The following is a 55050-nucleotide window of genomic DNA, read 5'->3' as shown; positions in this document are numbered from 1 at the left end:
GGCCTCCAGCGTCGACTCCTCGTTGCGGCCGATGCGGCGAATGCGGATTTCCTCGCCGCCGGCCTTGGCGTTGAAGGCCCAGCCGTTCTTGTCGTGGACGATCGGCAGGGGCAGGGTCCAGGGGTCGTTGCCGACGACCAGGTGGGCGAGGTGAGGGTTGTCCTTCTCGATCTGGTGCTTGTCCTTGTAGTGGGCGAGGAAGGCGTCCACTTCGTCCCGGTCGATGCCGGCGGTCGGTATATAGCTCTGCCAGTCCTTGCCCAGCAGCGCGGTCAGGCGTTCGGGGTCGGCCTTTTCGGTGCCGAGCGCGGCGATGAAGGCGTCGGCGGCCGCGTCGGGGGTGGGGAAGCTGTCCTGGGCCAGCAGGCTGGCGGGCAGGGCGGCGAGGAGGGCGAGCGCCAGCAGGCGCGATGCGATGGGCATGGCTCGACTCCTAGCGACGCCGGCCGCCGCCGGAGGGCGCGCGGGCAGGACGTTGGACGGTGTGACCGGCGCGGGCGGCCTGCGGGCGGCTGGCGGCGGCGCGGCTGGCTTGCCCGCGGTTGGCGAACTCGCGGGATTGCCGTGGGTTGTTGGCGCCGGCGAAGGCGTTGTTGCGCGGGGCCTGGGTTCGGGCGTGCTGCTGGCGGGCCTGCTCGCGGATCTGCTGGTTGTTCTGCGTCCGCGGCCGTTGCTGCGCCTGGTTGCTGCGGTTCTGCACCTGGTTCTGGGCGCGCTGGCGGTTTTCCGGCGTGCGCTTCAGCTCGCGGGTGGCGGCCTGCGCCCGATCACGGGCCTGGACGTTGTCGCGGTTGCCTTGCTGCAGACGCTGCTGGGCTTGCGGGTTGTCCCGCAGGTCGCGGGTCGCCGCCTGGGCGCGCTCGCGGGCCTGGGCATTGTTCGCCGCGGGCGGGGCGATGCCGCGTTGAGTCAGGCTCTCCCTGGCTTTCGCGCGCTCCTGGGTGCGTGTCGAGTCGAATCCGCGCAGGGCATCGCGCTGCTCGCCCCCGGCCAGCCGGCGGTTGAATTGCTCGCGGCTGGCGGAGTCGCGGTAGGGCACGCCGTTGCGGTAGGTCGGGTTGTGCTGCCACTTGGTCCGGTTGCCGTTGACGTTGCGGTTGCTGTTGAACTCGCGGTTGGTGTTGACGTTGCGATTGCTGTTGAAGTTGTTGTGGTGCTCCACGTCGACGTCGATCTCATGGTCGTCCCAATCGCAGTCGCCCCACAGCGAGCCGACGATGGCAACGCCCGCACCGAACGCCAGGCCGGTGGCCAGCGCCGTGGCGACGGGGTATTCGGGCGGCGGCGGGTAATAGACCGGCGGGCTGGCGGGATAGGGCCAGGAGCCGTAGACCTGCGTGGGGTTGTAGCTGGGCACGTAGACTACCTGCGGATCAGTGGGCTCGATGATGATCGTCTGCGCCGGTGCCGGTTGCTGCACCACCACGGTGTCGCCACCGGAGGAGGGCTGCGCGGGGGCTGGCTGGGCGGCCGGCTTGATGGTCACGGTCTGCTGCTCGTTCGACTGCAGGTTGCCGGCAGCCTGGGCCTGGCGACGCAGGCGCTGGATCGAGTCCATCACTGCTTCGGGCTGGGCGAGGAAGGCATCGCCGACGCGCTGCACCCAGACCGGGTCCTGCCCCAGAGTGGCGAGCACCAGCGGGAAGGCGACCAGCGACTGGACGCTCGGGTCCCACGGCTGGTCGGCCACCTGTTTCACCGCATCGTCACCGAGTGCCTTGGGATGAGCCTTCGACCAGGCTGCGGCATCGGCTACGTTGCCGGGGTAGGTGGTGGCCATCAGCACCTGCGCCAGCAGCGAGTCGGGATACAGCGCCAGCGGCGCGAGCATCTGGTCCAGTTCCTCGACGCTGAATACCGCCTGCGTGGGCGCGGCAGCAGGCGCGGCCGGCGCGGGTGCGGCGGCGGGAGGCGGCGCAGGTGGTGCTGGTGGTGCTGGTGGGGGAGGGGCCGCCGCGGCGGGCGGGCTGGCGGGTGGCGTGGCGGCCGTGGCGGTCTTGGCGACGGGCTTGTCGCCCGAATCGCAACCCGTCAAGGCCAACAAGGCGACCAGAATCAGGTACTGACATTCTCGCATGGCGCTCTCCTGTGCCGGGAATGCCCGATCCGTGAAAACTGCCACGGGTAAAACGCGGGTTCAGAGAATGATAGGCGCCCGAATGAAAGGCTGCAGAAAGTCGAACGGCCGGTGATGCCGGCCGTCGGTTGGGGGGATTTCTTCGCTGTGGCCGGTTACTTTAGCCGGCGTTCGACGCCCTTCTCGACGAGAATCTTGGCGGAGATCTCTTCCACCGAGAAATGGGTCGAGTTGATGTAGGCGATGTTCTCGCGGCGGAACAGGTTCTCCACCTCGCGAACCTCGAATTCGCACTGGGCGAAGCTGGCGTAACGGCTGTTGGGCTTGCGCTCGTGGCGGATGGCGGTGAGCCGGTCCGGGTCGATGGTCAGGCCGAACAGCTTGTGCTTGTAGGGCTTGAGCGCGTTGGGCAGTTGCAGGCGCTCCATGTCCTCTTCGGTCAGCGGGTAGTTCGCCGCGCGGATGCCGTATTGCAGGGCCATATAGAGGCAGGTGGGCGTCTTGCCGCAGCGCGAGACGCCGACCAGGATCAGGTCGGCCTTGTCGTAGTAGTGGGTGCGGGCGCCGTCGTCGTTGTCGAGGGCGAAGTTCACCGCATCGATCCGCTCCATGTAGTGCGGGTTATGGCCGATGCTGTGGGATTTTCCGACGGAATACGACGAGTCTGAGGATAATTCTTGCTCGAGCGGGGACAAAAAGGTCGAGAAGATGTCAATCATGAAACCGTTGGATTGCGCCAGGACCGAACGTATCTCACGATTGACGATGGTATCGAAGATGATCGGTCTTGCTCCGTCCGCCTCCGCAGCCCGGTTGATTTGCTGTACCATGACGCGCGCTTTTTCTTCGGTATCGATGTAAGGTCGCGTCAGTTTGGTGAAGTTGATGTTCTCGAACTGCGCCAGAAGGCTCTGGCCGAGGGTTTCGGCAGTGATGCCGGTGCCGTCGGAAATGAAGAATGCAGTTCGTTTCATGTGCGCTGCGGGCCTTATAGGTAGGATCGAATCCTGGTTATGATAGGCCCCGCGTTTGCAAGGCCCTTTGCCGGGGCATTCTCACCCATTTTTCCGGCTCCGGCCAGACAGGGTGGGGCCGCACCGACTTGTATGACCTTTTCCAACACTTAGTGGAGAGATCACCTTGGTAGAGTACGTAGTTTCCCTCGATAAGCTCGGCGTCCATGATGTCGAACATGTGGGGGGCAAGAACGCATCCCTGGGCGAAATGATCAGCAACCTCGCCGGTGCCGGCGTTTCCGTACCGGGTGGCTTCGCCACTACCGCCCAGGCCTACCGTGACTTTCTCGATCAGAGCGGCCTGAACGATCGCATCCACGCGGCCCTCGACGCCCTGGACGTGGACGACGTCAACGCCCTGGCCAAGACCGGCGCGCAGATCCGCCAGTGGGTGATGGACGCCGAGTTCCCCGAGCGTCTGGATGCCGAGATTCGCAAGGCCTTCGCCGAGATGGCCGGCAGCAACGACAACATGGCCGTGGCCGTGCGTTCCTCCGCCACCGCCGAAGACCTGCCGGACGCTTCCTTCGCCGGCCAGCAGGAGACCTTCCTGAACATCCGCGGCGTGGATAACGTGATCCGCGCGGCCAAGGAAGTCTTCGCCTCCCTCTTCAACGACCGCGCCATTGCCTACCGCGTACACCAGGGCTTCGACCACAAGCTGGTCGCCCTGTCCGCCGGCGTGCAGCGCATGGTCCGCTCGGAAACCGGCACCGCCGGCGTGATGTTCACCCTGGACACCGAATCCGGTTTCCGTGACGTGGTGTTCATCACCGGCGCCTACGGCCTCGGCGAAACCGTGGTGCAGGGCGCGGTGAACCCCGACGAGTTCTACGTCCACAAGCCGACCCTGGAAGCCGGTCGCCCGGCCATCCTGCGTCGCAACCTGGGCAGCAAGGCCATCAAGATGATCTACGGCGAAGAAGCCAAGGCCGGCAAGTCGGTCAAGGTGGTCGACGTGGAGAAGGCCGATCGCGCCCGCTTCGCCCTGTCCGACGCCGAAGTGATCGAGCTGGCCAAGCAGGCCCTGATCATCGAGAAGCACTACGAGCGTCCGATGGACATCGAGTGGGCCAAGGACGGTGACGACGGCAAGCTGTACATCGTGCAGGCCCGTCCGGAAACCGTGAAGAGCCGTTCCAGCGCCAACGTGATGGAGCGCTACCTGCTCAAGGAAAAAGGCAAGGTTCTGGTCGAAGGCCGCGCCATTGGCCAGCGCATCGGTGCCGGCCCGGTGAAGGTGATCCACGACGTTTCCGAGATGGACAAGGTCCAGCCGGGCGACGTACTGGTTTCCGACATGACCGACCCGGACTGGGAACCCGTGATGAAGCGCGCCAGTGCCATCGTCACCAACCGTGGAGGTCGTACCTGCCACGCCGCGATCATCGCCCGTGAACTGGGCATCCCGGCAGTCGTCGGCTGTGGCAACGCCACCGCGGCGCTGAAGGATGGCCAGCGCGTGACCGTCTCCTGCGCCGAAGGCGACACCGGCCTGATCTACGAAGGCGAACTGGGCTTCGACGTCCGCCAGAACTCGGTCGACGCCATGCCCGACCTGCCGTTCAAGATCATGATGAACGTCGGCAACCCGGACCGCGCCTTCGACTTCGCCCAGCTGCCGAACGAAGGTGTGGGCCTGGCCCGCCTGGAATTCATCATCAACCGCATGATCGGTGTGCACCCCAAGGCGCTGCTGAACTTCGCCAGCCTGCCGGCGGACATCAAGGAAAGCGTCGAGAAGCGTATCGCCGGTTACGACGATCCGGTCGGCTTCTACGTCGAGAAGCTGGTCGAAGGCGTCAGCACCCTGGCCGCCGCTTTCTGGCCGAAGAAGGTCATCGTGCGTCTGTCGGACTTCAAGTCCAACGAATACGCCAACCTGATCGGCGGCAAGCTCTACGAGCCGGAAGAAGAGAACCCGATGCTCGGCTTCCGTGGCGCCTCGCGCTACATCAGCGAATCCTTCCGCGACTGCTTCGAGCTCGAATGCCGCGCGATGAAGAAGGTCCGCAACGAGATGGGCCTGACCAACGTCGAGCTGATGGTGCCGTTCGTCCGCACCCTCGGCGAAGCCTCCCAGGTCGTCGATCTGCTGGCCACCAACGGTCTCAAGCGTGGCGAGAACGGCCTGCGCGTCATCATGATGTGCGAGCTGCCGTCCAACGCCCTGCTGGCTGACGAGTTCCTCGAGTTCTTCGACGGCTTCTCCATCGGCTCCAACGACCTGACCCAGCTGACCCTGGGCCTGGACCGTGACTCGGGCATCGTCGCGCATCTGTTCGACGAACGTAACCCGGCGGTGAAGAAGCTGCTGTCCAATGCCATCCAGGCGTGCAACCGCGCCGGCAAGTACATCGGCATCTGCGGCCAGGGCCCGTCGGACCATCCGGACCTCGCCAAGTGGCTGATGGAACAGGGCATCGAGAGCGTGTCGCTGAACCCCGACTCGGTCCTTGATACCTGGTTCTTCCTCGCCGAAGGCCAGTCCTGACGGTTCCTTCTCCATCCTGAGAAGGGCGGGTGATTTCACCCGCCCTTTTTTATGCAAGCGATTCCATGCAAAGCAGCAGTCAACTCTTTCCCGTCGCGCTAGTCAGCGCGGAATTGCGTGGCGACCTCACCGAGGACGTCTACCGCCTCAAACCGAACAACAGCCCGGACTCCAGCGTCGAGCTGGCGGTCACTCGTCTCGGACGTCCCGAAGGACAGCGCGGCGTGCCGGTGATCCTGTTGCACGGCAGCTTCTCCAATCGGCGCTTCTGGTTCTCGCCCAAGGGTATTGGCCTGGGCGCGTATCTGGCGCGAGCCGGCTTCGATGTGTGGATCGCCGAGATGCGCGGCCATGGCCTGTCACCGCGCAACGAGGACTACGACCTCAATCGTGTCGCCGATTACGCCCGCTTCGACCTGCCGGCCATTGCCAGCTTCGTGGTCGAGCAGAGCGGCCAGGCACCGCATTGGGTCGGACACTCCCTGGGTGGCGTCACCCTGGCGGCTGCACTGGGCGGCGGCTACCTGGACGAGCAGCAGGCGGCCAGCGCAGCACTGTGCGGCAGCCAGATCAGTCGCACCTACTGGCCGTTGAAGCTGCCGCCCGTGGCCTGGGGCGGGCGCTTTCTGCTCAAGCGCATGGGGGGGCTGTCCGGCTCGCGGCTCAAGCGCGGTCCGGAGGACGAGCCGCTGGGGCTCGCCCTGGAGGCCCTGCACTGGTACAGCCTGTTCGGCCGCTTCGGCGAGAAGGACAACGACTGGTGGGGCGGTTTGCAGCAGGTTTCCCTGCCGGTGCTGGCCATCGGCTCCGACGGTGATATCCAGGACCCGGCCTGGGCCTGCCGCAAGTTGCTGGAGCAGTTCGGCTCCGACGTTCGGCAGTTCCTGCACCTGGGGCGGCGCCAGGGCTTCTCGGAAGATTTCGGCCACGTCGAAATGCTGATCAGCAAGGGAGCCCAGCGTGAAGTCTGGCCGCTGCTGCACTACTGGTTGGAGCACAGCGGCTTGCCGGAAGGGCAGGGGGCTCTGGCGCAGGCTTGAGCTTGGCGCGGCAGGGAGTAGACTGTGACGCCATTGCGGCTTTCGGTCACATCCAGGCCTGGAACCCTGCCGGATTTCATCAAGAGGAGCTTCTCCATGCATTACGTCACCCCCGATCTGTGCGATGCCTACCCGGAGCTGGTCCAGGTCGTCGAGCCGATGTTCAGCAACTTCGGCGGGCGGGACTCCTTCGGTGGCGAGATCGTCACCATCAAGTGCTTCGAAGACAACTCGCTGGTCAAGGAGCAGGTCGAGATGGACGGCAAGGGCAAGGTGCTGGTGGTGGACGGTGGTGGCTCGCTGCGCCGCGCGCTGCTGGGCGACATGCTGGCCGAGAAGGCCGCCAAGAGCGGCTGGGAAGGCATCGTGGTGTACGGCTGCATCCGTGACGTCGACGTGATCGCGCAGACCGACCTGGGCGTGCAGGCGCTGGCCAGCCACCCGATGAAGACCGACAAGCGCGGCATCGGCGACCTGAACGTGGCTGTGACCTTCGGTGGCATCACTTTCCGCCCGGGCGAGTTCGTCTATGCCGACAACAACGGCATCATCGTCTCGCCTAAAGCGTTGAAAATGCCGGAATAATTCGAACCTTCCAGCTAAAGTTCGGGTCAATGCCGGAAGCGAAAGCTTCCGGCATTTTTCATGGGGCCTCGCGACAGCGACCTTGAGCGAAGGAAAAGGGCATGCAGCAGTACGAAAGCGGCACGGAGCGCGGACTGATCGACGGCTTCGTGCTGGACGGTCACGGTGGCGGCCGGCGGATCAGTCGTAGCGAGTTGCCGCTGCTGGATCTCAAGCCCGAGGAAAGCCTCTGGGTGCATTGGGATCGCGGTGTACCCGAAGCCCAGTTCTGGCTGCGCGAGTCCAGCGGCCTGAACGAGTTCGCCTGCGACCTGCTGCTGGAAGAGGCCACCCGTCCGCGCCTGGTCGATCTGGGGGGCGAACGCCTGCTGCTGTTCCTGCGCGGGGTCAACCTGAACCCCGGTGCGGTGCCCGAGGACATGGTCTCGCTGCGGGTCTATGCCGAGTCTCAGCGGGTGATTTCGCTGCGGCTGCGTCCGCTCAAGGCGGTAGCCGACCTGCGCGCCGACCTGGATGCCGGCACCGGTCCGAAGACCGCCTCGGAAGTGGTGTTGTACCTCGCCCACTATCTCACTGACCGCGTCGATACCCTGATCGGCGGCCTTGCCGACCAGCTGGACGCCATGGAAGAGGCCATCGAGGAAGACGAGCGCAGCATTCCCGATCAGCACCAGCTGCGCACCCTGCGACGACGTGCCGCGGGGCTGCGCCGCTACCTGGCGCCGCAGCGGGAAATCTACTCGCAGATGGTCCGCTTCAAGGCGTCCTGGACAGTGGTCGACGACGCTGACTACTGGAACGAGCTCTACAACCGCCTCACCCGCAACCTGGAAGAGCTGGAGCTGGTGCGCGAGCGTATCAGCCTGATCCAGGAGGCCGAACATCGTCGAATTACCGAGCGGATGAACCGCACCATGTATCTGCTTGGTATCATCACCGGCTTTTTCCTGCCCATGAGCTTCGTGACCGGTCTCCTGGGTATCAACGTCGGCGGCATTCCCGGCTCCAGCGCACCCTACGGCTTCGCCGTGGCCTGCCTGGTGATCCTCGGGATAGTGGCTTTCCAATGGTGGATCTTCCGCCGCATGCGTTGGCTCTAGGTGTGACTTTTGAGCGGGTGGGGGCGTCAAGCACCTCACACAGGCGAGGTGCGTATGCACGACCCATTTGAAGAATCCTTGCGCGATCTGCTGCGAATGCCCCCGGAACAGCCGGGAGACGACTCGCGCCTGGATCGCGTCCTGAAGACCGCCAACCGCCAGGTGGGCGCGGGCGATCTGTTCAGCCTGATGGGGCACTGGTTCCAGGCCCTGTCCATTGGCGTGAGCCGTGGCGCCGCGCACCTTGCACCCGTCTCGCGCCACGCGCAGAATTCCGCCCCTTCCGCTGACAAGGCCGACTGAACATGCAATTCGACATCTGGACGCAAAGCCTGCTCACCGCCATGAATACCCTGTGGGGCAAGCTGGCCGGGTTCATCCCGAACCTGCTCGCTGCACTGGTGATCGTGCTGCTCGGCTTCGTCGTCGCCAAACTGCTCGATGCGCTGCTCTCCAAGTTGCTGGCCAAGCTCGGCCTCGACCGCCTGATGGCGGGTACCGGCCTGACCAAGCTGCTGGCCCGTGCCGGCATCCAGGTGCCGGTCTCGACGCTGATCGGCAAGATCATCTACTGGTTCGTGCTGCTGGTGTTCCTTGTCTCCGCAGCGGAATCTCTCGGCCTGCAGCGCGTCTCGGCGACCCTGGACATGCTCGCGCTGTACCTGCCCAAGGTGTTCGGCGCGGCGCTGGTGCTGATCGTCGGCATCCTGCTCGCCCAGTTGGCCAACAGCCTGGTGCGCGGCGCTGCCGATGGCGTCGGCCTGGAATACGCCAACGGCCTCGGCCGCGTTGCCCAGTGGCTGGTCATCATCATCAGCATCTCGGTGGCCATCGGCCAGCTCGAGGTCAAGACCGACCTGCTGAACTACATCATTGCCATCGTGCTGATCACCATCGGCCTGGCTGCCGCGCTGGCCCTGGGTCTGGGCAGCCGCGAGGTGGCGGGGCAGATCATTGCGGGCATCTACGTACGGGAGCTGTATCAGGTCGGACAGCAGGTGAAAGTGGCTGATGTCGAAGGCATCATCGAGGAAATTGGTACCATCAAGACTATCCTGCTGACTGATGAGGGTGAGCTGGTGTCGATCGCCAACCGCATCCTGCTCGATCAGCGTGTAACCAGTCGCTGAAGATGATGACCGATTACCGGTACGGCTTGCCGAAAGCCGCGCCGGACGCTGACTTGACCTGGCCCGACCCGACTTGAACAAGCCGCAATCACTGTCCTTGCGCTATGACCCGCGCCAGCTCACCGACGAGGAGCTGGTGGAGCGTTCCCACGAGGAGCTCTACCACGTGACACGGGCCTATGAAGAGCTGATGCGCCGCTACCAGCGCACGCTCTTCAACGTCTGCGCGCGCTATCTGGGTAACGACCGGGACGCCGATGATGTGTGTCAAGAGGTCATGCTCAAGGTGCTGTATGGTCTGAAGAACTTCGAGGGCAAGTCGAAGTTCAAGACCTGGCTGTACAGCATCACTTACAACGAGTGCATAACTCAGTATCGGAAGGAACGGCGCAAACGCAGATTGCTCGATGCGCTGAGTCTGGATCCAGTCGAGGAAGCCTCTGAAGAGAAGGCTCCGAAAGTCGAAGAACGGGGTGGGCTAGACCGCTGGCTAGTTCATGTCAATCCCATTGATCGGGAAATCCTCGTGCTCCGATTTGTTGCGGAACTGGAGTTCCAGGAAATCGCCGACATCATGCACATGGGGCTTAGCGCCACGAAGATGCGCTACAAACGTGCACTCGATCGAATGAGAGAAAAGTTTTCGAATGTGACGGAATCTTAGTCCGGGAAATATTGTCTCTCTTTTTGGCAAGTTCTGATAAACTTGCCACCCAAGTTGTACGGCCTATGGTTAGGACAACTTATTGACCACCAAGATGGGGATTTAACGGATGAAACTGAAGAACACCTTAGGCGTCGTAGTTGGCTCGCTGATCGCCACCGCCGCTGTCAATGCCTTCGCTCAAGGCCAGGGCGCCGTCGAAGTCGAAGCATTCGGCAAGCGCTACTTCACCGACAGCACCCGCAACATGAAGAACGCGGACCTGTACGGCGGCTCCGTTGGTTACTTCCTGACCGACGACGTCGAGCTGGCTCTGTCCTACGGTGAGTACCACGACGTACGTGGCACCTACGAGACCGGCAACAAGAAGGTCCATGGCAACCTGAGCACTCTGGACGCCATCTACCACTTCGGCACTCCGGGTGCTGGCAACCTGCGTCCGTACGTTTCCGCCGGCGTTGGCCACCAGAGCCTGACCAACATCAACTCCGACAACGGTGGCCGTCAGAACCTGACCATGGCCATGGTTGGTACCGGTCTGAAGTACTACTTCACCGAAAACTTCTACGCCAAAGCCAGCCTCGACGGCCAGTACGGCCTGGAGAAGCGTGACAACGGTCACCAGGGCGAGTGGATGGCTGGCCTGGGCGTCGGCATGAACTTCGGCGGCGGCGCCAAGCCGGCCCCGGCTCCCGAGCCGGTTGCTGAAGTCTGCTCCGACTCCGACAACGACGGCGTCTGCGACAACGTCGACAAGTGCCCGAACACCCCGGCCAACGTCACCGTTGACGCCAACGGCTGCCCGGCTGTTGCCGAAGTCGTTCGCGTTCAGCTGGACGTGAAGTTCGACTTCGACAAGTCCAAGGTTAAAGAGAACAGCTACGCTGACATCAAAAACCTGGCTGACTTCATGAAGCAATACCCGTCCACCTCCACCACCGTTGAAGGCCACACCGACTCCGTCGGCACCGACGCCTACAACCAGAAGCTGTCCGAGCGTCGTGCCAACGCCGTTCGTGACGTACTGGTCAACGAGTACGGTGTTGAAGGCGGCCGCGTAAACGCTGTTGGTTACGGCGAGTCCCGTCCGGTTGCTGACAACGCAACTGCCGAAGGCCGCGCTGTTAACCGCCGCGTAGAAGCCGAAGTGGAAGCCCAAGCCAAGTAATTGGTCTGAGCTGACGAGAAAAACCCGGCCTAGGCCGGGTTTTTCTTTGCCCGCAGGAAAGTGCGCGTCAGGCCGTGCGAGCCAGGATTGCCTGTTGCGAAGCGGCGGCGACTTCGCCGATCACCAGGATTGCCGGGCTCTTCAGGGCGAAGCGCTGGGCGTCAGCCAGCATCTCGCCCAACTGACTGCGGTATTCGCGCTGGGCGGGCAGGGACGCGTTCTCGATCATCGCCACTGGCGTGCAGGCAGTCATGCCACCTTCGAGCAGGCCGTCGTGGATTTCCGCCAGTTTCGCCACGCCCATGTACACCACCAGCGTCGTACCGCCTTCGGCCAGGCCGCGCCAATTCAGTGGGCTGTCGTCCTGGGTGTGCGCGGTCACCAGGGTCACGCCCCGGCTGACGCCACGCAGGGTTACGGAGATACCGCACTGGGTGGCGGCTGCCAGCCCGGCGGTGATGCCGTTGACCAGCTCGCAGTCGATGCCGCGCGTCGCGAGCCAGTCGGCTTCTTCGCCGCCACGGCCGAAGATGCACGGGTCGCCGCCTTTCAGGCGTGCCACGCGGCGCCCCTGGCGGGCGTAGCGCAGCATCAGGCGGTGGATGAAGTCCTGGGGGGTGGAGCGGCAACCGCCGCGTTTGCCGACGGAAATCACCCGTGCGGAAGGGCAGTGCTCCAGTACCGCCGGATTCACCAGGTCGTCGATGAGCACCACGTCGGCCTGGGCCAGGGCGCGGACTGCCTTCAGGGTCAGCAGCTCCGGGTCGCCGGGGCCGGCGCCGATCAGCCAGACTTTTCCACTCATGTCGTTCTCCTCAGGCTGCCGTCTTCGCGGCTGGATTCAGGCGGTCGTGGCCAGCGGCGTCTGAGCCAGCAGGCGCTTGATTTCCGGTACGCAGGAGCCGCAGGCGGTCCCGCACTTGAGTTCGCATTTCAGGCCTTCCAGGTCCAGGCCCCGGTCGATCCCGGCCTGGATGCGGCTCTGGCTGACGTTCAGGCAGTTGCACAGTGTCTTGTCCGCTGTCGCGCCGGCTTTGCCCGGGGCGGCACTGAGCGGTGCGAGCAGCCAGCGACGCAGTTCCTGATCGGCGCGGCCTTCCTTCCATGATTCGCGCAGCCACGCGCGGGCGGCGGTTTCGCCGGCCAGGCGCAGCGACACGATTCGCGATTGTTCGATGCGTACGCGCTTTCCAACGGTGCGGCGCGGGTCGTCATAGGCCATGACCGGGCCGTCGCCGAGGTCGAGCAGGGCATCGATGCGGGCCAGCCACTCCGCGCTCGGCGCCTCGACGTGCGCGGCACGAATCACCAGCGCCGGGCGCTCACGGCCGGTGGGGCTGAAGCTGGCGTAGCGCAGAACTTCGAACAGCGGGCGCAGGGCATCGAAGCGCTTCTGCACCTCACCTTCCACCAGGGCGAAGAACTGCCAGGGCAGCTCAATGCGGCTGACTTCAACGGTGGCATGTTTCAGCTCGGGTTGGCGGGACAAAGGGTCCACCGCCGGCAGGGTCAGCACATTGATGCCCAGACCCTTGAGGTAGCGGTCGCCCCAGTGCATTGGCAGGAAGGCCTGGCCGGGGCGCAGGCGATCATCAGCCTGCACCGGCAGCACCAGTTCGCCGCGGCGGCTGTGCAGGCGCACCAATTGGCCGTCGCTGATGCGCCGGCGGCGCAGTTCGTCCGGATGCAGGCCGAGCACGGCTTCTTCCACGTGGCCGAACAGTTGTGGAGCCGTGCCGGTACGGGTCATGCCGTGCCATTGATCGCGCAGGCGACCGGTGTTGAGGATCAGCGGGTAACGCGCGTCACGTTTTTCCTTCGGTGCGCGGTAGGGCTCGGCGATCAGCCGGGCGCGGCCATTGGCGGTGGGGAATTGTCCGTCGCCATACAGGCGCTCGGTGCCTTGCTGCGTGCCGGCGCGGAGCGGCCATTGCTGTGGCCCACGGGTGTCCAGCAGCGCGTAATCGATGCCGGACAGGTCAAGATCACGTCCACGGGTCAGCAGCTTGTATTCATCGAACAATGCGGACGGTGAGCCGAAGTCGAACAGGCTCCTTTCGCCAGGGCGCAGTCGTTGCTCCAGGCGGCGGGCGAAGTCGCAGACGATGCTCCAGTCCGCTCGCGCCTCGCCGATTGCGGCAATGGCCGGGCGCACGTGGCTGATGCGGCGTTCGGAGTTGGTTACCGTGCCTTCCTTCTCGCCCCAACTGGCGGCCGGCAGTAGCAGGTCGGCGTACTGGCAGGTCTCACTGGTGCTGAAGGCTTCCTGGACGATGACGAAAGGACAGGCGGCCAGGGCTTCGCGCACGCGGGTCTGGTCCGGCAGTGATTGGGCGGGGTTCGTGCAGGCGATCCACAGGGCCTTGATGCGCCCGTCGCGCACGGCGTCGAACAGTTCGATGGCACTCAGGCCGGGGTTCTCCGGCAATTGCTCGATGCCCCAGTAAGCCGCCACTTCGGCACGATGTTTGGCATTGGCGGCCTCGCGGTGGCCGGGTAGGAGGTTGGACAGGCTGCCGGTCTCGCGGCCGCCCATGGCGTTGGGCTGGCCGGTGAGGGAGAAGGGACCGGCGCCGGGGCGGCCGATCTGCCCGGTGGCCAGGTGCAGGTTGATCAGCGCGCTGTTCTTCGCGCTGCCGGCGGTGGACTGGTTCAGCCCCATGCACCAGAGCGAGAGGAAGGCGGGCGACTGGCCGATCCACTGGGCCGCGCGCTGCAGGTCATCGACGGCGATGCCGCAGATTTCCGCCACGGCCAGCGGGCCGTAGTCGCGCACCAGGGCCTTCAGCTCCTCCAGGCCTTCGGTGTGGGCGTCGACGAAGGCGCGGTCGATCCAGCCTTCCCAGAGCAGGATGTGCAGGATGCCGTGGAACAGTGCGACGTCGGTGCCCGGCAGGATCGCCAGGTGCAGGTCGGCCTGCTCGGCGGTGTCGGTGACGCGCGGATCGATGACGATCAGCTTCATCTCCGGGCGCCGCGCGCGGGCCTCTTCCAGGCGGCGGAACAGCACCGGGTGGGCGTAGGCCATGTTGCTGCCGGCGATCATCACGCAATCGGCCAGCTCGATGTCTTCGTAGCTGCAGGGCGGGGCGTCGGCACCCAGGCTGCGCTTGTAGCCGACCACTGCCGAGGACATGCACAGGCGTGAGTTGCTGTCGATGTTGTTGGTGCCGACCAGGGCGCGGGCCAGCTTGTTGAAGGCGTAATAGTCCTCGGTCAGCAGTTGGCCGGAAACGTAGAAGGCCACGCTGTCCGGCCCGTGCTCGCGAATGGTTTCGGCGAAGATGCCAGCGGCATGCTCCAGGGCGGTGTCCCAGTCGGTGCGAGTGCGCGACAGGCCCTTGCCCAGGCGCAGCTCCGGGAACTGTGCGCGGGCATCCGCATCGCCGGTGAGGTGCAGCGTCGATCCCTTGCTGCACAGGCGGCCGAAGTTGGCCGGATGTTGCGGATCGCCCTGCACGTTCAGGATGCGCTCGTCGTCGTGTTCGATCAGTACACCGCAGCCCACGCCGCAGTAGCAGCAGGTGGATGCGGTAGTGCGACGGTTCTGGGTCATGGCGCAGCCTCGCTCTGAATCGGAAGCAGGGGGGATCAGGCGCAGTGGGCGAGGCTGTCGCGCAGGGCCAGCAGCACGCGGCCCTCCTCGACCTTCACCTCGTGGCGATGGGCGCAGCCCTGGTCGGGGGCCACGGCCTCGCCGCTGGCCAGTTCGATCTGCCAGTTGTGCAGCGGGCAGGCCACGCGCTTGCCGTAGATCAGGCCTTGGGACAACGGGCCGCCCTTGTGCGGGCAGCGGTCGTCGAGGGCGAAGACCTCGTCATCGGAAGTGCGGAAGATCGCGATGTCGCCCTTGGGGCCGGCGATGACGCGCGAGCCCAGCGGGTTGATGTCGTCCAGGGCGCAGATGTCTAACCAGTTCATGGGGTGTCTCCGGCAATCGGGTAGTAGGGGCCCCGATGGAGGGGCCCGGCGGGCACTCAGGCGGGTTCCGCCTGCTTCAGGGGAATCCGTTCGAATTCCTTCTTCAGCGGTTGCTGGGCGATGCGCTCCTGCCATGGGTCCTGCTCCAGCGACAGGGAGAACTGCAGGCGGGCGTTCAGCGCCTTGCGGTTGTCCGCGTCCTCCAGTACCGCCTTCTTGATGCGCTCCATGCCGACGCGCTGCAGGTAGTGCACGGTGCGTTCCAGGTAGAAGGCTTCCTCGCGGTAGAGCTGGAGGAAGGCGCCGCTGTACTCGCGGACTTCGTCGGAGGTCTTGAGCTTGACGAAGAACTCCGCGACCTCGGTCTTGATCCCGCCGTTGCCGCCGATGTACAGCTCCCAGCCCGAATCCACGCCGATGATGCCGATGTCCTTGATGCCGGCCTCGGCGCAGTTGCGCGGGCAGCCGGAGACCGCCAGCTTGACCTTGTGTGGCGACCACATGTTGAACAGGTCGTGCTCCAGGTCGATGCCCAGCTGGGTCGAGTTCTGTGTACCGAAGCGGCAGAATTCGCTGCCCACGCAGGTCTTCACGGTGCGGATGGACTTGCCGTAGGCGTGGCCGGAAGGCATGTCCAGTTCTTTCCAGATGGCCGGCAGGTCGTCCTTTTTCACGCCCAGCAGGTCGATGCGCTGGCCGCCGGTGACCTTGACCATGGGCACCTGGTACTTGTCGGCGACGTCGGCGATGCGGCGCAGTTCGGCGGCGTTGGTGACGCCGCCCCACATGCGCGGGACCACCGAGTAGGTGCCGTCCTTCTGGATGTTGGCGTGGGCGCGTTCGTTGATCAGGCGCGACTGCGGATCGTCCCTGGCTTCGCCCGGCCAGGTGGAGATCAGGTAGTAGTTCAGCGCCGGGCGGCAGGTGGCGCAGCCGTCCGGGGTGCGCCAGTCCATGAAGCGCATGGCGGCGCTCAGGCTGACCAGGTGGTGCTCGCGGATGGCCTGGCGCACCTGGCCATGGTTCAGATCGCTGCAGCCGCAGATGGCTTTCTCGCTCTTGGGCTTCACATCCGCCGCGCCGCCCACGGTGCTGATCAGGATCTGCTCCACCAGCCCCGCGCAGGAGCCGCAGGAGCTGGCAGCCTTGGTGTGCTTCTTCACCTCGTCGACGCTGAACAGGCCGTTCTCCTGGATCGCCTTGACGATGGTGCCCTTGCACACGCCGTTGCAGCCGCAGACTTCCGCCGTGTCGGGCATGTTCGCCGCGCTGTTCTGGCCCTGGTGGCCGACGTCGCCGATGCTGCTCTCGCCGAACATCAGGTGGTCGCGGATTTCGCCGACGTTGTGGTTCTCGCGGATCTGCCGGAAGTACCAGCCACCGTCCGCGGTGTCGCCGTACAGGCAGGCGCCGACCAGCACGTCGTCCTTGATCACCAGCTTCTTGTACACGCCGCCGATGGGGTCGGAGAGGGTGATGGTCTCGGTGCCTTCGCCGCCCATGAACTGGCCGGCGGAGAACAGGTCGATGCCGGTGACCTTGAGCTTGGTGGAAGTCACCGAGCCCTGGTAGCGGGCGAAGCCGAGCATGGCCAGGTGGTTGGCGCAGACCTTGGCCTGCTCGAACAGCGGCGCCACCAGGCCGTAGGCGATGCCGCGGTGGCTGGCGCATTCGCCCAGGGCATAGATGCGCGGGTCATAGGTCTGCAGGGTGTCGTTGACCAGGATGCCGCGGTTGCAGGGCAGGCCGGTCTTCTCCGCCAGTTCGGTGTTGGGGCGGATGCCAGCGGCCATCACCACCAGGTCGGCGGCGATCACTTCGCCGTCCTTGAAGCGGATGGCGCAGACGCGGCCGCTGCCGTCGTCGATCAGCTCTTCGGTGTGGGTGTTCAGGCGAAAGTGGATGCCGCGCGATTCCAGCGCTTCCTGCAGCAGCTTGCCGGCGGTGCGGTCCAGCTGGCGCTCCAGCAGCCAGTCGGAGAGGTGCACCACGGTGACGTCCATGCCGCGCTGCTTGAGGCCGTTGGCCGCCTCCAGGCCGAGCAGGCCGCCGCCGATGACCACTGCGTGGCTGTGGGTGCCAGCGGTGTCGATCATGGTCTGGGTGTCGGCGATGTCGCGGTAGCCGATCACGCCCTGCAGGCGGCTGCCCGGCACCGGCAGGATGAAGGGGTTGGAGCCGGTGGCGATCAGCAGGCGGTCGTACTCGGCCTCGGTGCCATCTTCGGCGTAGACCTTGCGGCGATGGCGGTCGATGCGGGTGACCTTGCGATTGAGCAGCAGGCGGATGCCGTTCTCGCTGTACCAGTTGAGGTCGTTGAGGACGATGTCCTCGAAGGCCTGCTCGCCGGCCAGCACGGGGGAGAGCAGGATGCGGTTGTAGTTGGGGTGGGGCTCGGCGCCGAACACGGTGATGTCGTAGAGGTCCGGTGCGATCTTCAACAGTTCTTCCAGGGTCCGCACACCGGCCATGCCGTTGCCGATCAGTACGAGCTTGAGCTTTTTCATGTCAGGGCTCCGTCACGCAAAGCTGAAACACGGAAAACAAAAAAGGCGTCCCGCCGGTTACCCAGCGAGGACGCCTTTGTCCAAGTCCCGATCGATCGGGAAGTGCGAGCCTCTTCGTTGAGGGACGCGCTTTTGTAGATTGTTGAAACGGTTATTGCAGGGGTTGTGCCAACTTGCTCGGGTCCCGGTTTCCGGGGCTTTCACGTGGATCGCCCGATGAATCACCGTTTTTGCTGCACTGCGGTGATGCGTTCTGAGCCGATCTGGTGCGCGCCTCAGCCCTGGTGCAACAGCCAGAGCAGCAGCCCCAGGTTGCTGGCCAGGGAGGCCAGGGCGATGCCGCGCCAGACCCGCAGCGGTTCGCGCTCCAGGAGTGGGCGCGGGCGCGCCGGGGCCTGCCGTTCGCCTTGTTCCAGGGCCAGCAGGCATTCCTCGGCGGTTTCGAAGCGTTGCTGCGGCTGGGCGGCGATCAGCTTTGCCAGCCAGTCGTCGAGCCAGGCCGGTACGTCCGGGCGATAGCGGCTGGCCGGGGCAGCCGCGCCGAAACGCGGATGCTGGAAGGCTTCGATCTCGCCATAGGGATAATGACCGCAGAGCAGTCGATACAGCGTGACACCGGCGGCGTAGAGGTCCTGGCGGGCATCCGGTGGCGCGCCCTGGAAGGATTCCGGCGCCAGATAGCTCGGGGTGCCGGGCAGGTCGTGCGGGTCTTCCTGCGACAATCCGGGGCAGTAGGCGAGGCCGAAGTCCAGCAGGCGCAGTTCGCCGTCGTCGGCCCAGTGCAGGTTTTCCGGCTTGATGTCGCGGTGCAGGATGTTGCGCCGGTGCAACTGGCCCAGGCCGCGCAACAGGCGCTGGGCGAGGTCCAGCCAGTCGGGCAGGTTCGGCGGGCCGTTGAGTTTCAGCTGCTCGTCCAGCGTCTGCCCCGGGTACTCACGCATTACGTAATAGAGGTGCTGGCGCTGCGGCAGGCTGTGCAGTTCGGGGAAGTAGCGGCCCTGCACCCGGCGCAGGAACCATTCCTCCAGCAGCAGCGCCTGGGCGGCTTCCGGAGAATCGCGCAGCGCTGGTGGCAGGGTCTTGAGCAGCCAGGGGCGATTCTGTCGGTCGCGTACGCGGTAGATCAGCGACTGGCGGGACTGGGCCAGCTTGCCTTCGACCTGCCAGCCCTCGAATTCCTGTTCGCCCCGCAGGGTAGGCGGCGCGGGCCAGTGGTCGAGTTGGGCGAGGGCGTCGCCGAGGCTCGCGGGTGGCAGTTCGTCCACCTGCAGGAGCAGGGCGCTGGCGTTGTCCTGGCTGCCTGCCAGGTGGGCGGCGCTGACCAGTGCGTCGGCGCAGGCCTGCAGGCTCTGTGCGTCCTCCAGCAGGCGCTGGATGGCGCTGTCGCCCAGGGTGGCCCAGATGCCGTCGCTGACCAGCAGGAAGCACTGTCCGGCTTCCAGCTCGCCGTCGCAGTAGTCCACCACCAGATGCTGGTCGAGGCCCAGCGCGCGCTTGAGTACGTGCTGCATACCGGGCTGTTCCCAGACGTGGTCCTGGGTCAGGCAATCCAGGACACCTGCGTGCCAGCGATAGAGCCGGCAGTCGCCGACATGGGCGAGGGTATAGCGCCGGCCACGCAAGACCAGCGCAGTGAGGGTGGTGAGCAGCGGCTGGCCGCCGCCGTTGGCCTGCAGCCAGCGGTTCTGCGAGATCAGCAGGCGGTCGAGGGCCTGGGCGACGGCCCAGGTCTCGGGGGTGGCGTAGTAGTCGGCGGCCAGCGCCTGCAGGCTCAGCCGCGCGGCCAGGCCGCCGTCGGCGCAATGGCTGACGCCGTCGGCGATGGCAAACAGGTGCCCCTTGCTGGCGGCCAGCCCGGCGGGCGGGGTAACCACCCGCAGGGCATCCTGGTTCTCGTCGCGCGGGCCGGTGGCGCTGGCCTGGGCGAAGCTCAGGGTCAGGCTCATGGTTTCTCCCTGTAGGAGCGGGCCATGCCCGCGATTCGCGCGCATGGCCCGCTCCTACAACTGCGATTTGCCATGGCTTAAACCCGCGCCGCGGTAACGGCGGCGCTGCCCCAGGTGGTGCGCCAGCGGGCTTTCACCGCGTGCAGGCCGAACCAGGCCAATACGCCGAGGCTGGCGAACAGCCAGAGGCCGATCTGGTAGTCACCCGTAGCCTGCTTGATCGCGCCCAGGCCCGCCGTCAGGCAGAAGCCGCCGATGCCGCCGGCCATGCCGATCAGGCCGGTCATCACGCCGATGGTCTGGCGGAAGCGTTGCGGCACCAGCTGGAACACCGCGCCGTTGCCCGCGCCGAGGCTGAGCATGGCGACCACGAAGAGGCTCAGCGCCGCCACCGCGCTGGGCAGGTGGAAGCCCACGGCGGCAATGCAGATCGAGGCGACGGTGTACATCACCAGCAGGCTGCGGATGCCGCCGATGCGGTCGGCCAGGGCGCCGCCCAGTGGGCGCATCAGGCTGCCGGCAAAGACGCAGGCCGCGGTGTAGTAGCCGGCTTTCACCGGGTCCAGGCCGTACTGGTCGTGGAAGTAGCCGGGCAGGGTGCTGGCCAGGCCGAGGAAGCCGCCGAAGGTCACGCTGTAGAAGAACATGAACCACCAGCTGTCGCGATCGCCCAGGGCCTTCAGGTAATCCCCCAGGGATTTGGCCGGCGGCCGCTCCGGCGCATTGCGGGCGAGCAGGGCGAACACCACCAGGGTCGCCAGCAGCGGGATCAGCGCGAAGCCGAAGACGTTCTGCCAGCCGAAGGCGGCAGCGATGGCCGGTGCGAACAGCGCGGTCAGCACGGTGCCGGAGTTGCCGGCGCCGGCGATGCCCATGGCCTTGCCCTGGTGCTGCGGCGGGTACCACTGCGAGGCCAGCGGCAGCGCCACGGCGAAGGAGGCGCCGGCCATGCCCAGCAGCACGCCAAGGATCATCGCCTGCTCCAGGCTGTGGATGCCCAGCCGCCAGGCGCCGAACAGCGCGCAGATGACGATTATCTGGCCGAGGATGCCGGCGGCCTTGGGCGACCAGCGATCGGCCAGCAGGCCCATGAGGAAGCGCAGGATGGCGCCGGAGAGGATCGGCGTGGCGACCATCAGCGCTCGCTGCTGGGTGGTCAGTTGCAGGTCGGTGGCGATCTGCACCGCCAGCGGGCCGAGGACGTACCAGACCATGAAGCTCAGGTCGAAATACAGGAAGGCGGCAAACAGGGTCGGCGCATGGCCGGCTTTCCAGAAACTCGTGTTCATCGAACACCTCATCAGCAACGGTAGAGGAGCCCGGTCGTGCGCCACGTGGCAGCCGCCGGGTTCGAGAAGGTCCTGTGCCCCTGCGCCGGGGCAAACGAAAAAGGCGTCGCTCCACCCACCGCACTGCGCGGGTGTGGATGCGACGCCTTTGTCGAAGTCGGGTAATCGCCGTTGATTACCATCGCCTTGTGCAGAGCAAGGCGCGGGCCAACAGTGAAAAACCTTCTGGTTCAATGAGTTGGGCGGTGCAACGGGTTGCTGGCTGAGCCACAACGGGGCGCACGCGCTGTTGCCGTGCTCCCCGTTGGGGCGATTCAGGGGGCTGGCGGGGACGGGAAGACCACCACCGGGCCCTTGGGCGTACCGCCGGGCGGCACGTAATCGGGAGCCCGGTTGCCGGCGGCGCCGAGGTGGCGAACGTAGCGATAGATCCCGCGCAGGTCGGCTTCGTCCATGATTCGCAGCGTGTGGGACGGCATGGGCGGGCGGAAGTTGGCCTGGCGCGCTATGGCCAGCCATTGCTCTTCGTCATAGGCCTGCATGGCCAGGCGCAGGCTGCTGGCGTAGGTGGTGCCCCAGGGGCCGCTCCAGCCGAGCTGGTCGCCAGTGAGCCAGGTGCTTTCGGGGACCTTGTCCGGGGCGAGGATGTAGCCCGCGGTGTGGCAGTCGTTGCAACCGGCGACTTGCACCAGATAGCGGCCGCGCTGGACCGGATCGGTATCTGCCGCATGGGCATTGGGGAACAGTGGAAGGAAGGGCAGGCACAGACAGCTGGACAGCGCGCCCAGCCGAAGGAAGGACGGCATGCTGGAAACTCCTCTGGAGGCTGATGGGTACGACTCCAGAGGTATAGCGTGCTGCCGCTTCGCTTGCCGCTCAGGCGACCCAGTTGACGTTGGGGAAGGTGTCGCGGAAGGCCTCGGGGATCGGTACGACCTTGCCGGCCTGGTAGTCGAAGAACACGAAGCCCGACTTGGCCATGGCTACCTGGGTTTGGTCGGCTGGGCGGGTGATGCGGAAAATGATGTCGCCGCCGTACTTGTTGAAGTCCATCACGCCGACCTCGAACAGCAGCTGGTCGCGGGCGTGGGCTTCGGCGCGGTAGGTGGTGGCGAGGTCGGTGACGATGATGCCGGTCTCGCGGATGCCGTAGTCGAACAGGAAGCGTGCGCGGGCCTCGGAGATCATCGAGATCATCGAGTCGTTGCCCAGGTGGTTGGCACCGTTGATGTCGGTGACGCGGACGGTGAGCTTGGTTTCGTAGATGAAGAGTTCTTCGGGGAATTCCAGTTTCAGGCGGGCCATGGTGGTCTCGGTGACAGGGCAGCGGGTCGTGCGGAAGTGCCGCGTATTCTACGCGCAGTCCGTCCGCCCCGCGCCTCATCAGGCGAGTGAATGGCGAATCAGCGGTGCGCCGAGTTCAGGTGGAAGACGGTCACCCGCGCGCCTTCGCTGTTGTCGCCGTAGTTATCGTTGATGTAGGCCCCGGCCTTGAAGTAGAGCAGTTGCTTGGACCAGGTGGTGCTGAGGATCTTGCGGTAGTAGTTGGCCCGGCCGTCGGAGGTCTCCACGCGGATCGCCAGATTGCCCACCGAGGTGACGCGCAGGCTGTAGTTGAAGGTCTGGTCCAGGGCGATGTTGTCGATCAGCGGCACATTGATGCTGGCGCTGTCGTCGGGGTGGTTGCGCACCAGGGCTTCCAGGCGGCCGGTCTCCAGGGTGGGCAGGTAGTGGTACTGCAGCTTGACCAGCGGCTCGCCGTTGCCGGTGTAGGGCGAGCGGCTGTGGATCTGGCCGATGATGATCTTGTTCTTCGACGGCACCTGCTGGACGCTCATGGTCACTCGTAGCTCGTTGTCGCCTTGGCTGTAGTACCAGTTGGAGACTTCGCCGGCGGTGGTGGTCTCGCGCAGTTCACTGCGCGGGTAGACGCTGTCGGAGGTGTGCGAGCCGGTGACGGGCACCCAGAACACCACCTGGCTGCCGCCGCGCTGGAAGTAGCGGCTCTGGTAGCCCCGGGCGATCTGTTCGGTGCTGACTTCGGTGGGGCGGGGATCGGTGGGAACGCTGAGGTTCCAGGTGGTGAGGTCGATCATGGGCTTGCCCTTGCTGAGCCGCGCAGGCGGCGAGGTCGGGTGGGCGCCGAGGTGCCTAGCCGGCGGCGGCCACTGCGATGCGCCATCGAACCCTGCCGATGACGCTCCTGGGGCCCGGCCTTGAAGCCGGACGGGCGCAGCATAGGACGTTGCCGGGAGGGCAGGGGCCAGCTTGGCGGCTGGCGAAATGATCGCGCCTTGCCGTCGCTGGCAGATGGCCGGTCTCAGTGGCCGAGCATTTCGTGCATGGCGATGATCTGTTCCGCCACCTGAGAAAGCTTCTGTTGGCGGCCCATGGCCTGGCGGCGCATCAGGGTGTAGGCCTCCTCCTCGGCGCAACCCTTCATCTTCATCAGCAGCCCCTTGGCCAGTTCGATGCGCTTGCGCTCCGCCAGTTGCTGCTCGCGGGCCTGCAGTTGGGCGCGCAGGGCCTGGTCGCTCTCGAAACGGGCCATGGCGACATCGAGGATCGGTTGCAGGCGCTCAGCCTGGATGCCCTCGACGATGTAGGCACTGACCCCGGAGCGGATGGCCTGGCGCATCACCTGCGGGTCGTGCTCGTCGGTGAACATGACGATGGGGCGCGGCTGGTCGCGGCTGACCAGCACTACCTGCTCCATCACGTCGCGGCCGGGGGACTCGGTGTCGATGAGGATCACATCCGGATGCAGGGCCTCGACCCGTTGCGCCAGGTCGACCGTGAGACCGGATTCGTCGATGACTTCGAAGCCGCTTTCCACCAGGGCAGCCTTGAGGCGCCCGACCTTTTTCGGGGTGTCGTTGATCAGCAGGACGCGCAGCATGCTCAACCTCGCTCCGCCAGGGCATTCAGCTCGAAGCTGCGGGCGTAGCCAGCCGGGTCGCTGCCGTTCCAGAGGCGGCCGTCGATCAGGGTCGAGGCGCGCATCTCGGTGTCCGGCACAGGGACACCGACGGCGCTGGCGGCTTCGCGGTAGAGCTCGAGTTGCTGGACCTGGCGGGCGATGCCGAGGTAATCGACGTCTTCGCGCAACAGGCCCCAGCGGCGGAACTGGGTCATGAACCACAGCCCGTCGGAGAGCCAGGGATAGGTGGCCTGGCCTTCATTGAAGAAGCGCAGCGGATGCGCGTCCTGCCAGGCGTGACCCAGGCCGTCCTCATAGCGGCCGAGCAGGCGCGGCTCGATGCTGGCGAGCGGGGCGTCGATGTAGTCCTCGCTGCTGATCAATTGGGCGGCGCTACGCAGATTGTCCTGGCTGGCTTCGATGAAGCGGCTGGCGTCGAGGATGCTCATGACCAGGGCGCGGGCGGTGTTGGGGTATTGCTCGACGAAGGCGCGGGTGGTGCCCAGCACCTTTTCCGGGTGGTCCGGCCAGATCTGCTGGCTGGTGGCGAGGGTAAAGCCCATGCCTTCGTCCACTGCCAGGGCGCCCCAGGGGCCGCCGGCGCAGAAGCCGTCGATGCGCCCGGCCTTGAGGTGCTCGACCATCTGCGCTGGCGGCACCACCAGGCTGCGAACGTCCTGCAGGGGGTGGATGCCGTGGCTGGCCAGCCAGTAGTAGAGCCACATCGCATGGGTGCCGGTGGGGAAGGTGTGGGCCAGGGTGAGTGGCGCACCGTTCTGGCGCACGTGGCTCTGCAGTGCCCCGGCAGAGGTCACGCCGTCGCGCATCAGTGGTGCGGAGAGGTTGATCGACTGGCCGTTCTGGCACAGCCCCATGAGCACGGCCATGTCGGTGGCCGGGGCGCCGCCCAGGCCCAGTTGCAGGTCGTAGATGAGCCCGTAGAGGCTTTGCGCCGCGTCCAGCTCGCCGCTGAGCAGGCGATCGCGCAGCCCGGCCCAGGAGTTCTGCCGCTGCAGGTTGAGCGTCAAGCCGTAGGGCTGGCCGAAGCCCTGGGTCGCGGCCACCACCAGCGAGGCGGAGTCGGTAAGGGCCATGAAGCCCAGGTTAAGGGCTGTCTTCTCCGGGGCATCGGAGCCGGCCACCCAGGCCAGGCTGTCCGGCAGTGGGCTGGTGCTGTCGATCATCTCCACCTCTGAACGCACTCTCAACGCAAAAAAAAGGCGCCGCGCCACCTGCTGTCACAGGAGGCAGGCGCGACGCCATTGTCGTGGGGGCGATCCGCCGTTGGACCGCAGGTGTCAGAAGTGGAGCAAGGGCTGTGCCACTGGTGGCGCGGAAAAAAAGAAGCCCCGCCATGGAGGGCGGGGCGCAGAGGAAGGGAGCGCACCTCTGGAGGGTTCCACAAGGGCACCTGAGCACGGATATCGGCAGGAGCCTGTCGTCCACCTTAGACCCGGTGGCCAGCGGCGCAACCGGTCAATAAGTATTAGGCCCATCGTTAGGGTGGGGCCGGAGCGCTCTATTTCGGGCCTGGAAAAGAAAAGCCCCGCACGAGGCGGGGCTTTCATCACGCTAGGAGACTCAGACCTGGACGGCCGGGATCTTCGCGTTGGCGGCAGCTTCTCGGAACTCGGCGATCTGGTCGAAGCTCAGGTAGCGGTAGATATCGGCAGACATGCTGTCGATGTCCTTCGCGTAGGCCATGTACTCCTCGACGGTCGGCAGCTTGCCGATGATCGAGGAAACGGCGGCCAGCTCGGCGGATGCCAGGAACACGTCGGTGGCGTCGCCCAGACGGTTCGGGAAGTTGCGGGTCGAGGTGGAGACCACGGTCGAACCGGTCTGTACGCGAGCCTGGTTACCCATGCACAGCGAGCAGCCCGGCATTTCCATGCGCGCGCCAGCCTTGCCGTAGATGCCGTAGTAGCCTTCCTCGGTCAGCTGATGGGCGTCCATCTTGGTCGGCGGAGCCAGCCACAGACGGGTCGGAATGCCACCCTTGACCTTGTCCAGCAGTTTGCCGGCAGCGCGGAAGTGACCGATGTTGGTCATGCAGGAGCCGATGAAGACTTCATCGATCTTGCGGCCTTGTACGCTGGACAGCAGGCGGGCGTCGTCCGGGTCGTTCGGAGCGCAGAGTACCGGCTCCTTGACGTCGGCCAGGTCGATCTCGATGACCGCGGCGTACTCGGCGTCCTTGTCGGCTTCCAGCAGTTGCGGGTTGGCCAGCCAGGCTTCCATCGCTTGCGCGCGGCGCTCCAGGGTGCGGGCGTCGCCGTAGCCTTCGCCGATCATCCAGCGCAGCAGGGTGATGTTGGACTTCAGGTACTCGGCGATGGCCTCTTCCGGCAGCTTGATGGTGCAACCGGCAGCCGAACGCTCGGCGGAGGCGTCGGACAGCTCGAAGGCTTGCTCGACGGTCAGGTCGTTCAGACCTTCGATCTCGAGAATGCGGCCGGAGAAGATGTTCTTCTTGCCTTTCTTCTCGACGGTCAGCAGGCCAGCCTGGATCGCGTAGTAGGGGATGGCATGGACCAGGTCACGCAGGGTGATGCCCGGTTGCAGCTGGCCCTTGAAGCGCACCAGAACCGATTCGGGCATGTCCAGCGGCATGACGCCGGTGGCAGCGGCGAAGGCGACCAGGCCGGAACCGGCCGGGAAGCTGATGCCGATCGGGAAGCGGGTGTGCGAGTCGCCGCCGGTGCCGACGGTGTCGGGCAGCAGCATGCGGTTCAGCCAGCTGTGGATGATGCCGTCGCCCGGACGCAGGGAGACACCGCCGCGGGTCATGATGAAGTCCGGCAGGGTGTGGTGGGTCTTGACGTCGATCGGCTTCGGATAGGCAGCGGTGTGGCAGAAGGACTGCATCACCAGGTCGGCGGAGAAGCCCAGGCAAGCCAGGTCTTTCAGCTCGTCGCGGGTCATCGGGCCGGTGGTGTCCTGGGAACCGACGGTGGTCATCTTCGGTTCGCAATAGGTGCCCGGACGTACGCCCTGGCCTTCGGCCAGACCGCAGGCGCGGCCAACCATCTTCTGGGCGAGGGTGAAGCCCTTGCCGCTGTCGGCCGGCGCTTCCGGCTTCTTGAACAGGTCGGAGGCAGGCAGACCCAGCTCGGCGCGGGCCTTCTCGGTCAGGCCACGGCCAACGATCAGCGGGATACGGCCGCCGGCGCGGACTTCGTCCAGCAGGACCGGGGTCTTCAGTTCGAAGGTGGTGACCACTTCGCCGCTGTCATGACGCACGACCTTGCCTTCGTACGGGTAAACGTCGATGACGTCGCCCATGGCCAGGTTGGTGCAGTCGAATTCGATCGGCAGGGCGCCGGCGTCTTCCATGGTGTTGTAGAAGATCGGGGCGATCTTGGTGCCGAAGCAGAAACCGCCGCCGCGCTTGTTCGGCACGTAGGGGATGTCGTCGCCGAAGAACCACAGCACCGAGTTGGTGGCGGACTTGCGGGAAGAACCGGTACCGACCACGTCACCGACGTAGGCAACCGGGAAGCCCTTGGCCTTCACGGCTTCGATCTGCTTCAGCGGACCGACGGAGCCCGGCTGGATCGGCTCGATGCCGTCGCGGGCCATCTTCAGCATGGCCAGGGCGTGCAGCGGGATGTCAGGGCGCGACCAGGCGTCCGGAGCGGGGGACAGGTCGTCGGTGTTGGTTTCGCCGGGGACCTTGAACACGGTCAGGGTCAGCTTCTCGGCGACTGCCGGACGGGCCTTGAACCACTCGCCTTCGGCCCAGGACTGCAGCACGGACTTGGCGGCGGCGTTGCCTTTCTTGGCGCGCTCGGCGACGTCGTGGAAGGCGTCGAACATCAGCAGGGTGTGCTTCAGTTGCGCGGCGGCGACTTCGGCCAGCTCGGCGCTGTCCAGCAGCTCGACCATGGTGGTGATGTTGTAGCCACCCTGCATGGTGCCCAGCAGCTCGAGGGCGCGGGCCTTGGTCAGCAGCGGGGAAGTGGCTTCACCCTTGGCGACGGCGGACAGGAAACCGGCCTTGACGTAGGCGGCTTCGTCCACGCCCGGCGGTACGCGGTTGGTGATCAGGTCGAGGAGAAATTCTTCTTCGCCGGCCGGCGGGTTCTTCAGGAGTTCGACCAGACCAGCGGTCTGTTCGGCGTTCAGCGGCTGGGGCACGACGCCCTGGGCGGCACGCTCTTCTACGTGTTTGCGATAGGCTTCAAGCACAGTATTTCCCTCATCAGTGGTCCCGGAGGACGCGTATCCAGGAGACCCCTCCGATCCATTCGTCAGGCATGGTGGACGGTAATCCACTGACCTACGACGGCACCGGCGATCTCCGGGCAGAAGCTGTTTTCAAAGTTTTACGCCGGTGGGGCCTGGGACGTGAGGGACTGGGCGCTTGAGGGAGGCGCCCAGACCGCGCGGCTGCCGGAATCTGTGCTTCGTGACGCTTTGAAAACAGCTTCTTTCGGACAATGACGCCAAAAAGGCGCAGCCATTCTAATGGAATTAATGGGCCTTGGTAAGCCGAATTGCGAGGCGCCCGAGGGTGATCTTGCCTAGACAAAGGGCTAACATGCCCGCTTTGCCAGCTATCTGTTCAGCCATGTCTTCGCAACGCATCAAAACCCCCTGTGTCGGGCTCTGCTCGACGGTCTATGGCGACCTGGTCTGCCGTGGCTGCAAGCGCTTCCACCACGAAGTGGTGAACTGGAACCGCTACGGCGACGAGGAGAAGCGGGCGGTCCTGAGCCGTCTGGAGATCCTGCTGGCGCAGGTAATGATGGCCAAGCTGGAAGTCTTCGATGCGCCGCTGCTGCGCAGCCAGCTGGAGCAGCGGCAGATCCGCTTCGTGCCCGAGCAGTCGCCCTATTGCTGGGCCTACCAGCTGATCGCCCGCGGCTCGCGGATGATCAACCAGGTGGAAGCCTACGGCCTGGCGCTGCTGCCGGAGTTCCGCGGCTGGACACTGCCGGACCTGCGCGACGCCATCGACAAGGAGTTCTTCATCCTCTCCGAGGCGCACTACGAGCGCTATATCGCGCCGAGCTTCCTGGCCGAGGGGTTGGAGTCGCGCGTCTGATCGTCGCCCCGCATTGAAAAAGCCGCCTGATGGGCGGCTTTTTTGTGGGCTTTTTGTAGGAGCGAGCTTGCTCGCGAACGGAGTTTCCGGCAGCTCCAGCGCTGTGCTGGTTCGCGAGCAAGCTCGCTCCTACAGACCCTGTTCCTCACATCTGTCAGGGTTTGGCGGCGATTTCTTCCAGGTGGGCGATGATGTCGTCCGGCTTGAGCACCAGGATGTCGCTTTCCAGCGTATCCAGCACCACTTCCGCAGTGTTGCCGATCAGCGCGCCGGCGAATCCGGTGCGCGCCACGCTGCCGATTACCGTCACCGCGGCGTCGAGATTGTGCGCCGCACGCGGAATGAGTACGTCCGCCGGGCCTTCTTCGATATGCAGGTGCTGGTCGTCGACGCCGTATTCGGCCTGGAACGCCTTGCACGCCTCGCGGTACTTGGCCTCGATGGTCTCGCTGAGCTGGAAGGTCGGGTCGGCGGCCGAGAGCATGGGCGAGGGATGTGCGCTGATGACGTGCAGCTGGCCGTGGGCGAGACCGGCGATGTCGTAGGCCTGGCTGACGATCCCGGCGTGCAGGGTGCGGTGCTCGATGTCGTTGTTGCCCACGTCCACGGCGGCGAGGATGTTACGCCCAGCCCAGGGCAGGCTGGTCTTCACCAGCAGCACCGGGGACGGGCAGAAGCGCAGCAGTTTCCAGTCGTCCGGGGTGAGCAGGGCTTTCTTCAGCGGGTTGTCCGGGCTGTGCTGCTTGATCACCAGCCCACAGCCTTCGGCCTGCTGCTCGGCGATGATGGTCTGGTGCAGGTTGTCCTTCCAGGCCTGGCGGCTGGAAGCGCTGAAACCCTCCTGGCGCAGTACCTCGGCAACTTCCTCGAGTTTGGCGCTGTAGTCGGCGCGCCGTTCGCAGGCCAGCAGGTGCAGGTGCGACTGGGTCACGCTGGCGATCAGGCGGGCCCGTTTCAGCGCGAGACCTTCCGGCTGGTCCGGGTCCACGACTACGAGGATGCTACGGATGGCTTGCATGATCGTCTCCCTTCGTGCGCGTTGTTTATGTGGAACAACTGTAGTCGGGATATCCCGTTCATGACGTTGAGGCATATCAACGCCGGAAGCTGGTTCCGTGCGGCGGCCCCCGTATAATGCTCCGCCTTTATTGCACCGGCCAGCCAGGCGCCGGTGCGCTGAGTCGTCTGGAGCAAGAAGATGCTGTCCGAAATCAGGGAATTCCTCGGTTGTGCCACGCCGGATGCGTGGGTGGAAGCCGCGCTGCGGGATCAGGCGGTCATGCTGATCGACCACAAGAACAACGAGTTCAAGGCCGCCAGCACGGCCCTGGCCCTGATCGCCAAGTACAGCGCCCACGAGGAGCTGGTGAACTTCATGTCGCGCCTGGCCCGCGAGGAGCTGCGCCACCACGAGCAGGTGCTGGCGATCCTGAAGAAGCGCGGCATCCCGCTGCGGCCGATCTCCGCCGGCCGCTACGCCTCCGGCCTGCGCGCCGTGGTGCGCAACCACGAGCCGCAGAAACTGGTGGATACCCTGATCGTTGGCGCCTTCATCGAATGCCGCAGCTGCGAGCGCTTCGCTGCGTTGGTGGATCACCTGGATGCCGACCTGGCGAAGTTCTACGGCTCGCTGCTCAAGTCCGAGGCGCGGCACTTCCAGGGCTACCTGAGCCTGGCGCGCCGCTACGGCGATGACGCCGACATCGACCGCCGCGTGGCGGAGATTCGCGAAGTGGAGGCCGGCCTGATCCAGTCGCCGGACAGCGAATTCCGCTTCCACAGCGGCGTGCCGGCAGAGATGGCGGCCTGACTCGCGCCCCGCAATGAAAAAAGCGCCCAGACGGGCGCTTTTTTCTTGGTTCTTCGTAGGAGCGAGCTTGCTCGCGAACAGGTTTCCGGCAGCTCTGGCGCTGGGCTGGTTCGCGAGCAAGCTCGCTCCTACAGGTTCAGTCCTTGACCTTGAGGTCCAGCGCCAGGTCGCGCGCGGCCTTGGTCGCCAGAACGCCCATCAACTGGCCGATCTCGTCCTGGCGGCTGCTGGCGCCGGTCGGGCCGCCGGCCATCATCACGCTGGGAACGGGGGCCTGGGCGGCGGCCTCGGCCCAGACCTTGTTGATGGCGATCAGCGCGTCCAGCTTGGGTTGCAGTGCGCCGTCCGCCTTGATTACCGCTTCGCGGGCATAGGCCTCGGCGTCGGCGGTAATCTTGGTGGCCTGGGCGGTGACGGTGGCCTTGTCGCGCAGCAGTTCGGCGGTCTGCTTCTCGATCTCGGCACGCTGCTTTTCGCGCTCGGCGTTGATCACTGCCAGCTGCTTCTCGGTTTCCGCCTGGGTGGTGCGCTCGATCTGGTCGCGCAGGGTTTCCTGGCGCTTGGCTTCCACTTCCTTCTCGCCGCGGGCGGTGACCAGCAGCTTCTCTTCCTCTTCCTTCAGGCGGTTCTGGCGCGCTACGGCCAGCTCGGCCAAAGCCTGCTGAACCTTGACCATGCGCTGCTTGTACTGCGGGTTGGGGTCGACGTTGGTAATGCGCGCTTCCACCACTTCCACGCCGAACTTGCGGAACTGCTGCTGCTTGCGCACCGGGATGCCCTTGCCGTCGGTGACCTTCTCGGTCACGAACTGGCTGGCATTGTTGTCGCCGAAGCTGCCCTGTTCGGTGCCGGCCTGGAGGATCGCGGTCTGGTGCGGGACGGCGCCGCGCGGGCCGCGGACCTCCTTGCGCTTGATCAGGTACAGGCCGTCGTTGAGCTGGTTCTCGAACTCCGCGGCGAATTCGCTGCGGGCACCGGCGTAGTAATCGTCGGCGGTCATCAGCGAGGCGGTGGCCTGCAGGGTTTCCTTGATCGCCGGAACCAGCGCGGTACGGATGAAGTTGTCCGGGTTGCGGTACTCCTGGGCCATCTTCAGGAACTGGTCGCCGCCGGGCAGGCGGAAGCGCGCGGAGGACTCGACCTTGGCGTCGACGTTGCCGAGGAAGACGATGGGGAAGGCTTCGATGGTGGCGCCCAGCCCGTCGTTGTCGGGGTTGTTGTCGTTGTCGTCCATGATCAGCACGGACTGCACGCTGATGGCCTTCTTCCAGGTGGTGGCGCGGCCGAACCACTTAGTGGCGTAGCCCACGTCGTCGACGATCTTCTCGTCGCCGAAGATGGTCCGCACATGGGTCATGAAGCCCGCTTCGTTATAGAAGAAGACCCCGTTGAACAGGATGAAGCCGGCAGCGACCAGCGCCAGGGGCGCGGCGCCGAATTTGATGAGATTTCCCTTGGAGATCAGCATGTTTCTTCCTTGAGTGAGCAAGCCGGCGATGCTGCTTAAGATCGCGAGTGTCGGTCAAGTGGAAACGTCTGATAGTGCGGGTCGGTCGGCATCAGAAGGCCACTACCGGAGTGGCCGTGCCGATCAGAGAGAGAAGGGCGCCTGCCGCATGCCTTGTTCGTCGGCTTCCAGCGCCCAGCCCTGGCGATCCCAGTCGCCGAGGACGATGCGCCGCGCGGGGCGGCCGTCGATCTCCAGTTCGTGGACGGCGGGGCGGTGGGTGTGGCCGTGGATCAGGATGCGCACGCCTTTGTCGCGCATGATCTTCTCCACTTCCGCCGGGGTGACGTCGACGATCTCGCTGGCCTTCATGCGGGTCTGCGCACGACTTTCCTTGCGCAGCTTGCGCGCCAGCTTGTGGCGGGTGGCCAGCGGCAGGTTGCGCAGGATGAACAGCGTCAGCGGGTTGCGCAGCCAGCGGCGCAGCTTCATGTAGGTCACGTCGAGGGTGCACAGGCTGTCGCCGTGCATCAGCAGTATCTTCTCGCCGCCCAGGTCGATCAGGCTCGGGTCGCGCAGCAGGGTGCACCCGGCTTCGCGGCAGAAGGCCTTGCCGATCAGGAAGTCGCGGTTGCCGTGCATCAGGTAGATGCGCGTGCCGCTGTCGGACAGTTCGCGCAGGGCGCGGGCGATGGAGTGCTGGAACTCGTCCATGCCGTCGTCGCCGATCCAGGCTTCGAAGAAGTCGCCAAGGATATACAGCGCCTCGGCCGTGCGAGCGCGGGCGGAGAGAAAATGCAAGAACGCCCGGGTGATGTCCGGGCGTTCCGCTTCGAGATGCAGGTCCGAGATGAACAGGACGCTCATCGACTCACTCGCCGATGATTTCGGCTTTCTCGATGATCACGTCGTCGGCCGGTACGTCCTGGTGGCCGGAGCGCATGGTGGTGGCGACGGTCTTGATCTTGTTGACCACGTCCATGCCGTCCTTCACTTCACCGAACACGCAGTAGCCCCAGCCCTGCACGGTCGGCGCGCTGTGGTTGAGGAAGTCGTTGTCGGCGACGTTGATGAAGAACTGCGCGCTGGCCGAATGCGGCTCCATGGTACGGGCCATGGCGACGGTGCCGATCTTGTTGCCGACGCCGTTGTTGGCTTCGTTCTTGATCGACTTGCGGGTGGACTTCTGCTTCATGCCCGGCTCGAAGCCGCCGCCCTGGATCATGAAGTTGTTGATCACGCGGTGGAAAACGGTGTTGTCGTAATGGCCGGCCTTAACGTACTCCTTGAAGTTGGCCACGGTTTCCGGCGCCTTGTCGTCGAAGAGTTCAAGGGTGATGTCGCCGAAGTTGGTCTGCAGTTTGACGGTGGTAGTCATCAGGGAATTCCGCTCTTTGGAAAAATCGAAGGCCTGTCAGGGGGTTGACAGCTTCGGCTATGATAAGCGCTTTGGTTTGGCCGGCCTACCCTGGCTGAACGACGGAATGATCAAGGACACCATGAGCAAGCCTACCGCCGATACGAAAGAAGCCACTGTTGCCGCCAACTTCCTGCGCCCCATCGTCCAGGCCGACCTGGACAGTGGCAAGCACCAGAAGATCGTCACCCGCTTCCCGCCGGAGCCCAACGGCTACCTGCATATCGGTCACGCCAAGTCCATCTGTCTGAACTTTGGCCTGGCCAAGGAGTTCGGCGGTGACTGCCACCTGCGCTTCGACGACACCAACCCGGCGAAGGAAGACCAGGAGTACATCGACGCCATCGAGGCCGATGTGAAGTGGCTGGGCTTCGAGTGGGCCGGCCAGGTGCGCTACGCGTCCAATTATTTCGACCAGTTGCATGACTGGGCGGTGGAACTGATCAAGGCCGGCAAGGCCTTCGTCTGCGACCTGAACGCCGAGGAAATGCGTGCCTACCGCGGCTCGCTGACCGAGCCGGGCAAGAACAGCCCGTTCCGTGATCGCTCCGTGGAAGAGAACCTGGACCTGTTCGCCCGCATGAAGGCTGGCGAGTTCCCGGACGGCGCCCGTTCGCTGCGCGCGAAGATCGACATGGCCTCGCCGAACATCAACCTGCGCGACCCGATCCTCTATCGCATCCGTCATGCGCATCACCACCAGACCGGCGACAAGTGGTGCATCTACCCCAGCTACGACTTCACCCATGGTCAGTCGGACGCCATCGAGGGCATCACCCACTCCATCTGCACCCTGGAGTTCGAGGATCACCGCCCGCTGTACGAGTGGTTCCTGGCCAACCTGCCGGTCCCGGCGCAGCCGCGCCAGTACGAATTCGCGCGCCTGAACCTGAACTACACCATCACCAGCAAGCGCAAGCTCAAGCAGTTGGTGGATGAGAACCACGTGAATGGCTGGGACGACCCGCGCATGTCGACCCTCTCCGGCTACCGCCGCCGCGGCTATACCCCGGCGTCGATCCGTGCCTTCTGCGACATGATCGGCGTGAACCGCGCCGGTGGCCTGGTGGACATCGGCATGCTGGAGTTCGCCATCCGTGACGACCTCGACGCCAACGCCGGCCGCGCCATGTGCGTGCTCAAGCCGCTCAAGGTGGTCATCACCAACTACCCGGAAGGCCAGGTCGAGAACCTCGAACTGCCGCGCCATCCGAAGCAGGACATGGGCGTGCGCGTGCTGCCGTTCAGCCGCGAGATCTACATCGACGCCAGCGACTTCGAGGAAGTCCCGCCGGCCGGCTACAAGCGCCTGATCCCGGGTGGCGAAGTGCGCCTGCGCGGCAGCTACGTGATTCGTGCCGACGAAGCCATCAAGGACGCCGCTGGCAACATCGTCGAACTGCGTTGCAGCTACGACGAGAACACCCTGGGCAAGAACCCCGAGGGCCGCAAGGTCAAGGGCGTGATCCACTGGGTGCCGGCCGCCGAGAGCGTCGAGTGCGAAGTGCGCCTGTACGACCGCCTGTTCCGTTCCGCCAATCCGGAGAAATCCGAAGAGGGCGGCAGCTTCCTCGACAACATCAACCCGGACTCCCTGGTGGTGCTCAAGGGCTGCCGCGCCGAGCCGTCGCTGGCCAGCGCCACTGCCGAGGATCGCTTCCAGTTCGAACGCGAGGGCTACTTCTGCGCGGATGCCAAGGACTCCAAGGCCGACGCCCTGGTCTTCAACCGCACCGTGACCCTGCGCGATTCCTGGGGGCAGTAAGGGATGGCTGACTTGCAGATCTACAGCACGCTGTCCAAGACCAAGGACAGCTTCAAGCCGCTGGTGGGCAACCAGGTGCGCATGTACGTGTGCGGCATGACCGTGTACGACTTCTGCCACATCGGCCATGCCCGCGTGATGGTGGCGTTCGACGTCATTGCCCGTTGGCTGCGCCATCGCGGCTATGACCTGACCTATGTGCGCAACATCACCGACATCGACGACAAGATCATCCGTCGCGCCCAGGAGAACGGTGAATCGTTCGAAGACCTGACCGCTCGCATGATCGCCGCGATGCATGAAGACGAGGCGCGCCTGTCGGTCCTGCGTCCGGACATCGAGCCGCGCGCCACCGGTCACATCGCCGGCATGCACGAGATGATCCAGACCTTGATCGACAAGGGCTACGCCTACGCGCCGGGCAATGGCGACGTCTACTACCGGGTCGGCAAGTTCGCCGGCTATGGCAAGCTGTCGCGCAAGAAGATCGAGGACCTGCGCATCGGTGCGCGGATCGAGGTCGACGAGTCCAAGGAAGACCCGCTGGACTTCGTGCTCTGGAAGGGCGCCAAGCCGGGCGAGCCGAGCTGGGAGTCGCCCTGGGGCGCCGGGCGTCCGGGTTGGCACATCGAGTGCTCGGTGATGTCCACCTGCTGCCTGGGCGAGACCTTCGATATCCATGGCGGTGGCCCGGACCTGGTGTTCCCGCACCACGAGAACGAGATCGCCCAGAGCGAGGCGGCTACCGGCAAGCTCTACGCGGCCAGCTGGATGCACGCCGGTGCGGTGCGCGTGGATGGCGAGAAGATGTCCAAGTCCCTTGGCAACTTCTTCACCATTCGCGAGGTGCTGGAGAAATACCACCCGGAAGTCGTGCGCTTCCTGCTGGTCTCCAGCCACTACCGCAGCCCGATCAACTATTCCGAAGACAACCTGAAGGAAGCCAAGGGCGCGCTGGAGCGTTTCTACACCGCGCTGCGTGGCCTGCCGCAGGTGGCTGCCCAGGGTGGCGAGGAGTTCGTCGAGCGTTTCGGTGCCGCGATGGATGACGATTTCGGCACGCCTGAAGCGGTCGCCGTGCTGTTCGAGATGGTCCGCGAGGTCAATCGCCTGCGCGACAGTGATTCGGCGGCAGCGGCTGCACTGGCGGCGCGCGTGCGTGAACTGGGGGCTCTGCTGGGTGTTCTGCAGCTGGACGCTGACGAATTCCTCCAGGCCGGCGCAGCTGGCAAGGTCGATGCGGCACAGGTCGAAGCGCTGATCCAGGCTCGCCTGGACGCCCGCGCGGCGAAGAACTGGGCCGAATCCGACCGCATCCGCGACGAGCTGACCGCCCTGGGCGTGGTGCTGGAAGACGGCAAGGGCGGCACTACCTGGCGTCTCGCCGAGTAATCGCAACCCGGAAATGAAAAAGGCCGCTGATCAGCGGCCTTTTTCTTGCTCGTCGAAAACCCGTCAGGTGTGCAGGTGCTCGGCGGCGTACAGGGTGTTTTCCAGCAGGCAGGCGCGGGTCATCGGGCCGACGCCGCCCGGGACCGGGGTAATCCAGCTGGCGCGCTCGGCAGCCACGTCATATTCCACGTCGCCCACCAGCTTGCCGTCTTCCTGGCGGTTGATGCCCACGTCGATGACGATGGCGCCTTCCTTGATCCACTCGCCCTTGACCAGGCCCGGCTTGCCGGCGGCGACGACGACCAGGTCGGCGCGGCGTACGTGGTCGGCGAGGTCGCGGGTGAAGCGGTGGGTCACGGTGACGGTGCAGCCGCCCAGCAGCAGTTCCAGAGCCATGGGGCGACCGACGATGTTCGATGCGCCCACGACCACTGCGTCCATGCCGTACAGGTCGACGCCGGTGCTCTGCAGCAGGGTCATGATGCCTTTCGGGGTGCAGGGGCGCAGCAGCGGGATGCGCTGGGCCAGGCGGCCGATGTTGAAGGGGTGGAAGCCGTCCACGTCCTTGTCCGGGCTGATGCGCTCCAGCAGCTGCGAGGCATCGAGGTGGGCGGGGAGGGGAAGCTGCACCAGAATGCCGTCGATGGCCGGGTCGGCGTTCAGGCGGTCGATCAGCGCGAGCAGTTCTTCCTGGGTGGTGCTGGCGGGGAGGTCGTACGCCTGGGAGAGGAAGCCGACCTCTTCACAGTCCTTGCGCTTGTGCGCGACATAGACCTGAGAGGCGGGGTCGCTACCGACCAGGATCACAGCCAGGCCGGGGATGCGCAGTCCTTGCTGGCGGCGTTCATTGACGCGTTGGCCAATCTGCTGGCGGAGGCTGGCGGCGATCGCTTTGCCGTCGATCAGTTTTGCAGTCATGTCGGGGGGATAACCATTAAGGCGGGAGAAAAGAAGGCGCGCATTTTCGCACGCTGCCTCCATAAGGCAAAGGCGGGAGCCCCTGATTTGGCGTAACTCCTTTATCTCTTTGAACTTTTTTTAAAAAAGTTGTTGACGGGGTATGGCCTCATCGATAACATGCGCCCCGCTTGCCGAGCACAGCCTGAAACACGAAAGAGGCGGTGCCAACCGATTCGGTGGTTTCCACTGAGTCTGCTTAGCAAGGGTTGCCGCCACTAAAGCGCCCGTAGCTCAGCTGGATAGAGCATCCGCCTTCTAAGCGGATGGTCGCAGGTTCGAGTCCTGCCGGGTGCGCCATGTGGCGTTCGGTACAAGCAAATGTAATATGGTGGGCGTAGCTCAGTTGGTAGAGCACAGGATTGTGGCTCCTGGTGTCGTGGGTTCGATTCCCATCGTCCACCCCATATTCCGAAGCGCCAGGCCCAGAGCCTGGCGTTTTCGTTTCTGCGGTACCCTGCGGACGTGGTGAAATTGGTAGACACGCCGGATTTAGGTTCCGGTGGCGCAAGCTGTGAGAGTTCGAGTCTCTCCGTCCGCACCATTCCTTCCTTTCGCTGTCATGCGGAATTGTTCGAAAGCCCTGCAACGACGGGCCTTTCAAGCCGAAAGTTCTTTCGGTGCCATTCGCGTTAAATCGCTTCCAGCCTCAAATTTTTAGTACATTAGTTAGTCCATCCCAGTGTGGCCTTACAGGATGTACTAGATGCCCCTCACCGATACCGCAGTCCGCCAAGCCAAGCCGCGCGAGAAGAATTACAGCCTGACCGACGCCGACGGCCTCTCCCTGTTCGTGTCCGTCAAAGGCACCAAGGCGTGGCACTTCCGCTTCAGCTGGGAGGGCAAGCAGCAGCGCGTGTCGCTGGGCACCTATCCCGAGCTGTCGCTCAGGGATGCCCGAGGTCGCCGCGACGAAGCGCGCGCCAAGGTGGCGAACGGAATCGACCCCCGCGGTACCCATCGCCCCGACTCGAAGCAGGCCCAGGTGGAGACGTTCAGGTCTGTTTCCGACAAGTGGCATGACTTCAAAACTGGGCGCTGGGCGGACGACAGTCGACAGGGGAGTGGGGCTCAATCGCGTCGTGTGCTGGACAATGACATCCTGCCATTCGTCGGGGCGATGCCATTCGCTGAGGTGCATCGGCGCGACCTGGTGGCCGTGGTCGCGCGCATCGAGGAGCGTGGCGCCCTGAACATCGCCGAGAAGGCCCGGAGCTGGCTGCGGCAGATCTGCCGCTATGGCATCGCCAAGGGGTGGCGAGAAGACAACCCGGCCTCCGACCTGGATATCCTCGCTGCCGAGGCGCCGCCGGTGCGGCACAACCCTATCCTGTCGCACCAGGGCGAGGACCTGCCCGAGCTGCTGGCCAAGCTGCGTTACTACGGCGGCAGTCCAGTCACCCAGGATGCCGTCTGGCTGATGCTGTACACGGCGGTCCGCACCATCGAGCTGCGCAAGGCCGGGCCGGGAGACTTCAACCTGGACACGGGCATCTGGACCGTGCCGCCCACGCGCGTGAAGCAGCTACGGGGCAAGGTGCGCCGTGATGGTGAGGATGTGCCCGACTACATCGTGCCGCTTTCCACGCAGGCAATGGCGGTCGTGGAGCGCTGCCTGAAGCGCTCGGGGCGTTACCCCTTCCTGTTTCCTGGTCGGAACGATCCGCACGTCATGATGAGCGAGAACACCATCAACCAAGCGATCAAGCGGATGGGGCTGGACGGCAAGCTCACTGGGCACGGCCTGCGCGGCACGATCTCCACGGCGCTGAATGAGATGGGGTTCAAGCAGAAGTGGGTGGATTCGCAGCTCTCGCACGCGGACCCGGACAAGACCAGTGGGTCCTACAACCATGCGGAGTATGTCGAGGAGCGGCGCAAGATGATGCAGGCCTGGGCCGACTACCTCGACGAGCAGGAGAAGAAGGCTGCGCCGCCAGTTCGTCGGGTTCGCTGAAATGAGCTGCAAAGCTCAGCAGGGCTCAATTTCTGCCTATGTTGATCTTGGCCTCTTGAAAAAAATCAGACTGGGGGCCAAGTTTAAGGTCTGTATGGTTTAGAGCCGGCCGTTTGCCTCTATGCGAGGCAAGAGGCGGGCTGATACGATTCGCCCGCGGCCGATGGAGGCTGCAATTTTTTTGGCTGGGATGCGACCAAGATGGCTGCACGCGAATGGCAGGTTGAGGTTCTACGGTTCACCTTTATTGGTTTGGCGGACGAGGCAGTCGAGCGCTTCAAAAGCATGAAAGAGCTCACTGGAATGGAGCCTGAAACCGTAACCAATCGGCCGCAGCTGCGATCCACCACAGAAGAGGTGGATTGGGAGGAAGGCCGGCTGTCGGTCGTCTCTCAGCCAAGCCGAATTGACCTTATCTACAGTGCCCCAATGCAAGAAGCAGTCATGGCGATGCCTGATGGCGGCTCCTTTAAAATGGCGGGAGAAAGGTTGATTCCTTTCCTCAGCGCAATCGCAGACGAAAAGGTCGGGCGCGTAGCATTTGGTGGCGTTGTGCTTCACCTCGTCCCCGATGTCGCTGCGGGCTACGAGGGACTCAGGGAGTTACTCCCCTTCGTTTCCTTTGAAGCTGATATGAAAGAGTTTCAGTTGCAGATTAATAGGCCAAAAGAATTTCAGGGCCTGCCAATCAATGAGATGGGCAAATGGTCTGTGGCTACAATGAAGTTTATGCACCTTGATCATAATCAAGGTGTTGCGTATGACGTTGCAGGGCAAAGTGCGGTTCGCTTTGAGTTTGACTTTAACTCGACTGAGCAGTTCTCTGTGCCGGAGGAAATAAAGGTCCTCGACCTTTTGAGTCATCTCTTGGCTCGAAGTATTGCTGTTTCGCAGGAGGGGGCGGTATGAACTGCGGAGCACGAACTTTTTCTTTAGAAGAACAGCATATTCTTGGGAATTATAGGACCTTTGAAGAGAGTCCTTATGATTCCGAGACGACGCCGCCGTCTAACGTACTGACAAACAGCATGTTGGGTAAGGTGACTGCCCTACTGGTTGAGCAGCACACCCTACCAGTCGCGGCTCCGTGGCCTGCGAATGGGCCAGGGGTTTATGCGGGGCTTCGATATCAGTTGGGCGCTGCGATGGAGGCCTCAGTCGTACTCGCTTTAGCTGATGTTGCCGAATCGTTGTCAAGGGTAAGAAGGAGTTTTCAGTATGAAACTCCTGAAACTTCCATGACATCCACCAGCACCTATAGTGTTGATTTGAAAGCTTCAAGTTGGTATTCAAAGTTCAAGCAGTTGGCTGCAAGTAAGCGTACTCGCGAGGCGCTGGATGAGCTGTTCAATTATGTAGAAGATGCACTCGACTCTTCCGATGTTCATCGGGTGGGTAGCATGCTATCTCGAGTAAAGCCGTCTGATATTTCAGCTGAGATGTTGATTAGTGTGCTCCGGGCCACCGGGAGAGCTAAAACTTCATTGCCGGTCTGGAAGCAACTGCTCGAGGAGGCTAGGGGGAAGGTGGCTAAAGAAGGGCTGCCGCCTCGGGTCTTGCGCGGTCTTTAATAGACTCGTCTATTAAAAGTTAACTTCGTGGGGCGCCAATGGAAGGTGAAGAGGTAACGGTCAGCGTTTCCATCTCTGGAAGCGAGGATCAAAGACACTTAGGTCTTCATGTGGTGGATGGTGAGAATGTCCTCATCTACCACCTGGCGTGGCATTGCTACTTTTTTAAGAACACTGACGCCGAGTATCGGGGCCATATTGCGCCCAAATACATGCTTGTGCCGCTTGAGCATTTCACCCCGCATGAAATGCTTCACATCTATCGGCACTTGATCACAATCCATTCTCGAAATGGCCGCGCTATCCCTTACGGCTTCAAGTACGTGGTGGACTCGGTCCTTACCCGGGAAGGGTTGGTGCCGCCGGAACTACCGCCTGGTTCGGGCCTTACGTGCTCGACCTTCGTGCTTCAGGTTCTGCGCAACAACGAGTTTTTCATTCTCGATACGGAGTCATGGGAGCCCCGAGATGGGGATGCCGCTTGGCAGGCAGGGATTCTCGCCGCGTTGAAGGACCACGCTCCGCAAGCGCACATCGAGGCACTCACGGAATGTGTTGGGGTTGCGGTCCGCTTTCGCCCTGAAGAGGTCGCGGGTTGTGCTCGAGCATACGAAGAGACTTCGATTTTGTTCCCTGAAGGCATTCTTTTGGGGGAGCGGGTAGTGACCGAGATGCGTGATTCTGGAGCTATGGCCTCCTAAATCCTTACTTCTCTACAGTTCTGCTGACGAGATGCCGCCATTTTCTCAGCGCACCAGTCCTGCACTTCTGCTTCGATCCAACGGGTTGCGCGCCTACCGACTTTGACCGCCACCGGGAATCGGCCAGCATTCATTTCGGTATAGATGTAGGTGGTCCCCATGCCGGTCCGGCGTTTCACTTCCGGCAGCGCCAGGAAGACGATAGGGGCGTTGGTTGTCTGATTCATCGAGAGCCTCTCTTCCGCGGCTTCCTGGTGCCGTGGGCGCTGGCGGACCAGCCGAACTGAGTGCAGGTGTTCCCGTTCTCTGCGGCGAGGGCGTCAATGCGCTCGCCAATGGCCGGTACCAGGTCGGCCGCCATGCAGGAAGGGACGTTGAAAGAGTGGGTGGTCTTCTCGCCGTTAGGAGCAAGCATCCAGACGCTTGCCAGCCAGCCGACAGGGCGGCGGGGCAGGGTGCCGCGCGTGAGTGCGCGGTCCTCTGCGCCAGGTGCCCGGCTGGTGGTGTAGGTGATCATGCAGCTCACGGTGCGCCTGCCTTGGATGCGCAGATTGCGTGCTCCACGGCATCCTTCACACTGGTAGCTAGACCATCGCAGCTGTCCGGAAAGTCGATCTTGCAGCCGTCGTCATCAAAGAGATCAACCCAGCCTGCGCCTTGCTCCACGCAGAGCTGGATTAACCAGGCTCCGGGTAGGTCTCGGGCCGCGTTCTGAATCTGACGCTCCAGCTCAGCAGCCTTTTGGGCCTGCCTCAGCTGCACGCGGATATCGGTGTATGTGCTGGCCTGGCTTCGCAGTGCCTCTAGTTCGGCCTCCAGCTTCTCGATCCGCGTGCAATTCAGCAGGTGAAAGTCGACCAGCTGGCTGACGGCGTCGTGCTTACTCTTCCGCTCGAACCGTTTGATCAGGCTGCGGCGGTCACTTCCGCCGACTACTTCAAAGGTGCTCATGCAGCCTCGCTCCTATACAGGTCGATCAGGTCGGCGGCGTTGGCTGCGATCAGGTCCTCTGATTCGTAGGGGCTGACGCTGTTGCCGATGAGCTTGATCTGGTCGGTGTTGTTGACGTTCTTGCGCACCAGCTCACCGGTGGCTTTGTCCTCGAACCATCCCCAGTCGGTGATGTAGTCCGGGTCAAAGCCCTGGGCGATTTTCAGCTCTACGGGCTTGAGCATGCGCAGGGTGAAATCGACGAGGACGTAGTCACCCAGCAGCACCAGGTCGACCAATTGCGGGAAGTGCTCTGGCAGGTGCTTGTGCAGGAAGGCAGCGCACTTCCGGGCCTTCTCCATCAGCTCGGGCGGGAGGATGGCGGCTGGGACCTGGACAACGGTGACCAGAGCCATGCGGTCCTTTGTGGGGACTGTGTGCATTGGCTCGGCCAGGTCCTGCCATTGCCCGCCAGTGCTGTAGAACTTCACCAGGTAGGCGCTGGCCAGGCGCTGGTTGGAGCCCGCCTGCGTAATGGTGCTGAGCGGCGCGTCGGCAGCGCGGCCCGCGCCGTCGTAGAACCCTCCATTGGCCTGCTCGAAATGGCAGGCTGCAACAGCTCTATGGTTCGAGGGCAGAAGCGTGCCTACGGGCTGGGTAACTGCCTGCGGCTTGCCGCTGTAGCTCGGACCGCCAGCGCCAACAACCATTGCGGTGACCAGTGCGTGCTTGCAGCCTCCAGCCACGACGGTGCCCAGCGGCTTGTGGAGTCCAGGCGCTCGCGGTTGCTGGCCTGGGCGCTCCCCGTACCCTGTCTGAATCAGCGTGGCGGCAGAGAGGGCGAAGTGCCCGCCCTTCACCTGGGCGACCTGGGTGCGCAGCGGTTCGGCGGCGCTGAAGGTGCGCTGGTTGCTCGCGTTGGCGAACTCGGTGAGATTGGCTGCGGCAAGGTGGCCTTGGTCCATCGGCACGAAGAAGGGTTTGTCCGCCATGACCGTGTGGCGCCAGAAGCCCTTGGCCACGCGTCGGCAGGTGTTGTCCACGTGGGGGCGCTTCCGGTCGATCATGCTCTTGCCCAGGTCGCTCCAGTCGATGCACTCCGCAGCGGTACGCCACGGTGCCTGTCCAGACTTCGGTTTTTCGTGCCGCTTCGGGGTGGTCCAGACGATGGGGCGACCATCGGTGCGTCCGATCATGAACAGGCGTTTGCGGATGGTCGGTGCGCCGGCATTCGAGGCGCGGCGCTCGCGCCACTCCACGTTGCAACCCAGGCCGCGGACCAGGGCGCTCTGCGGTACCCACATGCCGATGGCCGCCATGATTTCCGGCATATCCGGGTGGTCAGCTGGCAGGCCGCTGGTGAGGCAGGCCACGAACGCCTTGAAGGTGCGGCCTTCCTCGGTCTTGATCGGCTGGCCGTGCTCGTCGAGCGGGCCCCATTTCTGGAACTCTTCGACGTTTTCGAGCAGGAACAGGCGCGGCCTGGTGGCATGTACCCAGCGCACAACTACCCAAGCCAGGGAGCGAACTTGCGGACTGCGTGGGGCTGCGCCCTTGGCCTTGCTGAAATGGCGGCAATCCGGGGAAGCCCACAGGATGGCAACGGGCTGGCCGCGGGTGGCCTCCAGCGGATCGACGTCGAAGACGTCAGTGATGAAGGTCCTGGTGGTGGGGTGGTTCGCCTTGTACACGGCGATGGCCACGGGGTTGTGGTTGATGGCGATGTCCGGGTCGCGGTAGGCCTTGCGGCCTCCGCTGCTCGCGCCGCCGAGCCCGGCGAACAGGTCGACGTACAGCTCGCGCTGGAACGGTAGCGCGCGCTGGGCATCGTTCGGCTTGATTGTGCGGAAGGAGGTCATGCGTCCCCCTTCAAGGGCGTGGTGAAGCCCTTGCAGTCGGGGGAGGCGTGGAGCATCGGAGCTTGCCCGCGCAGGCGCTCGATCAGCAGGCCCTGCAGGCGCTGGTGGAACTGCCAGCGAGCGAGATGGGGTGGCCAGAGGTCGATGCGCGCCTCCAGCGGTTCGATGCCTTCCAGACACTCCCAGGAAGCCGGGTGTGCCGGCATCAGATCCCGTCGCTCGGTGGCCAATGCGACCAGGTCGGCGTGCTTCACACACTCGGGCAGCTCTTCGTCCAGCTCGAAGCGCTGGCAGATGGCAGACCAGATGCGGGCCTCGACATCGCAGAAGGCTGGCATGAATTGCTTGAGCGGCCGGACCATGTCGCCGATGTAGGCCTCGGTGGCGTCATGCAGCAGCGCCACCAGTTCGTGTTCCTTGGGCACCAGGCGGGACACAAGCACGCTGTGCTGCGCGACTGTGTAGTGGTCCCGGGTGTGGCCGTTAAAGCGCGCGATGGTGCCGAGAGCCTGGGCGATGTCGTGCGGACAGATCATGTCCGGGGTTGGTTCGAACAGGTCGAAGCGCTTGCCGGTGAAGGTGAGGATCCAGCTCATGCCTGCGCTCCTTTTGCCTTGTGGTAGGGGACGACCGCAATGCTGGTTGGGAGCCGGTCGAACTGGCTGCGCGGTGCATTCGTGAGGATCAGCGTGTCGGCCTGCGGGACGCGCTGGCCCGGCTGCCAGTCGTCCAGAATGTTCGCCAGGCCGTAGGCGGCGGCAATGGCATCGCGGTTGCGGGTCTTACCGCACATCTGCGGGCCGTGAACAAGGACGCTTCTCATGCTGCGGCTCCTTCCGGCTGAACAGACGGTGCGCCTTCGTTGGCTGCGGCAATGGCTTCCCGGATGCGCCCGGCCATGACCGTGGCGTGGTTGCTGGCGGAGAAGGCGTAATCAGCCTCCGTCGTTGCGCCCAGGTGCTCGAACAACTCATTGGCGCGGCGTAGTTGGCCTGCGGTCTTCATCAGCCCGGCCGCGTCCTCTTCCGTGAAGGGGTTAGCCTGGCGGGAGTAGTGAGCGATCCGCTTATCGCAGTCCTGCATCAGGTTCTCGCGGTCCTTGGTGTGCTCCGCTTCTGCCAGGCGCAGGCGGCTGCGGAGCAGCGCCAGGTCCTCGTGCAGGGCCTCGATGTGCGGCGCGTTCCCGCGCTTGGCGTCGTCGTAACCTTTGTCGTAGCCCTTGGCTTCGGAGCGCAGGGAGATGATCCAGCCGCTGAAGACCTGGATGATGGAGGCGAGAAGCAGGACGATGATCAGTCCGTAGCTGTTGATGGCTTGCATGTGCTGTGTCCTCTGTAGAGCCCGCCGCCGGGAATAGCTGTCAGAGTCCGGCGGCGGGGTGTTGCAGTTGGAAGCTGTTAGGCGCCCAGCTCGAAAGTGCCGATGGTCAGAGTGGTGGCGTCGGCGATGTCAGCCGCGAGCAGGTCCTTGAACTCCTGCGCGATCTCTTCGCAGCCCTGCTCCTCGGCCACCCAGCGCGGCTTCAGCACCGGCTTGTCGTTGCCGGTCAGCACCGACAGGCGCAGGACGAAGTTGCGCAGCGGCAGACCCTCGAACGGCGCGCAGGAGAAGATCAGCGAGCCCGGCAGGGTGTCCTGGCTGTCGGCCTCGATCCTGTCCATGGCGCTGCGGGCGGCGTTGAAGTTGCCTTCGACGTTGTTGCGCTCGGAGGTCGCCTTGATGGTGATGTTGCGCACCGCGGCGATGGCCTGGGCGATGGGCATCGACTCGTCAGACGGGGTGACGGCCTCCAGGAAGTCGCGCCAGTCCTCCATCCACTCGGCCAAGTCCTTCTGCGACAGGGTCTTGCCGGCGATGCGTTGGAGTGCGGCATAGGCGGCTGTCGGCTCAAGGCGCAGCGTGGCGATGTCATCGGCGTGGCCAGCCAGTGCCGAGTCGCCCAGGTTGAAGATCACGCGGCAGGTCATGTTGTCCTTGTCGACGAAGCCGTGAGTGGCTTGGTCCGCGCGGTCCTTCACGTAGGTGACGAAGTCGGCCAGCGAGGAGGTGCTCAGGGCGCCGCGGAAGCGGTCGCGGTTGGCGTGGAGCTTCTCCATGCTCTGGAGCTTGTAGCCTTCCGGTACAACGGCGAAGGCCCCGGTGGTGCCCTCGATGCGGACACTGGCGGCAGCGACGGCGTTGGCCAGTAGCAGTTGCAGAGCTTCTTTCATGTGCTGTGTTCCTTGGTTGAGGTGCGGTTGAGGTCAGAGTTACCGCGGGTGGACGGGGGTTTCGCTCTCCTTGAAGAGCTGGGCGGTGGGGTTGGTCTGGAACAGCTCCAGGCCTTCCGGGGTGACGTACATCGGCGTGTCGAGCGCCGTGTCTTCGCTGCGGCTGCCGCGCTTGGTCGGCACCTTGTAGTCGAGCCGGTGGCTGATGTTCACCTGGTTGGATTCGCCGACCCGGCTCATCTCCAGGGTGATGGTGACCTTGCCTTTCTTGCCAAACTCGACGACGCCGGACCCGACGTCCGAGAGTGCTGCCCCGATTTGGTTGGCGAACACGCCGGCATTCAGTGAGCCGAGGAAGTCGGCCACATCAGTCTTCTTCATGTGCTGTGCCTCAGTGGTTGTTGTTGGTTCCCCATAACCCTCCCGTCGAGAGGGCTATGGGGAAGGCCCGATGGCGGGCCCTCCTGCTCATCACAAGCCGCCTTATGTGAGCGATTCGAGCGCGGTCCGGGTGTGCCGTCCTGCTCCGTTGCTGCGGTTACATGGCTGCCACTCCTCCTGCTGATCCACCCAGGTGCGCTGGGGCGCTTTGCTTCAGGCTGCCTGCGTGGACTGGGCGTCGAGGAACTCGGCCAGGTCCTGCAGGTACACCACCGGCTTTTCCCGGCGGGACGTGGTGAGCGTGCGGGTGGTGAGGGTCACCTCGCGGCTCTTGATCAGTGCGCGCAGGCGCTTCTCGGTCTTGATGTGCGGGAAGTAGGTCGCGCGGACCTGCTCCAGCGTCAGCGTGGCGGTGCCCCACTGCTTGAACAGTTGCTCGATGGTGGTCACGGCGCCTCCCCGCGCCCCGCCGGGAGCCGTGCCCGGATCAGTGCGACCAGCCCTTCGATGGTCTTGCCGGTGTCGCGGGCGGCGACGTTGCCAGCTTCATCGGTGACCACGGCGCCGTAGGGACGGTCCTTGTCCGTGGTCAGCGTGACGTGCGGGAGCCAGCCGCGCGGGGTGATGGCGAACAGCTTGGCGTACAGCACGCCCAGGTCGATGGAAGCCTGCGGGATGGCGGACAGGCGCTCGATGCACTCTGCGGCGGCGTCCTGAAGGGCGTCGGCCGGGTAGGCGGTAGGCGCGGTGAAGTGCATGCCGACCAGGCGGAGCGCACCCACTGCGTCGGTGATGGGGTTCGATGCGCTCATGCCACGTGATCCTTGTGCGGAGTAACGGTGATCGAGATGCCGAGGCGCTTGGCCAGCCAGTCGATACCGGCCTCGGTGACCATCACCACGCTGTAATGGCGGTAGCGGCCGGTCTGCTTGTTCCAGGTCGCGCGTGGATCCATGAACAGATGGCCTTTGCCGATGTGCTGGGCGGCGAGCGTGCCGTCCTGATTCAGCACCTTGTCAGCCCGCAGGCGGTCGCGCAGTGCTCGCTCACCTTGGCCGAGGACGGCTGCTGCCTCACGAATGGTCCGATTCATGGCTCGGACCTCAGGCTTCGAGATGGCTTTCGACGTGCTCGACCACTGCCAACAACAGGTCGTTCACTGATCCGGAAACGAGGAGCGACTCGCTATGTTCCGAAACAACCATTGCTGTTCCGCCGGACGGCCGCCGATGCACGGTGATGACGTGACCTGTGGCCAGCTTCCTGTACCCGCCGCATGCGATCACCGATTCGATCTTCGCGTGGTCTTCGCTGGTCATGGCCAGTGCGGAGGGGAGTGGATCGCGCGGGCGGCCGGATTCGACTCGGCCATTGGCGATGTCTTCGAGGAAGTTGCGCAGCTTGATGTGGTTGGACGGGAAGCCGCTCACCAGGTTGATCTCGCCGTTGTAGTCGCCGATCAGGACCTTGACGCGAGTGGTATCGCCTTCGAGCAGGACCTCGAAGTTTGCGGTGATGGCGGAGGCCTCCCGTTCCAGTTTGCAGACTGCCAAGCCGCCCACCTGGATCATGTGGTGGAGCAGTTCGTGCGTGGCGAGGGAGATGGTGAAGTCGTTCACGCGGCACCTCCCCACGGGCCGCTGTCGGCCTCCGTGCTGGGGGCGACAGGGCGCGGCTGGGTCAGGCAGGCGCGCTGGGAGGTGCCAACGATCACCAGAAGGCCGGTTTGGGCCTGAATGGCCTCAACAGCGGCGGGGCTGGTGGCCGCTGCCGGGTGCAGATACACCTGGCAGCGGGCTTTGGTCATGTGCTGTGCTGATTGCATGTCTCGTACTCCAGGGGTCAGAGGTGGGTACGAGGCTGATATTAACCCTTGCGGTTAAGTAGTCAAGATTGAAATTAACCTTTATGGTTAAAAATGATGCCGGGGCGTAAAAAAGCCCGCGAGAGGCGGGCTTGGGGGAAGGGTTAAAGATCGGTAATTTTCCACCTGGCTCGGCCACACAGGTGCCATTCTTCGGTGAGCCGGATGATCCGCTCTGGCCAATCTGGATTGAGGGCGTAGAGGTAGAACTCTTCGCCTTCCTTTCGCAGTTGCTTGAATGTGACAGCCTTGTCATGCGCCCGCTTTGCCACCACAAAGTGTCCTGGCTGAGCGTCTAGGTCAGGGTCTATGACAACCTTGTCGCCTTCTTGGAACTTGGGAATCATGCTGAAGCCATCGATGCGGAGGATGAAAGCGTGAGGTCCCACTGGGCCGGGTGCTTCAATCCATTCTTCCGCGTCGCCTGGCTGGAAAAGGTCGATGGCCTCGCACCAAACCCCTGCTGCAACAGAGCCAATCACTGGCAGTTTTCTCCCTGTAGTGCCGAGTACTACTGCGTTCCCTTGCTCGTCAACAGTTACGGGGACGTCTAAATAGCCTGTAGGTAAATCAAGAACCTGCTCTATCTCGCGCGCGATCTGATCACCGATCCCTTTTCTCGGAGTCTTGCCGGCAAATGCGCTCACCTGGGCATCAGACTTGCCGAGCAGCTGGGCCAAATCTGTTCCGCGCAGCTTCCGTTCAGTCATCAGCCTGCGGAGATTCGATAATCGAGTGTTTGAAATTTTCATCCTTGAAGTGTCTTGCTCTTAACCTTAAAGGTGAATATCCTTGCTGGTGACAGGTACATTTAACCCTTTGGGTTAATGAAATCGGCCCGAGGGCTTGCACATGAAACTGCGTGAATACATTGAAAAGCAGGATGCTGAGGGTGCTGCTGCATATGCGGGGCGCTGTGGCATTGCGTTGAACTACTTGCTGCTCCATGTGAAGTACGCGAGCAAGGATCCAAGCGTCACGCTGATCAAGGCTTTGGTGCGTGAGAGTGAGGGGAAGGTTTCTCTCGCTGATGTGCTCGAGCATTTCGGAATCACGGAACAAGGCATCGCCGCTAAGAAGGTGGCCTAGTTCGAAGGGTGCCGGCGCGGGACTCTGACACCCCGCGCCGGCGGGGTGATACGGCATGGACCCCCAGCACATGGGAAGAGCTCAAGCCGCATCTCCGCCAGAAAGGGACTCTGACACCCCCTCCTGGCGGCGCCAATCGAGACTCTGACACCTCGGTTGGCAACGACGCTCGATGCCCGCACAGCACTTGTGAGGAGGCATCGAGACGCCGTAGCCGGAATAGTAGGGGAATACCTTCCGTCCTGGCTATGTCGTTAACTGGCGACTTTCGGTACAGACGCATCAGGATCTCTGACCCCTGATGCGATAGGTGCCAGACCGGCAATCTCTGACTTTGCCGGTTTGGTGTAGGAAGCACAGCACACAAGCGGTTCGGCGACGGAGCGGGGAGACCCGCTGCGAACCGGCCGCTGGGGGTTCCTAACATTATGAGCCGCAAAGACCTGCTGCCGGACGCCGGTCCGGTTTTCGATCTCCGCCAGGCGCTGTACCGCGCAGGGCGCGACTACAAGGGAGGGCTTACTTCCCTTGCCCATGAAATGGTTCTCCCCTATGAGGACCTCCAGAAGAAACTCAAGCTTGACGAGGAGCGCCGGTGGCCGACGCCGGATGAGCTCGAAGAGATCATCCGCCTCACCAAGGATTCGCGTCTGCTCGATGCGCTGATGCGCCCGGCTGGGGCGGTCTGGTATCGACCGGAGGCTGTCGAGGCTACGGGCTCAGCGCTCAAGGCTGTCGGCGAGTTGCTGCAGCGTGAAGGTGAGTTCGTGGCCAGCCTGCAGAAGGGCGCCGACGACAACAAATGGGAGCCCCACGAGGTTGTCGATCTGGAGTTCCACGGTGCCAACGTCATCCGCGCCGTCCTCGGCATCATGGCGGGCGCGCGGCAGTCGATGGAGCGTCGGCTGGAGGAGGTAAAAGCCAATGGCTGATAACCTCGACTTGGCTGCGGAGCGCGAAGAGATTGAGCGCGCTTCCCTCATCGCCGCCCGCCAGCGGCCGGCGCCGGCCCATACCATCAGCGCTACTCACTGTGGCTGGTGTGGTGACGATATCCCGGCAGCGCGCCGCCTCGCCGTTCCAGGGTGTGAGTACTGCGTCGACTGCCAGCGGCTGAACGAGGTTCGCCGATGAGTCAGGCAGGGAACGCCACTCCGATCTCCGCCTGGGCGCGGCGTTACATCGAAGTCTTCGGCCTGGCCGTGGTACCCATCGGGCCCGGTGAGAAGATCCCCAAGGGCAAGGCCTGGCAGCGGCCGGGAGGGTATTACACCGACGCGGCCAAAGCCGAGGCCTTCTGGACCAAGAATCCGAATCACAACATGGGGGCCGTTCTCGGCCCCAGCGGCGTTTGCTCGCTGGACGTGGACGATGTGCCATCCACGCGCCAAGTGCTGTGGGACTGCCTCGGCCTGGACCTGGATGCGCTGCCGGTGGTTTACCCCACCGTGGTTGGCAACCCCGAGCGCTTCCGTGTGCTGTTCCGGGTGCCGGAAGGGTTCGACCTCAGCCGTCACTCGCTGAGCTGGCCGAACGAGAAGGACCCGGACGGCTCAAAGTTCAAGCTGGCCCAGGCTGCACTCCTGAAGGCGAAAGAGAAGGGTGACACCGAGCAGCAGGCGAAGATGCAGGCGCTGGCCGATAGCCTCAAGCGCTTCACGGTTTTCGAGCTGCGTGCTGGCCTGGTTCAGGACGTCCTGCCTCCCTCCATCCACCCTGGTACCGGTAAACCCTACACCTGGCGAACCCCGCCCAAGGGTGATGGCCTGCCGGTGCTGCCGGATGACCTGCTCAACATCTGGAAGAACTGGGACATCTTCAAGCGCGATGCTGAGGCGGCATGCCCGTGGGCGCCGAAGGCTGCTGCGCCGAAGAAGGCGGCGAAGCCAAAGGCCAAGCCAGCGGCTCCGACCGGCAGCGCCGGGTCGGTGATTGAGGAGTTCAACCGCGCCCACGATGTGGAGCAGCTCCTGAGCGCCCACGGCTACATTCAGCGCGGCAAGAAGTGGTTGTGCCCGCAGAGCAGCACCGGGCTGCCAGGCGTCACTGTGAGCGAGGACCGCAAGGTGTACTCACACCATGGCTCGGACCCTCTTGCCAACGGCCACCAGAATGACGCCTTCGACGTCTACTGCTTGCTCGAGCACAGCGGCAACCAGGGCGCAGCGATCAAGGCAGCGGCCCGCATGCTGGGCATCGAGCACAAGCCGCGGGCTCCGAAGCCAACCTCCGAGCCGGGGACTTCGGAGCAGCCCCCGGGCTCGGCCTCCGGCGACCTTCCCCACGCCCCATCCTTGGCAGACGCCGACGCGGACGACGACACCGCAGAAGACGGGGGGGCGGGGGAGGGCCTGACTTTGGCCCAGGCGCTGCGTCGGTACGCCCTCATCGAGGGCACCACGCACGTGTGGGACATCGACAAGGCCAAGAAGATGAAGAAGCCGGCCTTCGTCGCCCTGATCGGGCAGAAGCTCTTCAAGGAGTGGTCGGACGTCACTGACCGCAAGCGGAAGAAGCGGATCAGCGAGGACCAGGTCAAGGAGATCGAGCAAGCACGGACGATGGCCGGCAAGGCAGTCGGACCGATGAGCATGCCGCCCCTGGTCCGGTACGTGTACATCGACGGCACCAAGGATGTGTGGGACTTGCTGAAGAAACGCCGGGTGCCGGAAGGCGCGGTGAAGATGGCCCTCGGCGATGCCTATGGCCTCTGGTTGAACAGCCCGGAACGGCGGGTGGTGGACGTCAGCAACATCGTCTTCGACCCGACCCTGACCTCCGATCCGAAGGAGACCATCAACACCTTCGAAGGCTTGCCGCTGGAGCCCAAGCGCAATGACGCGGCCTGCGAGAACCTGCGCTGGCTGATCGCCTTCCTGTGCAACCACGAACAGGCCGCGCTGGACTGGCTGGTTCGGTGGCTGGCGTACCCGCTGCAGCACACCGGCGCGAAGATGGACACGGCGGTACTGATGCACTCGACCATGGAGGGCTCCGGTAAGAGCCTGCTGTTCTCGGTGGTCATGGGGCGGCTGTACGGACAGTACTCCGCGACGGTCGGGCAGACGCAGCTCGAAGGCAACTTCAACGCCTGGCAGAGCGGAAAGATGTGGGCGGTGTTCGAGGAAGTGGTCAGCCGGGATCAGCGGTACAACCAGGTGGGCAAGATCAAGCAGCTCATCACCGGGCAGACCGTCCGCATCGAGAGCAAGTTCGTGAACGGCTGGGAGGAAGCGTCCTTTATGAACGCTGTGTTCCTCTCGAACGAGATCATGCCCTGGCCGATCAGCCCGGGTGACCGCCGCTTCCTGGTCATGTGGCCGGAGGAGGTCTTGTCGCCGGAGCGGCAGAAGGCGATCAGCCACGAACTGGCCAACGGCGGCGTGGAGGCCCTCTATGCGTGGCTGCTCGCCCAGGACCTGGGCGACTTCGACCAGCACACCAAGCCGCCCAGCACGCCAGCGCGTGAGCGCCTGGTGGACCTCAGTCGGTCGACCTGGCAGACCTTCGTCCACCTCTGGCGCAGCGGGGAGCTGGGCAACGGCATTTGGGGTGCGTGCCTGAGTACTGACCTGTACGCCTTGTTCCTGGAGTGGTGCCAGCGGAACAAGGAACACTCGATGAGCCAGACGAAGTTCAGCCTGTTCGTCACCACGGCGGGCGTCGACAAGACGCGGGCGATCCCCTGGACGGAGAACAACAGTCGAAGGTTCTGCGCGTTCTTCTTCCCTAGGGATGAGGAGGCGTTCACCCCCGCGAAGACCACGGCGCCCGTGCTGGGCCTACACGTCACTGAGTGGCGCGCTAGGGCCCGGAAGGCCGGGTGGCACGTGGACAACTGGGACCACGTGAAGGCGGCAGCAGCATGAGTGCGCGCGAAAGTGTGTTGGGTGTGTTGGGCATGTGTTGGGTTGGTTTCGCAACCTTACACAGCGCGAAGCCCCATTCGGCGCGGGTTCTGGACGGCTGTGTAAGGTGTGTAAGGTTTGCGCGCGTGCGCGCGTGCGTGCGCAGAAAAAATAGCTTCACCCTCCAGACTGAATCAGAGCGCCGTTTTTTCTCTACGCGAGGAACTGAAAAACCTTACCAACCCTACACACCTTACACAGATGCTCTGAAGGCATTGATTTTGAAGGGTTCTGAGTGTGTTGGGTTTGTGTTGGGTTGCGGGTTTCTGTGTCGGGTTGCGGTTTTGAAGGGGAGAGCAGGGCGATGATCGAAGGGATTGAGGTGTTGATGCGGCATTGGGGAGAGCAGCAGCGCAAGTGCGGCCAGGCAGGGGCCCTGTCCAGCACCATGGGCACGATTATGGAGTATGGCGGCTGCGCGCCACGCGGAGGCGTTTATGGGGCGCGGCTGCTGATCGCTGGTGCGGGGCCGGACTATGTGGCGAGTGAAGTGGAAGCGGCACTGGGGGTTGTGGAGCGCGCTGCCGACGGTGGTGCGCTGGTTCTGTTGGCTGTCCTCCGGTACGTGAACCACAACGAACTGACTCTGGACGAGCAGGTACAGGTGCTTGATCTGGGGCGGGGCGCTGCCGGTCGACGCTCCTACTACCGCCGGCTGGAGCGCCTGCACCATCAGGTGGCTGCTGCCCTGACGGCACGTCATGCTCGTTCCAGCGGGCAGCGGAAGGAGAGTCGCCGGGATGGCGACCGGATGCGCAAGGCATCACACCTGCAGGCGAAGAAGGCGCACAAGGCTCGCGGTGTTGAGCTGTTCAAGGCTAGCGGAGCTGACCGTTCGTCGGGTGATGTGGCGCCGATCAGCTCCCGTCAGGCTCCGATGAGCGC

General features: G+C 64.2%; 55 protein-coding genes and 3 tRNA genes (2 of these 58 only partly in view). 24 read left to right on the top strand and 34 right to left on the bottom strand.

Annotated elements, in window-relative coordinates:
* The 3 genes from UB43_RS03815 to UB43_RS03805 all read right to left on the bottom strand — a co-directional run.
* Positions 1-423, bottom strand: the 5' portion of a protein-coding gene (locus UB43_RS03815; protein WP_045208550.1) for a DUF2950 domain-containing protein. 471 nt of this gene lie to the left of the window's left edge; only the first 423 of its 894 coding nucleotides appear in the window; the start codon lies at positions 421-423; its stop codon lies beyond the left edge, outside the window.
* Positions 424-433: 10 nt separating this feature from the next.
* A complete protein-coding gene (locus tag UB43_RS03810; RefSeq protein ID WP_045208547.1) occupies positions 434-2077 on the bottom strand; it encodes a DUF3300 domain-containing protein in 1644 nt (547 codons plus the stop codon).
* Between the two features lie 155 nt (positions 2078-2232).
* Positions 2233-3051: a pyruvate, water dikinase regulatory protein gene (locus tag UB43_RS03805; protein ID WP_017516884.1), complete on the bottom strand. Its 819-nt coding sequence runs from the start codon at positions 3049-3051 to the stop codon at positions 2233-2235.
* 166 nt (positions 3052-3217) lie between these two features.
* On the opposite strand from UB43_RS03805, the gene ppsA reads away from it, so the two are divergent.
* From ppsA to UB43_RS03765, 8 genes are all read left to right on the top strand, one after another.
* A complete protein-coding gene (gene ppsA / locus UB43_RS03800; RefSeq protein WP_045208540.1) occupies positions 3218-5587 on the top strand; it encodes a phosphoenolpyruvate synthase in 2370 nt (789 codons plus the stop codon).
* 65 nt (positions 5588-5652) lie between these two features.
* Positions 5653-6627 carry an alpha/beta fold hydrolase gene (locus UB43_RS03795; RefSeq protein ID WP_045208538.1) on the top strand — a complete coding sequence of 325 codons (975 nt, stop codon included), beginning with the start codon at positions 5653-5655 and terminating at the stop codon, positions 6625-6627.
* Positions 6628-6723: 96 nt separating this feature from the next.
* On the top strand, positions 6724-7212 hold the full coding sequence (rraA, locus tag UB43_RS03790; RefSeq protein WP_045208535.1) for a ribonuclease E activity regulator RraA: 489 nt from the start codon (positions 6724-6726) through the stop codon (positions 7210-7212).
* 101 nt (positions 7213-7313) lie between these two features.
* A complete protein-coding gene (locus tag UB43_RS03785; protein WP_045208533.1) occupies positions 7314-8312 on the top strand; it encodes a zinc transporter ZntB in 999 nt (332 codons plus the stop codon).
* Between the two features lie 54 nt (positions 8313-8366).
* On the top strand, positions 8367-8615 hold the full coding sequence (locus UB43_RS03780) for a hypothetical protein (protein ID WP_017516812.1): 249 nt from the start codon (positions 8367-8369) through the stop codon (positions 8613-8615).
* Positions 8616-8617: 2 nt separating this feature from the next.
* The gene (locus UB43_RS03775; RefSeq protein ID WP_045208529.1) at positions 8618-9442 is read left to right on the top strand and encodes a mechanosensitive ion channel domain-containing protein; all 825 of its coding nucleotides are present in this window, start codon (positions 8618-8620) and stop codon (positions 9440-9442) included.
* Positions 9443-9515: 73 nt separating this feature from the next.
* Positions 9516-10106, top strand: coding sequence for an RNA polymerase sigma factor SigX (gene sigX / locus UB43_RS03770; protein WP_045208526.1), 591 nt, complete (start codon positions 9516-9518; stop codon positions 10104-10106).
* 109 nt (positions 10107-10215) lie between these two features.
* Positions 10216-11274, top strand: coding sequence for an OmpA family protein (locus UB43_RS03765; protein WP_045208524.1), 1059 nt, complete (start codon positions 10216-10218; stop codon positions 11272-11274).
* A 67-nt stretch (positions 11275-11341) separates the two neighbouring features.
* Here the strand turns inward: UB43_RS03765 and cobA are convergent, their stop codons facing one another.
* The 12 genes from cobA to acnB form a co-directional block, all read right to left on the bottom strand.
* Positions 11342-12079, bottom strand: a complete 738-nt coding sequence (cobA, locus tag UB43_RS03760) for a uroporphyrinogen-III C-methyltransferase (protein ID WP_045208521.1) — start codon at positions 12077-12079, stop codon at positions 11342-11344.
* A gap of 36 nt (positions 12080-12115) precedes the next feature.
* Positions 12116-14830 (bottom strand): nitrate reductase, encoded by a 2715-nt coding sequence (locus UB43_RS03755; RefSeq protein ID WP_045208520.1) that lies wholly within the window; start codon positions 14828-14830, stop codon positions 12116-12118.
* Between the two features lie 35 nt (positions 14831-14865).
* Entirely contained in the window at positions 14866-15195 is a 330-nt protein-coding gene (gene nirD / locus UB43_RS03750; RefSeq protein WP_045208518.1) for a nitrite reductase small subunit NirD, read from the bottom strand.
* Between the two features lie 56 nt (positions 15196-15251).
* The gene (gene nirB, locus UB43_RS03745; RefSeq protein WP_045208515.1) at positions 15252-17702 is read right to left on the bottom strand and encodes a nitrite reductase large subunit NirB; all 2451 of its coding nucleotides are present in this window, start codon (positions 17700-17702) and stop codon (positions 15252-15254) included.
* Positions 17703-17977: 275 nt separating this feature from the next.
* Complete coding sequence (locus UB43_RS03740; protein ID WP_045208512.1) at positions 17978-19648, bottom strand: bifunctional protein-serine/threonine kinase/phosphatase; 1671 nt, start codon at positions 19646-19648, stop codon at positions 17978-17980.
* 77 nt (positions 19649-19725) lie between these two features.
* Positions 19726-20937 carry a NarK/NasA family nitrate transporter gene (locus tag UB43_RS03735; RefSeq protein ID WP_045208510.1) on the bottom strand — a complete coding sequence of 404 codons (1212 nt, stop codon included), beginning with the start codon at positions 20935-20937 and terminating at the stop codon, positions 19726-19728.
* Positions 20938-21251: 314 nt separating this feature from the next.
* Positions 21252-21743, bottom strand: a complete 492-nt coding sequence (locus UB43_RS03730; RefSeq protein ID WP_052969501.1) for a hypothetical protein — start codon at positions 21741-21743, stop codon at positions 21252-21254.
* Positions 21744-21813: 70 nt separating this feature from the next.
* On the bottom strand, positions 21814-22242 hold the full coding sequence (locus UB43_RS03725) for a thioesterase family protein (protein ID WP_045208508.1): 429 nt from the start codon (positions 22240-22242) through the stop codon (positions 21814-21816).
* A 98-nt stretch (positions 22243-22340) separates the two neighbouring features.
* A complete protein-coding gene (locus UB43_RS03720; RefSeq protein WP_045208506.1) occupies positions 22341-23033 on the bottom strand; it encodes a polysaccharide lyase family 7 protein in 693 nt (230 codons plus the stop codon).
* A 224-nt stretch (positions 23034-23257) separates the two neighbouring features.
* On the bottom strand, positions 23258-23836 hold the full coding sequence (locus UB43_RS03715; protein WP_045208503.1) for an ANTAR domain-containing response regulator: 579 nt from the start codon (positions 23834-23836) through the stop codon (positions 23258-23260).
* Positions 23837-23838: 2 nt separating this feature from the next.
* A complete protein-coding gene (locus UB43_RS03710) occupies positions 23839-25041 on the bottom strand; it encodes a CmpA/NrtA family ABC transporter substrate-binding protein (RefSeq protein WP_045208501.1) in 1203 nt (400 codons plus the stop codon).
* Positions 25042-25438: 397 nt separating this feature from the next.
* Complete coding sequence (acnB, locus tag UB43_RS03705) at positions 25439-28048, bottom strand: bifunctional aconitate hydratase 2/2-methylisocitrate dehydratase (RefSeq protein ID WP_045208498.1); 2610 nt, start codon at positions 28046-28048, stop codon at positions 25439-25441.
* A gap of 382 nt (positions 28049-28430) precedes the next feature.
* On the opposite strand from acnB, the gene UB43_RS03700 reads away from it, so the two are divergent.
* A complete protein-coding gene (locus UB43_RS03700) occupies positions 28431-28907 on the top strand; it encodes a DUF1289 domain-containing protein (RefSeq protein WP_045208496.1) in 477 nt (158 codons plus the stop codon).
* 154 nt (positions 28908-29061) lie between these two features.
* Here the strand turns inward: UB43_RS03700 and UB43_RS03695 are convergent, their stop codons facing one another.
* Positions 29062-29925, bottom strand: a complete 864-nt coding sequence (locus UB43_RS03695) for a universal stress protein (protein WP_045208493.1) — start codon at positions 29923-29925, stop codon at positions 29062-29064.
* 180 nt (positions 29926-30105) lie between these two features.
* On the opposite strand from UB43_RS03695, the gene UB43_RS03690 reads away from it, so the two are divergent.
* On the top strand, positions 30106-30717 hold the full coding sequence (locus tag UB43_RS03690) for a tRNA-(ms[2]io[6]A)-hydroxylase (protein WP_045208490.1): 612 nt from the start codon (positions 30106-30108) through the stop codon (positions 30715-30717).
* A 136-nt stretch (positions 30718-30853) separates the two neighbouring features.
* Here the strand turns inward: UB43_RS03690 and UB43_RS03685 are convergent, their stop codons facing one another.
* The 3 genes from UB43_RS03685 to UB43_RS03675 all read right to left on the bottom strand — a co-directional run bounded on the left by UB43_RS03685 (position 30854) and on the right by UB43_RS03675 (position 33542).
* Entirely contained in the window at positions 30854-32185 is a 1332-nt protein-coding gene (locus UB43_RS03685) for an SPFH domain-containing protein (protein WP_045208488.1), read from the bottom strand.
* A gap of 123 nt (positions 32186-32308) precedes the next feature.
* A complete protein-coding gene (gene lpxH, locus UB43_RS03680) occupies positions 32309-33031 on the bottom strand; it encodes a UDP-2,3-diacylglucosamine diphosphatase (protein ID WP_045208486.1) in 723 nt (240 codons plus the stop codon).
* Positions 33032-33035: 4 nt separating this feature from the next.
* On the bottom strand, positions 33036-33542 hold the full coding sequence (locus UB43_RS03675) for a peptidylprolyl isomerase (protein WP_024765728.1): 507 nt from the start codon (positions 33540-33542) through the stop codon (positions 33036-33038).
* A 121-nt stretch (positions 33543-33663) separates the two neighbouring features.
* On the opposite strand from UB43_RS03675, the gene UB43_RS03670 reads away from it, so the two are divergent.
* Together UB43_RS03670 and cysS are read left to right on the top strand one after the other, a co-directional pair.
* Positions 33664-35346 (top strand): glutamine--tRNA ligase/YqeY domain fusion protein, encoded by a 1683-nt coding sequence (locus tag UB43_RS03670; protein WP_045208928.1) that lies wholly within the window; start codon positions 33664-33666, stop codon positions 35344-35346.
* 3 nt (positions 35347-35349) lie between these two features.
* On the top strand, positions 35350-36738 hold the full coding sequence (gene cysS / locus UB43_RS03665; RefSeq protein ID WP_045208482.1) for a cysteine--tRNA ligase: 1389 nt from the start codon (positions 35350-35352) through the stop codon (positions 36736-36738).
* A gap of 63 nt (positions 36739-36801) precedes the next feature.
* On the opposite strand, the gene folD is transcribed toward cysS, so the two are convergent.
* Entirely contained in the window at positions 36802-37656 is an 855-nt protein-coding gene (gene folD / locus UB43_RS03660) for a bifunctional methylenetetrahydrofolate dehydrogenase/methenyltetrahydrofolate cyclohydrolase FolD (protein WP_045208481.1), read from the bottom strand.
* Positions 37657-37918: 262 nt separating this feature from the next.
* Between folD and UB43_RS03655 the strand changes: the two genes are divergently transcribed.
* From UB43_RS03655 to UB43_RS03630, 7 genes are all read left to right on the top strand, one after another.
* Positions 37919-37995: transfer RNA gene (locus UB43_RS03655), tRNA-Arg, on the top strand.
* 31 nt (positions 37996-38026) lie between these two features.
* Positions 38027-38102, top strand: a tRNA-His gene (locus UB43_RS03650).
* Positions 38103-38154: 52 nt separating this feature from the next.
* A tRNA-Leu gene (locus tag UB43_RS03645) sits at positions 38155-38239 on the top strand.
* 162 nt (positions 38240-38401) lie between these two features.
* The gene (locus tag UB43_RS03640) at positions 38402-39652 is read left to right on the top strand and encodes an integrase arm-type DNA-binding domain-containing protein (RefSeq protein ID WP_045208479.1); all 1251 of its coding nucleotides are present in this window, start codon (positions 38402-38404) and stop codon (positions 39650-39652) included.
* A gap of 201 nt (positions 39653-39853) precedes the next feature.
* Entirely contained in the window at positions 39854-40561 is a 708-nt protein-coding gene (locus tag UB43_RS03635; protein ID WP_045208478.1) for a hypothetical protein, read from the top strand.
* Positions 40558-41223, top strand: a complete 666-nt coding sequence (locus UB43_RS29490; RefSeq protein WP_156160331.1) for a hypothetical protein — start codon at positions 40558-40560, stop codon at positions 41221-41223. The genes UB43_RS03635 and UB43_RS29490 overlap by 4 nt, the downstream gene beginning before the upstream one ends.
* A 38-nt stretch (positions 41224-41261) precedes the next feature.
* On the top strand, positions 41262-41924 hold the full coding sequence (locus tag UB43_RS03630) for a hypothetical protein (protein ID WP_156160330.1): 663 nt from the start codon (positions 41262-41264) through the stop codon (positions 41922-41924).
* Here UB43_RS03630 and UB43_RS03625 read toward each other — a convergent pair.
* The 14 genes from UB43_RS03625 to UB43_RS03555 all read right to left on the bottom strand — a co-directional run bounded on the left by UB43_RS03625 (position 41921) and on the right by UB43_RS03555 (position 49920).
* On the bottom strand, positions 41921-42151 hold the full coding sequence (locus UB43_RS03625) for an AlpA family transcriptional regulator (protein WP_045208476.1): 231 nt from the start codon (positions 42149-42151) through the stop codon (positions 41921-41923). The two genes, UB43_RS03630 and UB43_RS03625, sit on opposite strands and share 4 nt — an antisense overlap.
* Before the next feature lie 295 nt (positions 42152-42446).
* Positions 42447-42875, bottom strand: coding sequence for a hypothetical protein (locus UB43_RS03615; RefSeq protein ID WP_045208474.1), 429 nt, complete (start codon positions 42873-42875; stop codon positions 42447-42449).
* Entirely contained in the window at positions 42872-44713 is a 1842-nt protein-coding gene (locus UB43_RS03610; RefSeq protein ID WP_045208473.1) for a DNA cytosine methyltransferase, read from the bottom strand. The genes UB43_RS03615 and UB43_RS03610 overlap by 4 nt, the downstream gene beginning before the upstream one ends.
* A complete protein-coding gene (locus UB43_RS03605; protein ID WP_177329770.1) occupies positions 44710-45309 on the bottom strand; it encodes a phosphohydrolase in 600 nt (199 codons plus the stop codon). The genes UB43_RS03610 and UB43_RS03605 overlap by 4 nt, the downstream gene beginning before the upstream one ends.
* Positions 45306-45536: a hypothetical protein gene (locus UB43_RS03600; protein WP_045208472.1), complete on the bottom strand. Its 231-nt coding sequence runs from the start codon at positions 45534-45536 to the stop codon at positions 45306-45308. The genes UB43_RS03605 and UB43_RS03600 overlap by 4 nt, the downstream gene beginning before the upstream one ends.
* On the bottom strand, positions 45533-46033 hold the full coding sequence (locus tag UB43_RS03595) for a hypothetical protein (protein ID WP_045208471.1): 501 nt from the start codon (positions 46031-46033) through the stop codon (positions 45533-45535). Before UB43_RS03595 ends, UB43_RS03600 begins: the two co-directional genes overlap by 4 nt.
* Before the next feature lie 77 nt (positions 46034-46110).
* Entirely contained in the window at positions 46111-46923 is an 813-nt protein-coding gene (locus UB43_RS03590; RefSeq protein ID WP_045208470.1) for a DUF2303 family protein, read from the bottom strand.
* A 39-nt stretch (positions 46924-46962) separates the two neighbouring features.
* Positions 46963-47304: a hypothetical protein gene (locus UB43_RS03585; protein ID WP_045208469.1), complete on the bottom strand. Its 342-nt coding sequence runs from the start codon at positions 47302-47304 to the stop codon at positions 46963-46965.
* 213 nt (positions 47305-47517) lie between these two features.
* Positions 47518-47754: a pyocin activator PrtN family protein gene (locus UB43_RS03580; RefSeq protein WP_045208468.1), complete on the bottom strand. Its 237-nt coding sequence runs from the start codon at positions 47752-47754 to the stop codon at positions 47518-47520.
* On the bottom strand, positions 47751-48116 hold the full coding sequence (locus UB43_RS03575) for a hypothetical protein (RefSeq protein WP_045208467.1): 366 nt from the start codon (positions 48114-48116) through the stop codon (positions 47751-47753). Before UB43_RS03575 ends, UB43_RS03580 begins: the two co-directional genes overlap by 4 nt.
* Positions 48113-48397: a phage antirepressor KilAC domain-containing protein gene (locus UB43_RS03570; protein WP_045208465.1), complete on the bottom strand. Its 285-nt coding sequence runs from the start codon at positions 48395-48397 to the stop codon at positions 48113-48115. Before UB43_RS03570 ends, UB43_RS03575 begins: the two co-directional genes overlap by 4 nt.
* A gap of 10 nt (positions 48398-48407) precedes the next feature.
* Positions 48408-48923 carry a hypothetical protein gene (locus tag UB43_RS28780; RefSeq protein WP_052969500.1) on the bottom strand — a complete coding sequence of 172 codons (516 nt, stop codon included), beginning with the start codon at positions 48921-48923 and terminating at the stop codon, positions 48408-48410.
* The gene (locus UB43_RS03560) at positions 48920-49129 is read right to left on the bottom strand and encodes a hypothetical protein (RefSeq protein ID WP_045208463.1); all 210 of its coding nucleotides are present in this window, start codon (positions 49127-49129) and stop codon (positions 48920-48922) included. Before UB43_RS03560 ends, UB43_RS28780 begins: the two co-directional genes overlap by 4 nt.
* Before the next feature lie 143 nt (positions 49130-49272).
* Positions 49273-49920, bottom strand: a complete 648-nt coding sequence (locus UB43_RS03555) for a LexA family transcriptional regulator (protein WP_045208460.1) — start codon at positions 49918-49920, stop codon at positions 49273-49275.
* A gap of 100 nt (positions 49921-50020) precedes the next feature.
* Here UB43_RS03555 and UB43_RS03550 point away from each other — a divergent pair, with 100 nt between their 5' ends.
* From UB43_RS03550 to UB43_RS03530, 5 genes are all read left to right on the top strand, one after another.
* Positions 50021-50257, top strand: coding sequence for a hypothetical protein (locus tag UB43_RS03550; protein ID WP_045208458.1), 237 nt, complete (start codon positions 50021-50023; stop codon positions 50255-50257).
* A gap of 428 nt (positions 50258-50685) precedes the next feature.
* Positions 50686-51189 carry a phage regulatory CII family protein gene (locus tag UB43_RS03545; protein ID WP_045208457.1) on the top strand — a complete coding sequence of 168 codons (504 nt, stop codon included), beginning with the start codon at positions 50686-50688 and terminating at the stop codon, positions 51187-51189.
* Positions 51182-51391 (top strand): TraR/DksA C4-type zinc finger protein, encoded by a 210-nt coding sequence (locus tag UB43_RS03540; RefSeq protein WP_045208455.1) that lies wholly within the window; start codon positions 51182-51184, stop codon positions 51389-51391. The genes UB43_RS03545 and UB43_RS03540 overlap by 8 nt, the downstream gene beginning before the upstream one ends.
* Entirely contained in the window at positions 51388-54126 is a 2739-nt protein-coding gene (locus tag UB43_RS03535) for a bifunctional DNA primase/polymerase (protein WP_045208453.1), read from the top strand. The genes UB43_RS03540 and UB43_RS03535 overlap by 4 nt, the downstream gene beginning before the upstream one ends.
* 343 nt (positions 54127-54469) lie before the next feature.
* Positions 54470-55050: the 5' portion of a hypothetical protein gene (locus UB43_RS03530; protein ID WP_052969499.1), read on the top strand. 13 nt of this gene lie beyond the right edge of the window; 581 of the gene's 594 nt are visible here — the first part of the coding sequence; its start codon is at positions 54470-54472; the stop codon falls past the right edge of the window.

It is taken from the genome of Pseudomonas sp. 21 (assembly GCF_000955805.1).
Taxonomy (GTDB): Bacteria; Pseudomonadota; Gammaproteobacteria; order Pseudomonadales; family Pseudomonadaceae; genus Pseudomonas.
This window is presented reverse-complemented; position numbering and strand designations above follow the sequence as displayed.

Coding starts and splice junctions, on each gene's coding strand:
- UB43_RS03550 (WP_045208458.1), top strand. CDS start 50,021: ATGAAACTGCGTGAATACATTGAAAAGCAGGATGCTGAGGGTGCTGCT.
- UB43_RS03810 (WP_045208547.1), bottom strand. CDS start 2,077: ATGCGAGAATGTCAGTACCTGATTCTGGTCGCCTTGTTGGCCTTGACG.
- UB43_RS03540 (WP_045208455.1), top strand. CDS start 51,182: ATGGCTGATAACCTCGACTTGGCTGCGGAGCGCGAAGAGATTGAGCGC.
- UB43_RS03575 (WP_045208467.1), bottom strand. CDS start 48,116: ATGAGCGCATCGAACCCCATCACCGACGCAGTGGGTGCGCTCCGCCTG.
- UB43_RS03710 (WP_045208501.1), bottom strand. CDS start 25,041: ATGATCGACAGCACCAGCCCACTGCCGGACAGCCTGGCCTGGGTGGCC.
- UB43_RS03720 (WP_045208506.1), bottom strand. CDS start 23,033: ATGATCGACCTCACCACCTGGAACCTCAGCGTTCCCACCGATCCCCGC.
- UB43_RS03545 (WP_045208457.1), top strand. CDS start 50,686: ATGAGCCGCAAAGACCTGCTGCCGGACGCCGGTCCGGTTTTCGATCTC.
- UB43_RS03585 (WP_045208469.1), bottom strand. CDS start 47,304: ATGAAGAAGACTGATGTGGCCGACTTCCTCGGCTCACTGAATGCCGGC.
- UB43_RS29490 (WP_156160331.1), top strand. CDS start 40,558: ATGAACTGCGGAGCACGAACTTTTTCTTTAGAAGAACAGCATATTCTT.
- UB43_RS03535 (WP_045208453.1), top strand. CDS start 51,388: ATGAGTCAGGCAGGGAACGCCACTCCGATCTCCGCCTGGGCGCGGCGT.
- UB43_RS03560 (WP_045208463.1), bottom strand. CDS start 49,129: ATGCAATCAGCACAGCACATGACCAAAGCCCGCTGCCAGGTGTATCTG.
- folD (WP_045208481.1), bottom strand. CDS start 37,656: ATGACTGCAAAACTGATCGACGGCAAAGCGATCGCCGCCAGCCTCCGC.
- nirD (WP_045208518.1), bottom strand. CDS start 15,195: ATGAACTGGTTAGACATCTGCGCCCTGGACGACATCAACCCGCTGGGC.
- rraA (WP_045208535.1), top strand. CDS start 6,724: ATGCATTACGTCACCCCCGATCTGTGCGATGCCTACCCGGAGCTGGTC.
- UB43_RS03635 (WP_045208478.1), top strand. CDS start 39,854: ATGGCTGCACGCGAATGGCAGGTTGAGGTTCTACGGTTCACCTTTATT.
- UB43_RS03690 (WP_045208490.1), top strand. CDS start 30,106: ATGCTGTCCGAAATCAGGGAATTCCTCGGTTGTGCCACGCCGGATGCG.
- UB43_RS03610 (WP_045208473.1), bottom strand. CDS start 44,713: ATGACCTCCTTCCGCACAATCAAGCCGAACGATGCCCAGCGCGCGCTA.
- UB43_RS03740 (WP_045208512.1), bottom strand. CDS start 19,648: ATGAGCCTGACCCTGAGCTTCGCCCAGGCCAGCGCCACCGGCCCGCGC.
- UB43_RS03670 (WP_045208928.1), top strand. CDS start 33,664: ATGAGCAAGCCTACCGCCGATACGAAAGAAGCCACTGTTGCCGCCAAC.
- UB43_RS03795 (WP_045208538.1), top strand. CDS start 5,653: ATGCAAAGCAGCAGTCAACTCTTTCCCGTCGCGCTAGTCAGCGCGGAA.
- UB43_RS03625 (WP_045208476.1), bottom strand. CDS start 42,151: ATGAATCAGACAACCAACGCCCCTATCGTCTTCCTGGCGCTGCCGGAA.
- UB43_RS03685 (WP_045208488.1), bottom strand. CDS start 32,185: ATGCTGATCTCCAAGGGAAATCTCATCAAATTCGGCGCCGCGCCCCTG.
- UB43_RS03805 (WP_017516884.1), bottom strand. CDS start 3,051: ATGAAACGAACTGCATTCTTCATTTCCGACGGCACCGGCATCACTGCC.
- UB43_RS03630 (WP_156160330.1), top strand. CDS start 41,262: ATGGAAGGTGAAGAGGTAACGGTCAGCGTTTCCATCTCTGGAAGCGAG.
- UB43_RS03730 (WP_052969501.1), bottom strand. CDS start 21,743: ATGCCGTCCTTCCTTCGGCTGGGCGCGCTGTCCAGCTGTCTGTGCCTG.
- UB43_RS03615 (WP_045208474.1), bottom strand. CDS start 42,875: ATGAGCACCTTTGAAGTAGTCGGCGGAAGTGACCGCCGCAGCCTGATC.
- UB43_RS03595 (WP_045208471.1), bottom strand. CDS start 46,033: ATGCAAGCCATCAACAGCTACGGACTGATCATCGTCCTGCTTCTCGCC.
- UB43_RS03725 (WP_045208508.1), bottom strand. CDS start 22,242: ATGGCCCGCCTGAAACTGGAATTCCCCGAAGAACTCTTCATCTACGAA.
- lpxH (WP_045208486.1), bottom strand. CDS start 33,031: ATGAGCGTCCTGTTCATCTCGGACCTGCATCTCGAAGCGGAACGCCCG.
- UB43_RS03755 (WP_045208520.1), bottom strand. CDS start 14,830: ATGACCCAGAACCGTCGCACTACCGCATCCACCTGCTGCTACTGCGGC.
- cysS (WP_045208482.1), top strand. CDS start 35,350: ATGGCTGACTTGCAGATCTACAGCACGCTGTCCAAGACCAAGGACAGC.
- UB43_RS03715 (WP_045208503.1), bottom strand. CDS start 23,836: ATGCTGCGCGTCCTGCTGATCAACGACACCCCGAAAAAGGTCGGGCGC.
- nirB (WP_045208515.1), bottom strand. CDS start 17,702: ATGAAAAAGCTCAAGCTCGTACTGATCGGCAACGGCATGGCCGGTGTG.
- UB43_RS03765 (WP_045208524.1), top strand. CDS start 10,216: ATGAAACTGAAGAACACCTTAGGCGTCGTAGTTGGCTCGCTGATCGCC.
- UB43_RS03600 (WP_045208472.1), bottom strand. CDS start 45,536: ATGAGAAGCGTCCTTGTTCACGGCCCGCAGATGTGCGGTAAGACCCGC.
- UB43_RS03590 (WP_045208470.1), bottom strand. CDS start 46,923: ATGAAAGAAGCTCTGCAACTGCTACTGGCCAACGCCGTCGCTGCCGCC.
- cobA (WP_045208521.1), bottom strand. CDS start 12,079: ATGAGTGGAAAAGTCTGGCTGATCGGCGCCGGCCCCGGCGACCCGGAG.
- UB43_RS03675 (WP_024765728.1), bottom strand. CDS start 33,542: ATGACTACCACCGTCAAACTGCAGACCAACTTCGGCGACATCACCCTT.
- UB43_RS03775 (WP_045208529.1), top strand. CDS start 8,618: ATGCAATTCGACATCTGGACGCAAAGCCTGCTCACCGCCATGAATACC.
- UB43_RS03555 (WP_045208460.1), bottom strand. CDS start 49,920: ATGAAAATTTCAAACACTCGATTATCGAATCTCCGCAGGCTGATGACT.
- UB43_RS03695 (WP_045208493.1), bottom strand. CDS start 29,925: ATGCAAGCCATCCGTAGCATCCTCGTAGTCGTGGACCCGGACCAGCCG.
- UB43_RS03640 (WP_045208479.1), top strand. CDS start 38,402: ATGCCCCTCACCGATACCGCAGTCCGCCAAGCCAAGCCGCGCGAGAAG.
- UB43_RS03605 (WP_177329770.1), bottom strand. CDS start 45,309: ATGAGCTGGATCCTCACCTTCACCGGCAAGCGCTTCGACCTGTTCGAA.
- UB43_RS03780 (WP_017516812.1), top strand. CDS start 8,367: ATGCACGACCCATTTGAAGAATCCTTGCGCGATCTGCTGCGAATGCCC.
- UB43_RS03570 (WP_045208465.1), bottom strand. CDS start 48,397: ATGAATCGGACCATTCGTGAGGCAGCAGCCGTCCTCGGCCAAGGTGAG.
- UB43_RS03735 (WP_045208510.1), bottom strand. CDS start 20,937: ATGAACACGAGTTTCTGGAAAGCCGGCCATGCGCCGACCCTGTTTGCC.
- UB43_RS03700 (WP_045208496.1), top strand. CDS start 28,431: ATGTCTTCGCAACGCATCAAAACCCCCTGTGTCGGGCTCTGCTCGACG.
- UB43_RS03785 (WP_045208533.1), top strand. CDS start 7,314: ATGCAGCAGTACGAAAGCGGCACGGAGCGCGGACTGATCGACGGCTTC.